50 protein-coding genes and 3 pseudogenes are annotated in these 47,035 nt (G+C 66.3%); 36 read left to right on the top strand and 17 right to left on the bottom strand.

The genetic code is table 11. The annotated features are described in order from the left end of the window. The 7 genes and pseudogenes from OKW78_RS04080 to OKW78_RS04055 all read left to right on the top strand — a co-directional run. Positions 1-497 (top strand): annotated as a pseudogene (locus OKW78_RS04080) (hypothetical protein); the annotation flags it as partial. A 132-nt stretch (positions 498-629) separates the two neighbouring features. Further along, positions 630-770, top strand: a pseudogene (locus tag OKW78_RS16955) (SipW-dependent-type signal peptide-containing protein); the annotation flags it as partial. Positions 771-881: 111 nt separating this feature from the next. Beyond that, positions 882-2,249 (top strand): vWA domain-containing protein, encoded by a 1,368-nt coding sequence (locus tag OKW78_RS04075; RefSeq protein ID WP_281194021.1) that lies wholly within the window; start codon positions 882-884, stop codon positions 2,247-2,249. A 302-nt stretch (positions 2,250-2,551) separates the two neighbouring features. Next, positions 2,552-3,340, top strand: coding sequence for a hypothetical protein (locus OKW78_RS04070; RefSeq protein WP_281194020.1), 789 nt, complete (start codon positions 2,552-2,554; stop codon positions 3,338-3,340). Continuing rightward, positions 3,337-4,830, top strand: a complete 1,494-nt coding sequence (locus OKW78_RS04065) for a SipW-dependent-type signal peptide-containing protein (protein ID WP_281194019.1) — start codon at positions 3,337-3,339, stop codon at positions 4,828-4,830. The genes OKW78_RS04070 and OKW78_RS04065 overlap by 4 nt, the downstream gene beginning before the upstream one ends. Then, on the top strand, positions 4,827-5,984 hold the full coding sequence (locus OKW78_RS04060) for a signal peptidase I (protein ID WP_281194018.1): 1,158 nt from the start codon (positions 4,827-4,829) through the stop codon (positions 5,982-5,984). The genes OKW78_RS04065 and OKW78_RS04060 overlap by 4 nt, the downstream gene beginning before the upstream one ends. Further along, a complete protein-coding gene (locus OKW78_RS04055; RefSeq protein ID WP_281194017.1) occupies positions 5,981-6,964 on the top strand; it encodes a hypothetical protein in 984 nt (327 codons plus the stop codon). The genes OKW78_RS04060 and OKW78_RS04055 overlap by 4 nt, the downstream gene beginning before the upstream one ends. 210 nt (positions 6,965-7,174) lie before the next feature. On the opposite strand, the gene OKW78_RS04050 is transcribed toward OKW78_RS04055, so the two are convergent. Continuing rightward, on the bottom strand, positions 7,175-7,879 hold the full coding sequence (locus tag OKW78_RS04050) for a 6-hydroxymethylpterin diphosphokinase MptE-like protein (RefSeq protein WP_281194016.1): 705 nt from the start codon (positions 7,877-7,879) through the stop codon (positions 7,175-7,177). A gap of 168 nt (positions 7,880-8,047) precedes the next feature. After that, positions 8,048-9,250, bottom strand: coding sequence for a dihydropteroate synthase (locus OKW78_RS04045; RefSeq protein ID WP_281194015.1), 1,203 nt, complete (start codon positions 9,248-9,250; stop codon positions 8,048-8,050). A gap of 479 nt (positions 9,251-9,729) precedes the next feature. Here OKW78_RS04045 and OKW78_RS04040 point away from each other — a divergent pair, with 479 nt between their 5' ends. From OKW78_RS04040 to OKW78_RS04020, 5 genes are all read left to right on the top strand, one after another. Then, entirely contained in the window at positions 9,730-10,185 is a 456-nt protein-coding gene (locus OKW78_RS04040) for an SHOCT domain-containing protein (protein ID WP_281194013.1), read from the top strand. 65 nt (positions 10,186-10,250) lie between these two features. Further along, positions 10,251-10,868: a hypothetical protein gene (locus OKW78_RS04035; protein WP_281194012.1), complete on the top strand. Its 618-nt coding sequence runs from the start codon at positions 10,251-10,253 to the stop codon at positions 10,866-10,868. Further along, a complete protein-coding gene (locus OKW78_RS04030) occupies positions 10,865-11,719 on the top strand; it encodes an RNA methyltransferase (RefSeq protein ID WP_281194011.1) in 855 nt (284 codons plus the stop codon). Before OKW78_RS04035 ends, OKW78_RS04030 begins: the two co-directional genes overlap by 4 nt. A gap of 5 nt (positions 11,720-11,724) precedes the next feature. Next, positions 11,725-12,414 (top strand): AzlC family ABC transporter permease, encoded by a 690-nt coding sequence (locus OKW78_RS04025; RefSeq protein ID WP_281194010.1) that lies wholly within the window; start codon positions 11,725-11,727, stop codon positions 12,412-12,414. Further along, complete coding sequence (locus OKW78_RS04020; protein WP_281194009.1) at positions 12,411-12,800, top strand: AzlD domain-containing protein; 390 nt, start codon at positions 12,411-12,413, stop codon at positions 12,798-12,800. The genes OKW78_RS04025 and OKW78_RS04020 overlap by 4 nt, the downstream gene beginning before the upstream one ends. 11 nt (positions 12,801-12,811) lie before the next feature. On the opposite strand, the gene OKW78_RS04015 is transcribed toward OKW78_RS04020, so the two are convergent. The 3 genes from OKW78_RS04015 to OKW78_RS04005 all read right to left on the bottom strand — a co-directional run bounded on the left by OKW78_RS04015 (position 12,812) and on the right by OKW78_RS04005 (position 15,559). Further along, the gene (locus OKW78_RS04015) at positions 12,812-13,183 is read right to left on the bottom strand and encodes a hypothetical protein (protein ID WP_281194008.1); all 372 of its coding nucleotides are present in this window, start codon (positions 13,181-13,183) and stop codon (positions 12,812-12,814) included. 76 nt (positions 13,184-13,259) lie between these two features. Then, positions 13,260-13,565, bottom strand: a complete 306-nt coding sequence (locus OKW78_RS04010; protein ID WP_281194007.1) for a hypothetical protein — start codon at positions 13,563-13,565, stop codon at positions 13,260-13,262. A 68-nt stretch (positions 13,566-13,633) separates the two neighbouring features. Continuing rightward, positions 13,634-15,559 carry an aldehyde ferredoxin oxidoreductase family protein gene (locus tag OKW78_RS04005; protein ID WP_281194147.1) on the bottom strand — a complete coding sequence of 642 codons (1,926 nt, stop codon included), beginning with the start codon at positions 15,557-15,559 and terminating at the stop codon, positions 13,634-13,636. A 295-nt stretch (positions 15,560-15,854) separates the two neighbouring features. Between OKW78_RS04005 and OKW78_RS04000 the strand changes: the two genes are divergently transcribed. The 3 genes from OKW78_RS04000 (at position 15,855) to OKW78_RS03990 (ending at position 17,971) form a co-directional block, all read left to right on the top strand. Next, positions 15,855-16,304: a VanZ family protein gene (locus OKW78_RS04000; protein ID WP_281194006.1), complete on the top strand. Its 450-nt coding sequence runs from the start codon at positions 15,855-15,857 to the stop codon at positions 16,302-16,304. 40 nt (positions 16,305-16,344) lie between these two features. Next, entirely contained in the window at positions 16,345-16,803 is a 459-nt protein-coding gene (locus OKW78_RS03995) for a hypothetical protein (RefSeq protein ID WP_281194005.1), read from the top strand. Positions 16,804-16,876: 73 nt separating this feature from the next. Next, positions 16,877-17,971: an archaeosine biosynthesis radical SAM protein RaSEA gene (locus tag OKW78_RS03990; protein WP_281194004.1), complete on the top strand. Its 1,095-nt coding sequence runs from the start codon at positions 16,877-16,879 to the stop codon at positions 17,969-17,971. 23 nt (positions 17,972-17,994) lie between these two features. On the opposite strand, the gene OKW78_RS03985 is transcribed toward OKW78_RS03990, so the two are convergent. Next, complete coding sequence (locus tag OKW78_RS03985) at positions 17,995-19,410, bottom strand: MFS transporter (protein ID WP_342765806.1); 1,416 nt, start codon at positions 19,408-19,410, stop codon at positions 17,995-17,997. 230 nt (positions 19,411-19,640) lie between these two features. Here OKW78_RS03985 and OKW78_RS03980 point away from each other — a divergent pair, with 230 nt between their 5' ends. From OKW78_RS03980 to thiM, 10 genes are all read left to right on the top strand, one after another. After that, entirely contained in the window at positions 19,641-19,997 is a 357-nt protein-coding gene (locus OKW78_RS03980) for a DUF2209 family protein (RefSeq protein ID WP_281194002.1), read from the top strand. Next, positions 19,994-21,373 carry a GTPase HflX gene (gene hflX / locus OKW78_RS03975; RefSeq protein WP_281194001.1) on the top strand — a complete coding sequence of 460 codons (1,380 nt, stop codon included), beginning with the start codon at positions 19,994-19,996 and terminating at the stop codon, positions 21,371-21,373. Before OKW78_RS03980 ends, hflX begins: the two co-directional genes overlap by 4 nt. 83 nt (positions 21,374-21,456) lie before the next feature. After that, entirely contained in the window at positions 21,457-22,434 is a 978-nt protein-coding gene (gene fen / locus OKW78_RS03970; RefSeq protein ID WP_281194000.1) for a flap endonuclease-1, read from the top strand. Positions 22,435-22,527: 93 nt separating this feature from the next. Then, complete coding sequence (locus OKW78_RS03965) at positions 22,528-23,424, top strand: complex I NDUFA9 subunit family protein (protein ID WP_281193999.1); 897 nt, start codon at positions 22,528-22,530, stop codon at positions 23,422-23,424. 178 nt (positions 23,425-23,602) lie between these two features. Next, entirely contained in the window at positions 23,603-24,781 is a 1,179-nt protein-coding gene (locus OKW78_RS03960) for a tubulin/FtsZ family protein (RefSeq protein ID WP_203227840.1), read from the top strand. A gap of 11 nt (positions 24,782-24,792) precedes the next feature. Further along, positions 24,793-25,512, top strand: a complete 720-nt coding sequence (gene cofC / locus OKW78_RS03955) for a 2-phospho-L-lactate guanylyltransferase (protein ID WP_281193998.1) — start codon at positions 24,793-24,795, stop codon at positions 25,510-25,512. A gap of 92 nt (positions 25,513-25,604) precedes the next feature. After that, the gene (cofG, locus tag OKW78_RS03950; RefSeq protein WP_281194146.1) at positions 25,605-26,777 is read left to right on the top strand and encodes a 7,8-didemethyl-8-hydroxy-5-deazariboflavin synthase subunit CofG; all 1,173 of its coding nucleotides are present in this window, start codon (positions 25,605-25,607) and stop codon (positions 26,775-26,777) included. A 108-nt stretch (positions 26,778-26,885) separates the two neighbouring features. Continuing rightward, entirely contained in the window at positions 26,886-27,746 is an 861-nt protein-coding gene (locus OKW78_RS03945) for a mechanosensitive ion channel family protein (RefSeq protein ID WP_281193997.1), read from the top strand. Positions 27,747-27,964: 218 nt separating this feature from the next. Further along, positions 27,965-28,615: a thiamine phosphate synthase gene (gene thiE / locus OKW78_RS03940; RefSeq protein ID WP_281193996.1), complete on the top strand. Its 651-nt coding sequence runs from the start codon at positions 27,965-27,967 to the stop codon at positions 28,613-28,615. After that, the gene (thiM, locus tag OKW78_RS03935) at positions 28,605-29,480 is read left to right on the top strand and encodes a hydroxyethylthiazole kinase (RefSeq protein WP_281193995.1); all 876 of its coding nucleotides are present in this window, start codon (positions 28,605-28,607) and stop codon (positions 29,478-29,480) included. The genes thiE and thiM overlap by 11 nt, the downstream gene beginning before the upstream one ends. 45 nt (positions 29,481-29,525) lie before the next feature. Here the strand turns inward: thiM and OKW78_RS03930 are convergent, their stop codons facing one another. Beyond that, positions 29,526-30,254, bottom strand: coding sequence for an SDR family oxidoreductase (locus tag OKW78_RS03930; RefSeq protein ID WP_281193994.1), 729 nt, complete (start codon positions 30,252-30,254; stop codon positions 29,526-29,528). Between the two features lie 88 nt (positions 30,255-30,342). On the opposite strand from OKW78_RS03930, the gene OKW78_RS03925 reads away from it, so the two are divergent. The 8 genes from OKW78_RS03925 to moaA all read left to right on the top strand — a co-directional run bounded on the left by OKW78_RS03925 (position 30,343) and on the right by moaA (position 37,537). Further along, positions 30,343-31,842: an NAD(P)/FAD-dependent oxidoreductase gene (locus OKW78_RS03925; protein ID WP_281193993.1), complete on the top strand. Its 1,500-nt coding sequence runs from the start codon at positions 30,343-30,345 to the stop codon at positions 31,840-31,842. Positions 31,843-31,846: 4 nt separating this feature from the next. Further along, positions 31,847-32,731 (top strand): prenyltransferase, encoded by an 885-nt coding sequence (locus OKW78_RS03920; protein ID WP_281193992.1) that lies wholly within the window; start codon positions 31,847-31,849, stop codon positions 32,729-32,731. Then, complete coding sequence (gene cruF / locus OKW78_RS03915) at positions 32,728-33,621, top strand: bisanhydrobacterioruberin hydratase (protein ID WP_281193991.1); 894 nt, start codon at positions 32,728-32,730, stop codon at positions 33,619-33,621. The genes OKW78_RS03920 and cruF overlap by 4 nt, the downstream gene beginning before the upstream one ends. Positions 33,622-33,728: 107 nt before the next feature. Then, positions 33,729-34,286, top strand: coding sequence for a diadenylate cyclase (locus OKW78_RS03910; protein ID WP_281193990.1), 558 nt, complete (start codon positions 33,729-33,731; stop codon positions 34,284-34,286). Between the two features lie 82 nt (positions 34,287-34,368). Continuing rightward, positions 34,369-34,794, top strand: a complete 426-nt coding sequence (locus OKW78_RS03905) for a universal stress protein (RefSeq protein ID WP_281193989.1) — start codon at positions 34,369-34,371, stop codon at positions 34,792-34,794. A 138-nt stretch (positions 34,795-34,932) separates the two neighbouring features. Continuing rightward, positions 34,933-35,715 (top strand): MBL fold metallo-hydrolase, encoded by a 783-nt coding sequence (locus tag OKW78_RS03900; protein ID WP_281193988.1) that lies wholly within the window; start codon positions 34,933-34,935, stop codon positions 35,713-35,715. Between the two features lie 52 nt (positions 35,716-35,767). Then, a complete protein-coding gene (tenA, locus tag OKW78_RS03895; protein WP_281193987.1) occupies positions 35,768-36,454 on the top strand; it encodes a thiaminase II in 687 nt (228 codons plus the stop codon). A 78-nt stretch (positions 36,455-36,532) separates the two neighbouring features. Then, the gene (gene moaA / locus OKW78_RS03890) at positions 36,533-37,537 is read left to right on the top strand and encodes a GTP 3',8-cyclase MoaA (protein ID WP_122104981.1); all 1,005 of its coding nucleotides are present in this window, start codon (positions 36,533-36,535) and stop codon (positions 37,535-37,537) included. 437 nt (positions 37,538-37,974) lie between these two features. Here moaA and OKW78_RS03885 read toward each other — a convergent pair whose 3' ends face one another. The 4 genes from OKW78_RS03885 to OKW78_RS03870 all read right to left on the bottom strand — a co-directional run bounded on the left by OKW78_RS03885 (position 37,975) and on the right by OKW78_RS03870 (position 40,185). Further along, the gene (locus OKW78_RS03885) at positions 37,975-38,679 is read right to left on the bottom strand and encodes an SDR family oxidoreductase (RefSeq protein WP_281193986.1); all 705 of its coding nucleotides are present in this window, start codon (positions 38,677-38,679) and stop codon (positions 37,975-37,977) included. Positions 38,680-38,810: 131 nt separating this feature from the next. After that, positions 38,811-39,863: a site-specific integrase gene (locus OKW78_RS03880; protein ID WP_281193985.1), complete on the bottom strand. Its 1,053-nt coding sequence runs from the start codon at positions 39,861-39,863 to the stop codon at positions 38,811-38,813. Beyond that, positions 39,860-40,030 carry a hypothetical protein gene (locus OKW78_RS03875; RefSeq protein ID WP_281193984.1) on the bottom strand — a complete coding sequence of 57 codons (171 nt, stop codon included), beginning with the start codon at positions 40,028-40,030 and terminating at the stop codon, positions 39,860-39,862. The genes OKW78_RS03880 and OKW78_RS03875 overlap by 4 nt, the downstream gene beginning before the upstream one ends. Further along, positions 40,027-40,185: a hypothetical protein gene (locus tag OKW78_RS03870; RefSeq protein WP_281193983.1), complete on the bottom strand. Its 159-nt coding sequence runs from the start codon at positions 40,183-40,185 to the stop codon at positions 40,027-40,029. Before OKW78_RS03870 ends, OKW78_RS03875 begins: the two co-directional genes overlap by 4 nt. Positions 40,186-40,244: 59 nt before the next feature. Between OKW78_RS03870 and OKW78_RS03865 the strand changes: the two genes are divergently transcribed. The 3 genes from OKW78_RS03865 (at position 40,245) to OKW78_RS03855 (ending at position 42,197) form a co-directional block, all read left to right on the top strand. Continuing rightward, positions 40,245-40,430, top strand: coding sequence for a hypothetical protein (locus tag OKW78_RS03865; protein ID WP_281193982.1), 186 nt, complete (start codon positions 40,245-40,247; stop codon positions 40,428-40,430). 336 nt (positions 40,431-40,766) lie between these two features. Further along, the gene (locus OKW78_RS03860) at positions 40,767-41,000 is read left to right on the top strand and encodes a winged helix-turn-helix transcriptional regulator (RefSeq protein ID WP_281193981.1); all 234 of its coding nucleotides are present in this window, start codon (positions 40,767-40,769) and stop codon (positions 40,998-41,000) included. 138 nt (positions 41,001-41,138) lie between these two features. After that, the gene (locus OKW78_RS03855) at positions 41,139-42,197 is read left to right on the top strand and encodes a hypothetical protein (protein ID WP_281193980.1); all 1,059 of its coding nucleotides are present in this window, start codon (positions 41,139-41,141) and stop codon (positions 42,195-42,197) included. A 135-nt stretch (positions 42,198-42,332) separates the two neighbouring features. On the opposite strand, the gene OKW78_RS03850 is transcribed toward OKW78_RS03855, so the two are convergent. The 6 genes and pseudogenes from OKW78_RS03850 to OKW78_RS03830 all read right to left on the bottom strand — a co-directional run bounded on the left by OKW78_RS03850 (position 42,333) and on the right by OKW78_RS03830 (position 46,861). Next, entirely contained in the window at positions 42,333-43,289 is a 957-nt protein-coding gene (locus OKW78_RS03850) for a hypothetical protein (RefSeq protein ID WP_281193979.1), read from the bottom strand. After that, complete coding sequence (locus OKW78_RS03845; protein ID WP_281193978.1) at positions 43,282-44,127, bottom strand: hypothetical protein; 846 nt, start codon at positions 44,125-44,127, stop codon at positions 43,282-43,284. The genes OKW78_RS03850 and OKW78_RS03845 overlap by 8 nt, the downstream gene beginning before the upstream one ends. Next, positions 44,124-44,612, bottom strand: a complete 489-nt coding sequence (locus OKW78_RS03840) for a hypothetical protein (protein WP_281193977.1) — start codon at positions 44,610-44,612, stop codon at positions 44,124-44,126. The genes OKW78_RS03845 and OKW78_RS03840 overlap by 4 nt, the downstream gene beginning before the upstream one ends. A gap of 41 nt (positions 44,613-44,653) precedes the next feature. Further along, complete coding sequence (locus tag OKW78_RS03835; protein WP_281193976.1) at positions 44,654-46,225, bottom strand: hypothetical protein; 1,572 nt, start codon at positions 46,223-46,225, stop codon at positions 44,654-44,656. A 33-nt stretch (positions 46,226-46,258) separates the two neighbouring features. Continuing rightward, a pseudogene (locus OKW78_RS16950) lies at positions 46,259-46,438 on the bottom strand (twin-arginine translocation signal domain-containing protein); the annotation flags it as partial. Positions 46,439-46,459: 21 nt separating this feature from the next. Next, a complete protein-coding gene (locus OKW78_RS03830) occupies positions 46,460-46,861 on the bottom strand; it encodes a hypothetical protein (RefSeq protein ID WP_281193975.1) in 402 nt (133 codons plus the stop codon). Positions 46,862-47,035 lie beyond the last annotated feature (174 nt).

Genomic DNA, 47,035 nt, shown 5'->3' with positions numbered 1-47,035 from the left:
GCGAGATAACCTTCTCGTTACACCTCTGTGACAACCCCGGCTACGTCTGGTTCACGGCCGGCAACTTCTCGCAGGACGGCGGGAGGCTGACCGAGCCGGAGGAGGCGGCGATGGGAGACAGCGAGTCGGACGACGGAGAGCTCGCCGAGTACATCGACGTGACGCTCTGGTACGACGACGACTGCGACAACGTGTACGAAGAGGACGAGACACCGATCTTCGAGGGGACGCTCGCAGATCTGATGGACGAGCTCGGCGTCGTGGAGGCTGCCGACGAGGAGGACGACGGCTTCTCGGGGATGCTCCAACTGGACGCCGATCCGGAGACGGAAGGTAGCGTCGAGTGTTTCCCCGCTCAAGAGGGCTTCTGCGTCGGCTTCGAGTGGGAAGTCCCGATAGAGGTCGGCAACGTCATCCAGGGAGATTCCGTCGGGTTCGACCTCGGATTCTACACCGAGCAGTGCCGCCACAACGACGGAAGCGGCCCGGACAACTGAAACGACATGAACCAGACGTCGGCGTAGCGGAACGCCGATACCTCACGTCGGCACACGGGCGGTCGGAGCGACCGATCGCCGACGGCGGTTCGACTCCGCCGGTGGGGGTTCCCCTATGGGGGATGATACACAATGGACGACAAGAAAATCGGACTGTCGCGGCGAAAGATGCTTGCCGGTCTCGGCGCTGTCGGAGTTGCCTCCGCCGGAGCCGGTCTCGGGACGACGGCGTACTTCAGTGACGAGGAGGGCTTCGAGGGCAACACGCTCACCGCGGGCGAACTCGACCTCAAGATGGACTACCGCATGACGTACCGAGGAGGTTCCGGCCGCCTCGCGGAACTTCAACAGAACTACCCGAACGCCACGTTCGTCGACGAGGACATGGAACCGACCGACGATGACACCGGCGTCTACCTCCTCGATCAGGTCCCTAGTCCCGAGAACTACCCGGGAGCAGAAGACTGGGTCATCGGTGCAAACGGCATTTTCGACCCCGAAACCGGTGAAGGGGAGGGATTCCAGCGCGACGAGTTGATCGATGCGGGTGATCTCGACGAAGCACTCATCCGGATCGGTGACGTGAAACCGGGTGACTACGGCGAGGTCACGTTCAGTACGCACCTGTACGACAATCCCGGATACATGTGGATGGGTGGGATGCTCTCCAGTGAGAACCAGAACGGCTACACCGAACCTGAACTCGAAGCACTCGAGGAGATGGGGGATCCAACAGACGACCCTGACGGTGACGGCCAGCTCGCGGACTCGATCCGGGCGAAGATCTGGTACGACGACAACTGTGATAACATCCACCAAGGTGAGCGCGACGAGGAGACCGAAGGCGTCGATGTGATGCTCTCGATCGATAACTCCGGCTCCATGAATAGTGGTTCCGGAAGCAAGATGGAGCAGGCGAAGGAGGCAGCGTTGGAATTCGTCGAAAACCTCGGTCCGAACGACCGTGTCGGTCTCGTGACATTCGAATCCACCGGACAGCTCCGGCAGGGCCTCACGAGCACCCACTCGACAGTGGAGTCGTTCCTTCAGCCGGGGAATTCTGGGATCACGTCCGCCGGCCGCACCATGATGGACGCCGGCGTCGATCTGGCGGCTGACGAACTCAACAATAATGGCCGAAGTGGCGTCGACCAAGTCATCATTCTCCTTGGCGACGGCGAGCCGAATGAGTCGGATCGATCCGGTTCTGACGATGTTCAGAACGCGAAGGACGCCGCAACGGATGCGAAAAACGACGGCATCATCGTGTTCACGATCGGACTGGGAGTGCTCAACGGAAGCACCGCTCAGACAACGCTCATCGATATGGCGAGTTCGAGTAACGGTACCACGCTCTACTACGACTCACCGACTGGCTCGGATCTCGACGATATCTACTCGCAGATCTCCTCGGTCATCCTCACCGGCGAGGAAGTCATCGCCGAAGGTACGCTACGTGAGGTAATGACCGCACTCGAAGCAGGCATCGAACTGGACGCGAACGTCCAGTCGGAGGAGCGCGTCTGTTTCACTAACTCCGTGACTCGTTGTTTCGGGTTCGAGTGGGAGCTCCCAACTGACGTCGGCAACGAGGTCCAGACCGACTCCGTGGAGTTCGCGATCGGCTTCGCCGCGGAACAGTGCCGCCACAATGACGGCGAAACGAACCCGTACGCCCCCGAAGACACCAACGAGACGAGCGACGGCAACATGACTAACGGAGGGAATACGACTGGAGACGTTCCCGTCTGATCACGCACCACGAGTTCTCTGGACTCGAGTTTCTCTCCCACTCGAATCTCCTATCATTTTAGGGCGGTCGAGACGGCGGTTCGACTCCGCCGGTGGGACTCTCGATCCGGACCGTAACGAAACACGGTCGGAAGCGAGACGCGGCGAACCACCGTGTTAGGCACCGCCTGCCATCCGTTCAATCACCCAATCAAGACGGTTCGGTGATCGAACCGTTCGGGTAGGGGGCCCATACATACGTACCGAGGAGGCGTGGAGGATACCGACGAACCGGCCGTTCGGAGCCGACGACGAGGACACGAATGACGAAACGAGACATACACCTAACCCGGCGGCAGGCGCTCGCGGGCGTCGGAGCCGTCGGCTTCGCGACGCTCGGGATGGCCGGCGGGCGATCGACGGGCACTCGGGACGATACCCGCACCCGGAACGGCTATACCGGTTACACCTACGCGCAGTCGGACGTACCGACCAGGCTCCGAGTCGGCTGGCGCAGCAGATACAACGACGAACCGGTCCGTGAGAGCCCCGGCGACGACGTCACCGACGTCGACGGCTCCGTTCGGCTCATCGACCAGGGAAACGTCCTTCCGGGCGATAAAGGCTCGACGAGCGTCGGCCTGCGGATCGACGATCCGGGAGAGACGGTCTCCGATGGAGTCCGCGTGTGGATGAAGATCGACCCGGACATCGGAGGCGATCAAGCGAGCCAGGCGCTCGCGGAGCGGATCGAGGTCTCCGCCCGCTACGACGAGGGATTCCTCGGCGTCGGCGGCTGTACCGGCGCGGAGAACCTCGACGACGTCGGAAACTTCGGCAGCGGAATCTTCTCCGGCACGCTCGCGGAGCTCGACGACGACGACCTGACGGACGGGACCGAAGTCGACCCCGGAATCTTAGACAACGGGTGTCTGGAACCCGGAGAGAGCCGCTGTCTCGCCTTCAACTGGAATTTCCCGGTCGGCGAGGGCGGCAACGCCGGGAAGGGAGGATCCGTCGACTTCGACGTCTCGTTCTACGCGGTCGACTGTGAGTGGGGCGGAAACCCGTTCACGGATCCGGTTCCGGAAGACGAGGGGGGATCACAATGACCGACGATATCGGCGGATCGGGCGGCGGACCGACCGACTTCAGTCGTCGCCGTCTCCTCGCCGGACTCGGCGGGCTCGGCGCGATCGGGGCCGCGAGCGGCGCGGGCACGTTCGCGTACCTCTCGGACGAGGAGACGCTCCCGAACAACGAGATCGGGGCAGGCGAAGTCGATCTCGACGTGTCGTGCTTGGGCGACGGCGGCTGTACCGTCTCGAACGGAACGGTGAGCTTCACGCCCGACGACCAGATCCGCCGTGGTGACTTCGGAGACGTGACGTTCGACGTCGCGGTCCGAAGCAACCCCGCGCGGCTCTGGTTCGGAACGACCTGTCCGCCGAGCCACGACGACCTCGGAGACGCACTGGACGTGTCGCTCCGCGTCGGAAGCGAGTGGGTCTTCTCGTCCGGGTCGCTGTCGGAACTCCGTCGCGAGTTCGTCGACGGGCTCCGGATCGACGACCTCGACGGGGAGGCGTGTCTCGATCCCGACGGGGACGCGCTGACGATCGAACTCTCGTGGGAGCTTCCAGATGACGCCCCAGCCGACGCGGCCGGCGAGACGACCGACTTCGAGTTCCAACTCTACACCGAACAGTGCCGGCACGTCTCGGAGGACGACGCGGCGGGATCGAACCCCTTCGCGGGTCTCGGACCGTGTGACGAGCCGCGAGACGAGTGTCCGGACTGCGTTGAGGGAGGGAAGGCCGACGACATCGACGGAGACATCGTCCTCAGCGACTCCGGAGACATGTCGACATGGCTCTCGATCGACGAGGGTCCGCTCGCCGGCGACGCGTACCTCTTCGTCACCGACGTCGAGTACAAAGACGACGAGGACGAGGCCGTCGGAGTTCGATTCGAACTCGTAGATGAGAACGGAGATCCTGCCGGACAGCTCTGTGAGGTCCGGATCAAGGGCGGAAACGACACGGGGACGTATCCGATAGAACCTCCGAGCAACGACACGGAGGAGGTGCTGTACTCGCCCGAGAGTTCCGGACAGGGCGGGCTCGCTGGAATAAGCCACATCCAGATCGACGTCTGCGCCGACGAGGACGGCGGAGACGATGACGACGAGGACGACCACGACGATTCGGATGACTGTGTGGCGTGTCCAGACGAGGATCTGAAGCTCCTGACGCTAACCTTCCGATATCTCGGCGAGGAAAGCGCTCACGTCATCGCGACGCCGGATCAGGGCAACGCTTCGAGTGGGAGGTTCGTCGATCGAACTATCCAGCCGGACGAGCGGTTCACGCTCGACGGGAACGACTTAGATCGGAACGGGAAAGCAGAGGACTGGATCGGCCCCAACGTCGAGATCGCCATCGAAGACGGTCCGGTAACCGAGATCCACACCAGTTGCTCGGAGTCGCTCGAAGTCGGTGACACGTTCGGGAGCGACGGATCGGGCGACCCACTGTACGAACTCGTCGGCGGAACGTCCACCGCCGGCGAGCGGCTCTGCGGCTCGGAGGACCTACAATGAACTCACCTATCACGCTCAAACGACTCGCTAACCTGCTCGGGATCGCCCTGTTGATCGCGGTCGTCGCCCCCTTCGTGGTGTACGCGATGCCGGCGGTCGTCGGGGCGGAGTACAGCTTCGTCGTCCTGACGGCGAGCATGACGCCCGCGATCGCCCCCGGCGACGTGGTCATCGTCGACGAGCGCGACCCGGCGACGATCGCCGAGGGCGACGTGATCACCTTCGTCCGCGGCGACAGCGAAACGCCGGTGACCCACCGCGTCATCGGCGTGGAGACCGCCGGCGGGGAGATCGCCTTCGAGACGAAGGGCGACGCCAACGAGGGACCGGATTCCGGGCTCGTGCCCGCCGCGAACGTTCTCGGCGCGGTGGCGTTCACGATCCCGTACATCGGGTACGTGGTCCAGTTCACGGACTCCTCGACGGGCTTCGTCCTGCTCGTCGTCGTGCCGTTCGCCCTCCTCGCGCTCTCCGAGGTCTGGAGTCTCTACCGCTCCCGGACCCGGAACGGTGAGGGCTCGGACGCGGTGGACGCGGGCGAGATGGACCCGGCCGACGTGGACGCGGAGGTGAATACGGATACGTCGGAAGCGGCGAGCGCCGAGAGCGACGCGACGGAAGCGGTCGCGGACGACTCCGCCATCGACTCGGGATTCGTCGTGACGAACCGGACGGTGGAGGGTGCCGTCGGCGTCCTCCTGTTGTTCGTTCCGTACGCGGCGTACGTCGCGTACACGCTCCAGACCGCTCTCGCCATCGCGGTCGCGGTCGGCACCGGGATGACGCTTCTGATGGCGGTCGTGCTCCTCGTCACGGCCGGCGACGGGGGCGGGCCGTCCGATTCCGCATCCGACGCGGACGACGGCGACCACGGCGATGGCGTCGACCACGGAGACGACGGTGACGGCGACGACGGCGACATGGACACCGAGCGCGACGGAGAGAACGCCACGGTCGGAGAACGCGACCGTATCTCCGGCGACGATCCCGAGGTCACTCACGGCCACGGCGACGATCCTGTCGACGAATCGAGAGGTACCGGCGACGGAAATCCGATGGGGATCTTCAAGCGACCCGTGATCGCACCCGCCGCGGACGGTGGATCCGAGGCGGTCGACGGGAGCGCCGAGATCGCCGAGGAGGAGGGACGATGAACCACCCGGCGTCGGTGCTGGTCGTCGCGGTTCTCGTGTTGCTCTCCGGATTCGGCGGGGGATTCGGGACGCTCGCGGTGTTCTCCGACGAGGTCACCGTCCAGGGGAACTTCTCGACCGTCGACGAGTTCGAGGAACTCGAATCCCAGGAGCGCGGTCCGCCGGTGAACGACTCGAACCCCGGGAATGAGACGGATGGCGCCGACGAGGCCAATGACACCGATGGAGCCATCGAAACGGACGGAACCGACGGCGAAGACGACGTCAGCGAGGGCAAGGAGAAGGGTGCCAGCAACGGCAACGGAAAGGCGGTCGGTCAAAACGAGGGATCGGGTGTCGGTCAAGGTATCGGAATCACCCAAACTCCCCTCGACGACGGGGAGAACGAGACGCTGGAGACCGAAGGCGAGGACGGTCCCGAGACCGATTCCGAGGACGACGGATCGACGAACGGGACGGATCCCGGCCTGAATTCGACTCCCGATCAACCGGCCGAATCCGAGAACGGGGGCGAGATCGACGACGAGAACGGGGACGTCGAGAACGACGAGGAGACGACCGGAAACGACGGAGACGTCGACGGAAGCGAGGAGACCGACGACGAAACGGACGACGATGCGACCGGAGAGGGATCTACCTCGGCGGAAGATACTGAGAACGGAGGAGACGGCGAGGACGGAGAGAGCGGTGAGGACGAGACCCGATCCGCTCCCGAAGGTGATGACGATGAAAACGACGACACCGGAGACGGTGAGAGCGAAGACGACGGGAATAACGGAGATGACGTCGTAGATGCCGGGGACGACGATGTCGGAGACGACGTAGACGATGACGATGACGCCGGAGATGACGGCGACGCCGGAGACGACGATGTAGATACTGCCGACGATGACGCTGATGACGAAGATGCTGGAGATGATGACGACACTGGAAACGACGACGTAGAGGACGACGACACCGGAGAGGACGACGATGAGTGACCGCGCGAGTAGGCAGTGTCTTTCCGACGGGGGGCGAAACGGATCGCGGAAACGGGACGGCCATCGCTCGCCCGAGCGGTCAAGACTCGGGACACGGCCGTTGATCACGAAACGGCGCGTGCTCATCGCCCTGTTCGCCGTGCTCCTGTCGATCTTCGGCTACGGAGTACTCCTTAGGGCCTGATCGCTCGCCGGCGTGCGGCCGGCGCCTCACTCGACGAGAAGCGCCTCGAACTCCTTTCGCACCCGATTCCGCCGCCCGTCCAGCACGGCGAACCGCTCGCCGCGGCGACGCTCCAGCCAGCCGAGCAGGCGGGCGGCCCAGTCGAGCTTTCGCGCCTTCACCGGACCCACGTCCGGATCGTCGAAGTTCCAGCCCGGGAAGGTCAAGCGGCCCGCTCCGACGTGATCCGCCAGGAACGCGGCGCGGTCGCCGTCGGTGAACCCGCCGAGGTTTCGGACCGGTCCGACGGGAGCGGCCTGCGTGGTCGTCAGCGTGTGATCCGCGTCGAACCGTGGGAGCCACTCCCGAACCGCAGGCAGGTTGTCGCCGTGGGCGTGTGCCGCGACCGGCACGCCGTGGGCGGTCAACTCGACGGCCGTCTCCGGGTTCTTGTCGAGATCGGTCACCAGACAATCGACGTCGACGCCCGCATCGAGGAGGACGTCCGCCGCCGTCGACGCGGCGACGACGACGTCCGCCTCGCGGGCGACGTGGATCTCCGCCTCCTCGTGGAGACACGGTGCGCCTCCGGCCACGGCGACGGTTCGGTCGTTCCAGTCGTCGAACCGCGAGAGATCGAACGGCGTTGACAGCTCGGCGGCCACGTCGCGGGCGTGCTCGTCGGCGTCGCGATCGAACCCGAAGTCGGCCAGTATCGCCCCGTAGACCGGCTCGAACGTCTCGAAGTTCACTGGATCACCTCGGAACCACCTCGACGGCCTCGTCGGGACGGACGGCGCCGCCGCTGGCGGGGATGAATATGGTATGGGCCGAAGTGGCACAGAGTACCCCTACCCGCATGCCCCTTCGGCGTCCGGTTGAAGCGTTGTCCACACGGCGGCATAAACTTTCTCTTACTTCTAGGTGTCGCCGATCGTCCGGAGAGCGGCATCGAGCGCGTTTGAAACGCCGGAAGCGGCCGATCTGACCGTCGATAGCTCGACAGCCGTGCCGACGAGGACGCCGCGCGTCCGTTCCTCGCGGGTGTCGTCGCCGCCGTCGTCGCCGTCGTCGCCGTCACCGCGCTCCCGACCGACGGCGAAGGCGGCGTCGCACTCGTTCGCGGCCGCCCGGAGCGCGCCGACGGCCTCCGGAGACAGTCCCGAGAGCTCGTACGTTCGGACGACCGCCGCGTCGGCGACCGCTCGTGAGGTCTCGCGGGAGGTTCCGAGCCGGTCGAGGTGGCGATCCGCCTCGCGGACCGTGGTCACGTCCAGCTCCTCGACCGCCACCGCGCCGTCTCGACGGGTGCGGTCCCGGGCGAACTCCTCGCCGATCAGCGCCGCGTCCCGGGTCTCGGCCACGTCGTGGGTGCGGATCACGTGTGCGCCGCGCTCGACGGCCATCGAGGTGGCCGCGAGCGACACCGGGAGCGCGGCTTCGGTGCTCCGCCCGGCGACGTCACGGAGGAAGTTCTTCCGGTTGATGGAGACGAGAACCGGTCGACCGTATCCTCGAAACTCCCGTAGCCGGCGGAACGTCTCGCGGTCGTCCGCGAGCGTCTTGGCCTCGGACCAGCCCCCGAACGCGGGGTCGAGGATCGTCTTCTCCGTGAACCCGTTCCGCGAGAGCGCCTCGTAGATCCCGTCGACGTCCTCGATCGCGCCCGGCCGCTCGAGGTCCGGCGGCGACGCCATCTTCGAGACGGCGGCGTCGTGTTCGGCACACACGCGCGGCATCTCCGGGTCGGCAAACCCGCAGACGTCGTTGACCATGTCGAATCCGCGCGAGAGGGCCGCGTCCGCGACCTCGTGGTATCGCGTCTCGATCGACCAGACCGCGTCGCCGGCGGTCGACTCGAGCGTCTCGAGCGCCACGTCGAGTCGCTCCAGCTCCTCCTCGGCCGAGAGCACGTCGAGGTCCTTGTTGGCCGATTCGAGTCCGACGTCGACGACGTCCGCGCCCTCGTCGATCAGTTCCTCGTCGACGTAGCGGGCCGCCTTGCCCGGGTCGTCGTACACGCTCGGATCGTACGGCGACTCCGCGGAGACGTTCAACACGCCCATGATCCGGGGTGGATGATCGTCGCCGATCCCGAGGCCCGCGGCGTCCACGTTTCGCATACCGGATCGAGGGTCGCGACTCTTAAAGCGGACCCGGAACCGGCGGGCGAGGCGACGGACGATCCACCGCGCGGTGGCGTGCGCCGGTGAGCGCCCGGCACGGGCGCGAACCGCCCGCGCGAGGGAGGGCGAGGTGACCCGCCGGCGGTTCCGGCGGGTCACCGAGACCGAGGCTGGGGAGGTTTGAGGTGCGGGGCGGTCCCGCGAGTGAAACGAGCGGGAGTACGGACGTCGCAGCCCGCGCAGCGAAGCGAGCAGGAACGTCTTCCGGTAGTGTGGTTCGGGTGGGATTCAAAGGGGCAGCCGGCTCGACCCGCCCGGATGGCGCAAGCACCGCAGCGAGCACCGCGAGCGAGGAGCACAGCGGATCCCGGCGGGTCGAGCCGGCTGGGGCTTTGGAAACGGTCGCCGATCCGGCAACGGGTTCTACCCTTCGAGCCGACGGTACCGTTTTGTCCGTCTCCGTCGAATCCCGTCGCATGCCCGACTCGTCCCCGCTCGACCGCGCGAAGGAGAACGCGACCGAGATCGCCTCGACCGTGGTCACCGGCGTCTGGCTGGCCGCGCTCCTCCTCGATTTCGGGTGGTGGCTCCCGCTCATGCTGTTCGGCTACGTCGTGGTCGTCCCGGTCGTCTCGATGCTGTTCGACGAGGAGGAGGAAGAGGAGGGGACTGACGGATCGACGGAGACCGGACCCGAGGGCCGAACCGCACGTGAGGACACGCAGACTCGGGAGACGGATCGTCGCGAGGACGCCACCGGAGGAACCGCCGACGCGATCGACAGACTCCGAACCAGATACGCCGAGGGCGACCTGACGGACGAGCAGTTCGAGCACAAACTGGACAAGTTGCTCGAGACCGAGACGCCGGAGGACGCGGCGGAGTGGCGGAAACGGGAGCGGGAACGATCCCTCGACCGCGACCGCCCGTAAGGTCGGTACCGGAACCGCAGGCCCGGAAGGACGCGCTTTTATCCGCCCCGCGAGAACCCGTGGACATGGCGAAAGTGAGCATCGGCCTCCGCGGTTGGCGGTTCGACGAGGAGGAGATCATCTCCGAGGACGGGGAGTTGAAACCCCTCGACGAGATCCCCGAGGAGCCCAGAGAGCGGCTCGTCAGGCTCGTGGGGCTCGTGGAGGAGCCGTGTGACGTCTGTTATCTCGAGTACGGCGACGCCGAGGTTCACCGGTGTAAGGAGGCCGAGATCGTGTACGGCGAGCCGGGCGGGGAGGTCCTGCTCTGTCCCGAACACGAGCCAGACTTCATCTACTGGTTCCGCGAGGCCGGCGGCAGCGAGCACAAGGGACGACGGGAGTTCGGCGACCGCTTCCACGAGTGGGTCGCCGCCGGCAACGGGGCCCCCGACGGCTACGCGTCCGTCGAGCACGTCGAGGAGGACCCCGACGGGCTCCCCGACCTCCCCGACCAACACGAGGTCCAGAAGCGCCTCGAGGAGGACTTCGAGGGCGACCGGATCGACATCCGTGCGCTCGCCGGCGAGAAGTCGTCAGACGAGGGTGACGGGGACGGCGACGGGACGGACGACCGACTCAGCGAGGAGGAACTCGCCGACGCCGACGTCGACCTCTCGACGGAGTATCCATCGAACCGATGAGCGAGGGAGACGTGAACGACGGAGAGGACACAAGAGACGCGGACGACGGAGGGGACGCGGGAGAGTCCGCCGGCAACTCGACGCGCCGCAAGCCGGTGGTGGTCGTCGTGGAGCCGGAGACGCCGGGCAACGTCGGCACCATCGCGCGGGCGATGAAGAACTTCGGGCTCTCGGACCTCAAGTTAATCGACCCGCCGGAACTGGACGAGGACGGCGAGGCGTACGGCTTCGCCGGTCACGCCCGCGAGGACGTCCTGCCGAACGCCGACGAGGTGACCTTCGACGAGGTCGTCGAGAACTACCACACCGTCGGGACCACCGCGATCACCGGCGAGGACGACCGGAGCCACGAGCGGTGGCCGTTCAAGACCCCGGTCGAGCTGCGGGAGTCGCTTTCGGACGTCGACGCGCCGACCGCGATCGTGTTCGGCCGGGAGGGGCGCGGACTCAACAACGACGAGCTCTCGCGGCTCGACGAGGTGTGTTCGATCCCCGCCGCCGACGACTACCCGGTTCTCAACCTCGGGCAGGCGGCGACGGTGCTCCTGTACGAGCTCCGCGATCTCACGGTCGAGGAGACGCAGCTCCCGGACACCGCGGTCACCCGCGCGCCGGAGGCCGACGTGGAGCGGCTCCACGAACTCTTCGGCGACTTCCTCGAGGCGGCCGGCCAGCGCGAACACCGCCGCGAGAAGAACGCGCTGTTGTTGCGCCGGCTTCTCGGCCGCGCGCATCCGACCGAACGCGAGGTCCACTCGCTTCTCGGAACGGTTCGGAAGGCGACGACGAAGCTCGAACACGCCGACTACCTCGCGGCCAAACACGACGAGCCGGCCTACCCCCGCGAATGACCCGCATGAACGGAAGCGTCCTCCACGAGGACCTGGTGGCCGGCATGCGGGACGTGATCCCGTTGATGCTCGGGATCGTTCCGTTCGCGCTCGTCGCCGGGATCGCCGCCGTCGACGCCGGACTCACGCTGGCGGAGGCGGTCGGGCTGTCCGTGATCGTGTTCGCGGGCGCGTCCCAACTCGCCGCGATCGACCTCCTCGGGTCGAACGCGCCGCTCGCGGTCGTGATCGGCACCGCGGCCGTGATCAACCTCCGGATGGTGATGTACTCCGCGTCCATCGCGCCGCACTTCGCCGACTACGCCCGTCGGACGCGGGCCGCCCTCGCGTACCTGCTCACCGACCAGGCGTACGCGCTCTCGGTCGCCGAGTACGAGCGCAACGACGACCGCAGTCGATGGCGCTACTACCTCGGGGCGGCGGCGTCGTTGTGGGTGGTCTGGCAGATCGGGACGGTCGTCGGCGTCGTCGTGGGTGCCGGCGTCCCCGACGCGTGGGGGCTCACGTTCGCGGTGCCGCTCGTGTTCCTCGCGCTCCTGGTTCCCGCGATGAAGGACCGGCCGACCACCGCGGCGGGTCTCGCCGGCGGCGCGGTCGCGGTCGTCGCTGCCGGGCTCCCCCTCAACCTCGGTCTCCTCGTCGGGGCCGTCTCGGGGATCGCCGTCGGCCTGCTCACGGAGGCGAGGACGCGATGACGGGGGTCGCCGGTCTCGCCGGGATCCCCGTGCTCTCCGCGTCTCCCGACCTCGTCAGCTCCCCGCACGTCTGGGTCGCCATCGTCGTCATCGGGATCGCCACGTACTCGTTCCGGCTCTCCTTCATCCACCTGTTCGGGCGGATCGACCGGGTTCCCGAACGGATCCGCCGCCCGCTCAAGTACGTGCCGCCGGCGGTGCTCGCGGCGCTCGTGTTCCCGGACCTGGTGACGATCCGACCCGGCGTCGTCGCGACGCTCGCCGACGAGCGACTGATCGCCGGCGTCGTCGCCGGCGCGGTCGCCTGGCGCACCGAGAACGTCTTCGCGACCATCACCGTCGGCATGGTCGTTCTCTGGCTGTTCCGGTTCGTCGTCTTCGCGTGAACGTCGACGGTTCACCGTGAGAACCGCTCGGGATTCAGCCGAACGAACGCGAAGACGGCGACGCCGCAGACGGCCGCGAACCCGAGCGCGCTCTCCGTACTCACGAACTGACGAGCCGACGGAACGGCGTACGACGCCGCGGCCGCGACGAGCAGCGCGTACCCGACCGCCGATCCGCCGAGGAGGACGGGGCGGAGGGAGGGACGACTCCAGAGGCGAATCCACGTCGCGATGCCCGCGGTCGTCCCGGCGAGGACGCCGACCGGGAGCGCAACGATCGCCGAGAAGGCGATCCGGGCGGCCAGAAGCTCCGTGAGAAGGACGGAGACGAGGAGGAACGTCGCCAGCGCGGTCCCTAGCGTCGCGACGGATCGACCGGTCATGACGCCGGATTCGTCGGGACCGTATATAGACCGTTCCGTCAAGAGCGCGTGTGCGTCCTCCCGCCGCGATCGACGGTCACTCCCCGCGCTCCGTGAGACGGTTCGAACGCACGGGATCCGACGCGTCGCGGTCGGCGGTTTCACCGGACTCGCGTTCCCTTACGTCGGCGAGCCGCTGTGCGGCGTCGGCGATGGAATCGAGGACGGCGAACGTCCGATACCAGAGGTACGCCCCGATCGTCAGGAGTCCCGCGATCAGGACGCCGGGGAGCAGTTGTGCGACGATCACCCCGTACACGAGGACGAGGAGACTCACTGCCGTGAGCGTCGCCCCGGACCGAGTGCGCAGCGCCTGGGAGGGGGAGAGCGGATCGTGGACCATGGCCGCGGCTACCCGTGCGAACTACTTAAAAATGGACCGAACGGGACCGGAACGCGAGCCTCGCGTGATCAGTCGTCGGCGGGCGCCGCGGAGTCGCCGGCGGAGACGCCGGTTCCGGGACCGATGTCGATCCCCAACTCGTCGAGCTTCTCGTCGGGGACGACGCCGTCGACCCAGCCGCGGTGCTCGTAGTACTCCTCCTTCATGAGGTCGAGCTCCGCGAGCTCACCCTCGCTCGCGCCCTGGCCGGGGATCGCGTCGGGGTGTCCCTCCACGAACCGTCCGGGTAGGCTGTCGTCCTCGCCGTCGAAGCCGGCGAGGTTGTTGAAGTAGCGCTCGAGGTTGTAGATCCGCTCGCCGGCCTCGAACAGCTCGTCCTCGGTGACCTCGCGGCCGGTCATCCCGCTGTACTGGAGGACGTACTCCTCGATCCCCTCCGCGAACGCGTTGAACTTGCAGATGTCGAACGAGTCCGAGATCGCGTGGAGGTCCTGGAACGTGGCGGTGAGCTCGCCCTTGCCCTCCCACTCGTAGGGATCGACCTTCTCCGGGATCCCGAGGATCTCCGCCGCGGGCGTGTACCCGCGCAGGTGACACGCGCCGCGGTTCGAGGTGGCGAACGCGATCGCCATCCCCTTCATACAGCGCGGGTCGTACGCCGCGATGCTCTGGCCCTTGACCGAGAGCTTGTTGTCGTGGGCGTCCTTGCGCTCGCCGACCCGATCCGGACCCTCGGCGAGCAGGTCGCCCAGGTCTGTCGAGCGGTTCCCGATCTCGTCGATGAGGTCGACCATCCGCTCGGAGTCGCCCCAGTCGATGCCGACGTCGAGTTTGCCCTGCTCGGTCATCTCCATCGCCATCGCCATCGTGTTGCCGACCTCGATCGTGTCGACGCCCACGTCGTTACAGTGCTCGAGCATCAAGGCGATCTCGTCGCGGTCGGTGTGTCCGGAGTTCGGACCGAGCGCCCACGCGGACTCGTACTCGTACGACTCCGTGCGGACGTTCATGTCCTGGCCCTTGTGGTGGAGCTGTACCTCGACCTCCTTCTTGCACGCGACCGGACAGGAGTGACACGTCGGCTCGTCCACGAGGATGTTCTCGCGGACGTTCTCGCCGGAGACGCGCTCGGCGTCGACGTCGATCCCCTCGGTGCCGTTGTACGCCTCCGTGGAGGTGTACTTCGCGTTCTTCGTCGGCAGCCCGTCCATCTCCTCGGTCGCGTTCATCAGGACGTTGGTGCCGTACATCGAGAGCCCGCCCTCGTTGGGCGCGGTGACGTCCGACTCCCGAATGACCTCCATCGCCTGCTGGTAGCCCTTCTTGAACGTCTCCGGGTCCGCCGGCTTCGGCATGTCGGTGCCGCTCTTGACGACGACCGCCTTCACCTTCTTCGAGCCCATCACGGCGCCGGTGCCGCCACGGCCCGAGGCCCGGTCGTCCTCGTTCATCACGCAGGCGTACCGGACGCCGTTCTCGCCGGCCTGCCCGATCGCCATCACCGAGAGGTTCTTGCCGACCGAGCCCTCGACCTCCTCGCCGAGCTCGTCGATGGTGTCGTGGACGCCCTTGCCCCAGACGTGGGAGGCGTCGCGGACCTCCACGTCCCCGTCCTCGACGACGAGATAGACGGGGTCGTCGCTCGCGCCGTCGAGCAGGATGCCGTCGAGTCCGGCCCACTTGAGCCGCGCGCCGGACCAGCCGCCGTGGTGTGAGTCGGTGACCGTCCCCGTCAGCGGGGACTTGGTCACCAGCGCGATCCGACCGCTCATCACGGTCTGGGTCCCGGTGAGCGGCCCGGTCATGAACGCCAGCCGGTTGTCCGGTTCCATCGGGTCGACGTCGGGGCCGGCGTCGAAGACGTACTTGACGCCCAGCCCGCGCGCGCCGATGTACTTCTCCGCGTCCTCGTCGTCGATCCCGCGGTACTCGACCGCTCCCTCGCCGAGATCGACCTGTGCAACTCGGTCTCTGTAGCCACCCATTTCAGTCATGTAATGCTCGTTCATTATAGACGGACCACAGCGTGTTAGGTCTTCACGTCTATGTGAAACCTATACTGGTTACACCCTTCCGATGCCCTCGAGGACCGATCGAGGAACGGGAGAACGCACCGAATCGAACGGTTGTCTCGGAGTGACGGTTCGTTCGTGGGATCTCCCGGGTGGATCGGAACGTTCCCGCTGGCGGTTTCGCCGACGGACCGACGTCACGAGCGGTGTGACGCCGGTCGTCGCGCGTCGACTCGCTCGCCGAAGAGCTAACCGCGCTCCGTGGAAAGGCGTCCCCGTGAGCGACTCGAACGGTGACGGACCGGCGGAGGGCGAGCGCGTTTCGACGGTCGCGACCCTCCGGGAACGCTGGAGTCCCGCGGGCGCGTTCGCCGCCGTCGTCCTCGTCGCATCGGTCGTCCCCGTTCCGGAGACGGGGGGCGACGGCGGGATCGGTGGCGTCGTCGTCGCCGTCCCGGTCTCCCCGACCGACCCGTTCCACCTCGTCGGCTACGCGGTGCTCGCCGCATTGGTGGCGCGTGCGACGGGCCGGAGCGGCCGCGGCTTGGTCGTCGCCGCCGCGGTCGCGGTGGGGTTCGGGTTCGGCGTGGAGCTCCTCCAGTTCGGGATCCCGTGGCGGACGTTCGCGTGGCGCGACTCGTTCGTCAACGCGATCGGGGCGACCGGGGGTGCCCTCGCGGTCGCCGCCCGGACCGGTCGGACTGTCCCGGAGGACCCGCCTCCGTGAAGAGTGGCTTATTTGAGGCGAGCGGATGACGCACCGCGACATGGTCCCCATCGAGTTGACGGTCGTCTCCGCGTTCGCCGCGGTGGTGCTTCTCGGCTGGTCGCCGCTACTGGCGGTCGAACGGCTCCGCGCGCTGTTCGTCTGGCCGACTCGAACCCTGCTCGCGAACTACCTCGTCGTCGGGGCGGTCGTGGTCGTGGGACAGGTCCTGTCGTACCTCGGCGCGGTCCTCCTCGTCGCCGGAACCGGTCCGGTCACGGGCGGGGAGGCGGCCGGGATCGTCGCCGGCGTGATCGCCGCGAACGTCCTCGTCCCCGGCGTGGCGGCGGTCGCATGCCTGCGATGGCTCCCCGGACGCGGCGTGTGGACGCCCGACACGAGCTCCGGACTCGACGGTCGAGTCGCGCTCGCGGTCGGCGTGGGCTGGTACGCCGTCGTCGCGTCGGCGACGTTCCTCCTCTTCGCGCTCGGGATCATGTTCGCCAACCTGCCGACGTGACGGCGCCTCGCCCGACCCGAGACCGTTCCGCCGTGACGACACGGCTTTACGCGCTCGGCCGCTCTCCCCGACAATGAGTCAACCGAGCCCCGAAGCGTACGAGCAGGGGCGCGGCATGGACGCGCACAACGCGGTCATGCGCGACATCCGCGCCGAGCGCTCGGAGACGTACGACCCGACGCAGCCGACCCGGGTCTGGATCGACGAGGACAACACCCCCGATGGGGTGGTGAACTCGCTCACGATCATCCTGAACACGGGCGGCTGTCGCTGGGCCCGCGCCGGCGGCTGTACCATGTGTGGGTACGTCGCGGAGTCCGTCGAGGGTGGCAGCGTGAGCCACGAGGACCTCACCACCCAGATCGAGGCGTGTCTCGACCACGAGCGCGAGAACGCCGAGGAGCCCGCCGAGCTGATCAAGATCTACACCTCCGGGTCCTTCCTCGACGAGCGCGAGGTCCCCGCGGAGACGCGGCGGGCCATCGCCGAGACGTTCGCCGACCGCGACCGGATCGTCGTCGAGTCGCTCCCGGACTTCGTCGACCGTGAGAAGGTCGGCGACTTCGCCGAACACGGGATCGCGACTGACGTGGCCGTCGGACTGGAGACCGCGACCGACCGCGTCCGCCGCGACTGCGTGAACAAGTACTTCGACTTCGCCGACTTCGAGGACGCCTGTGGCGAGGCGGCGGCCGCGGACGCCACGTTCGATGCCGACGTTGGCGTCAAGGCGTACCTGCTGTTGAAGCCGCCCTTCCTCGCGGAGCCGGAGGCCGCCGCGGACATGGTCGACTCGATCCGGCGGTGTGCCGCCGTCGAGGGGTGTCACACCGTCTCGATGAACCCGACCAACGTCCAGCGATACACCATGGTCGACGAGCTGTTCTTCGAGGGCGGCTACCGCCCGCCGTGGCTCTGGACCGTCGCGCACGTGCTCGAGAAGACCGCCGACGTCGACGCCATCGTCGTCTCCGATCCGGTCGGGCACGGCTCCGACCGGGGCGCACACAACTGCGGCGAGTGCGACGATCGGGTTCAGACCGCGATCAAGGACTTCGATCGGCGACAGGACCCGAGCGTCTTCGATCAGGTCTTCTGCGAGTGTGAGGACACCTGGGAGGTCGTCATGGCGGAGGAGACGAGCTACAACATGCCGCTGGCGCGGTAGCGCGATTCCGGGACACGGCTGGATCAGCGCTCGTCGGGATCGACGCTCGTTCGGACTCGCGGGTCGTCCGTCGGCGACTCGGACGGCTCGGACGTTTCGGACGGCGACTCGGACGGCGACCCGGTCGGATCGGTGGTTCGAGACGCGTTCGCCTTCGGTGTCCCGTTCCGACGCACCCGCCGCCCGAGCAGGAAGACGAGGGCCGCGCCGACGAGCACCAGTGCGCCGGCGGCAACGAATCCCAGCTCGTAGCTCGTCGCGGCGATCCGTCCCCCGATCACGCTCCCGATCGCTCCGGCGAGCGCGCTCAACGCGGCGTACACGCCGAGCGCCTCGCCGCGGACGGAGAGCGGCGCGAGCCGGGTCACGAGCGTCCCGGCGGTGACCGCGATCACCGCCCAGGTGAGCCCGATCAGCCCGAAGACGACGGCCATTCCGAGGTAACCGAGCGCCGACACGCCGAGTGCCGCTCCGACGACGAAGACCAGCGGGAACGCGATCCCCCGCGCGGAGAGCCCCAGAACCTGGATCGACATCGGGTCGCGTCGACCGGAGACCTCCCCGACCCGCTCGAAGAGGACCGCCGAGGCGACGCTGCTGACCAGGTAGAGGGCGAACACGCCCTCCGAGCCGACGCCGACGTCGGTGAGGTACGCCGGGAGCGGCGCGAAGAAGGCGGCGAAGCCGGTGAAAAAGAGCGTGACCGCGCCGAAGTAGAGCGCGAGCGTCGGGGTGAACCGCTCGGCCAGCCGCCCGGGATGGAGCCGCCGGAAGTCCGCGCGCCCGACCGCGAACGGGAACGTCGCCGCTCGGACGCTGAAACGGTTCGCCCGCCGGAGGGCCCGCTGGAGCCGTCGGGGTGAGACCTCGGCCGACTCGGCGTCGGCCGGGAGCCACCGGACCGAGGCGAGGAGTCCGATGCCCGCGAGGGCAGCGAGCGCGAGGAGCAGGCTCCCGATCCCGCTCGTACCGCCGAGGCGCGCCGCGGCTCCGGTCCAAACCGTGCCGAGCAGGAGCCCGAGCGCCCAGCCGATCCCCCCGTACTCGTTCAACTCGCCGATCCGTGTGCTCCACTCGTTCTCCGGCGCGCCGGCGACCGCGAGCAGCGTGACGACCGGCGTGGCGGCCGCGAACGCGAACCAGACGACGCCGTTGGCGGCGACCACGGCGGGGATCGACTCGAGTGCGGGCAAGACCGCGAGCGAGACGACGAGCAGGGCGAGCGCGGCGATCACGAACACTCGCCGTCGCCCCGTGCGATCGGCGAGCCGACCGAAGACGAGCGCGCCGGGGACGCCGACGGCGGCGGCGACCGCGGCGAGCGTGCCGAGGGTGGCCGCCGATCCGCCGAGTTCGACGACGTACAGCGGGACGACGAGCGACGCACCGCCGAACGCCACCGATGCGAGCGCCCAGGCGTACAGCCACGACTTCGACATACGGACGAGCACTTCGCCCGCGGCTACATAAGACGGACGGTGGGATTCACGATGGGACGGATGGTGGGGCTCACGACGGGACGGACTGGGACTCACGATACGGGTGAGGATCGGCCCTCCGGGCGGGAAATTCAAGCCGAAGGGGGACCTACTGACCTCCATGGTTCGAGCGCGGACGGACGGGATCCGTCCAATCGAGGTGGACGGCGCCCGTCCCTGAGGTCGTCGGCGTGGACATCAGCGGCCGCCACGAGGAGGACGGCGAGTACCTGATGGTCGCGGCCGCGGTCCACGCCAGCGTCGACTCCAGCCGGATCCGCTCGGTCGAGGGGATCGGGTTCGCCAGCGTGCGCGAGGGACCGACCCTCGAGGCGACGGTCGACCTCGTCGCCGAGGCGGTGGGAAACCTCCCGGAGCCGCCGGCGTGTCCGATCGTCTCCGAGCACGGCGAGTTCTACGAGGAGCCCGCCGACCGGATCGGGTTGAGCTTCCAGCCCGACTTTAAATACGTCGAGAGCATAGGCGAACGCGAAACCGTGCAGGCCGCACATCACGCCGCGTACGCCGCCCGAGGGTTGCTCCTGTGAGGAGCGACGCCGGCGGGACGGGACGAACGGGGCCGACGGATCGATCAGGGCGAGGAGCCGACGGCGAGGCGACCGACGACCGCCCGGCGGTCGTCGCCAAGCGCGTCGACGCCGGCGACGCCGACCTCTCGGAGATAACCCGGCTCGCGGAGGCCGCGGGATACGAGGTCGTCGGCGGACTCACCCAGACCCGCACCGAGGACGCCGCGTTCATGTTCGGCGAGGGGAAGGTCGCGGAGCTTCGCGACCTCGTCCGCGAGCGCGACGCCGACTGCGTCGTGATCGACAACGACGTCGGGCCCTATCAGACGTTCAACATCGGGGGAGAGCTCCCCGAGGGCGTCGAGGTGATAGACCGGTTCACGCTCATCCTAGAGATCTTCGGCCAGCGCGCGAACACCCGGAAGGCCCAGCTCCAGGTCGAACTCGCCGAACTGCGGTACGAGCTGCCGCGCGCGGAGGCGAAGGCCAGCCTGGCGAAACGCGACGAGCGCCCGGGGTTCATGGGGCTCGGAGAGTACGACGAGAGCGTCGAGCGCGACATCAAACGCCAGATCTCGGAGATCCAGGACGAACTGGAATCGATCGCCGAGAAGGAGCAGGCCCGCCGCGAGCAACGCCGCGACTCCGGGTTCGACCTGGTCGCGCTCGCGGGCTACACCAACGCGGGGAAGTCGACGCTGATGCGGCGGCTGGCCGCCGAGCTCGACGTCGACGAGAACGAGGACCGCCACCCGGACCTCGCGACGACCGCCGAGTCGGAGGACATGCTGTTCACCACGCTCGGGACGACGACCCGCCGGGCGGAGATGGAGAAACGCGACGTGCTGCTCACGGACACGGTCGGGTTCATCGCGGACCTTCCCCACTGGCTCGTCGAGTCGTTCGAGTCGACGCTGGACTCGGTGTACCGCGCGGACCTCGTGTTGCTCGTGGTGGACGCGAGCGAGCCGGTGCCCGAGATGCGCGAGAAGCTCGTCACGAGCCACGACACGCTCTACGAGCGCAACGAGGCCCCCATCGTCACCGTGTTCAACAAGGTCGACCGGCTCGATCCCGGCGAGCTGGCGGACAAGCGCGCCGCGCTCTCGGGGCTCGCGCCGGACCCGGTGGCCGTCTCGGCGCGGACGGGTGCGGGCGTCGCGGAGCTCCGCGACCGCGTGGAGGCCGAGCTTCCGGAGTGGGAGCGCGAGCGGCTGATGTTGCCCGTCTCCGACGACGCGATGAGCCTCGTCTCGTGGATCCACGACCACGCCCACGTCGACGAGGAGACGTACGCCGACGAGCACGTCACGCTCGCCTTCGAGGCCAAGCCGTCGATCGTCTCGCGAGCCCGGTCGAAGGCGTCGGAGCTGGCGCCGGCGAGCTCGACGTAGCCGCCGTCCGCCCTCGTTCCCGGCGGTGAGTCCTCTACCGCCGTCTCGATCGTTTAATATCCCGGAAGGCGATGAGACGGGTAATGGGAAACGCGGACCTGCGCGACCTCGCGTCGATACGGGAGGTCGCCTTCGAGGAGCTGGAGGGGAGCGTCGTCGCCGTCGACGCGCACAACTGGCTGTATCGGTACCTCACGACGACGGTGAAGTGGACGAACGACGACGCCTACACGACCGCCGAGGGCGTCGAGGTCGCCAACTTGCTCGGGATCGTCCAGGGGCTCCCGAAGTTCTTCGAACACGACCTGACGCCGGTGATGGTGTTCGACGGAGAGGTGACCGACCTGAAGGCCGACGAGGTGGCGGAACGCAGGGAGAAACGCGAGCGCGCCGAGAAGCGACGGGAAGCGGCGGCCGAGCGCGGCGACGCCGTCGAGGCCGCTCGCCTCTCCGCACGGACGCAGCGGCTCACCGACACCATCCAGGAGACGACAAGGGAGCTGTTCGGCCTGCTCGACGTGCCGATCGTGGAGGCCCCCGCGGAGGGGGAGGCACAGTGTGCGCACATGGCCGCGACGGGGACCGTCGACCACGCGGGCAGCGAGGACTACGACACCCTGCTGTTCGGCGCGCCGACGACGCTCCGGCAGCTGACGAGCAAGGGCGACCCGGAGCTGATGGACCTCGAGGCGACGCTCGCGGACCTCGAACTCGACCGCGAGGGACTCGTCGACGTCGCCATGCTGTGTGGTACCGACTTCAACGGGGGCGTCCGCGGTATCGGGCCGAAGACGGCGGTGTCGGCGGTACGCGAGCACGGCGACCTGTGGGCCGTCCTCGAGGCACGCGACGCGTCGATCCCGAACGCGGAGACGGTTCGGGAGTTCTTCCTCGACCCGCCGGTCACGGACGCCGACTTCGACGGGACGATCGAACCCGACGTCGAGGCCGCGCGGGCGTACGTGGTGGACGAGTGGGGCGTCGACGCCGACGAGGTCGCTCGCGGGTTCGAGCGCATCCGGGAGTCACAGGTCCAGACCGGCCTCGACCGGTGGACGTAATGACACTACACGGCATGGTTTTAGTTGACATGTGTCGTTCGGGCGTCTGACGCCGCGGTAGGTTTACGTTCGTTCCTCGCTAATCGGGAAGATATGAAGGTGTTGGTAGCCGGCGGGACCGGTTTCATCGGGTCGTACCTCTGTCGCGCGCTCGTCGAGGACGACCACGAGGTGACCGCGATGTCGCGGTCGCCCGCGGAGACGCCCGAGGGGGTCGACTCCGCCGTCGGCGACGTCACGGCGTACGACTCCATCACGCCCGCGGTCGAGGGTCACGACGCGGTGGTGAACCTGGTCGCGCTCTCGCCGCTCTTCGAGCCGAAGGGCGGCAACGTCATGCACGACCGGATCCACCGCGCCGGGACCGAGAACCTCGTCCGGGCGGCCGAGGAGGCGGGCGCCGACCGGTTCCTTCAGATGAGCGCGCTCGGGGCCGACCCCGACGGCGACACCGCCTACATCCGGTCGAAGGGACAGGCCGAGGAGATCGTCCGCGGGAGCGACCTGGAGTGGACGACGTTCCGGCCCTCGGTCGTCTTCGGCGAGGGCGGCGAGTTCGTCTCCTTCACGAAGCGGCTCAAGGGGATGTTCGCGCCGGGCGTACCGCTGTATCCGCTTCCCGGCGGCGGCAGGACGCGCTTCCAGCCGATCCACGTCGAGGACCTCGTCCCGATGCTCGTGGCCGCCCTGGAGTCCGACGAACACGTCGGCGAGGTCTACGAGGTGGGTGGCCCGGAGACGCTGACGCTGCGGGAGGTGACGAACCTCGTCTACGAGGCCGAACGCAAGGGCGTTCGGATCGTCCCGCTGCCGATGCCGCTGGCGCGGATCGGGCTCACGGTGCTCGGGGCCGTTCCCGGGTTCCCGATGGGAGGAGACCAGTACCGCTCGTTGAAGTTCGACAACACGACCGCCGACAACGACGTCGGTGCGTTCGGCGTCGACGAGTCGGAGATGACCACGCTCGGTGCGTATCTGGGGGTCGAGTGACCGTGACTCGCGCCCGAAACGCGGACGCCGGATCGGAGCCGATATCGCGGAGATCGCCCGACCTAATCGGGGCGAACGCCGGGACCGACCGGACGTGGATCTCAGGACTGGTAACGCCATCCGAAGGCTTATGGTCCACATCCCACTCTGGTCGTTTCAAAGGCGGAGGGAGTTCAATATGAAACTGGCAATGATCGGATTCGGACAGGCGGGTGGGAAAGTCGTCGACAAGTTCCTGGAGTACGACAAACGGACCGGCTCTGAGATCGTGCGCGCCGCCGCGGCGGTGAACACGGCCAAGGCCGACCTCATGGGGCTCGAACACATCCCGGAGGGACAGCGCGTGCTCATCGGCCAGTCCCGGGTGAAGGGCCACGGGGTCGGCGCGGACAACGAGCTCGGCGCGGAGATCGCCGAGGAGGACATCGACGAGGTACAGGGCGCGATCGACTCGATCCCGGTCCACGAGGTGGACGCGTTCCTCGTCGTGGCGGGACTCGGCGGCGGCACCGGCTCCGGGGGCGCGCCGGTGCTGGCCAAACACCTCAAGCGGATCTACACCGAGCCCGTCTACGGGCTCGGCGTGCTGCCGGGCAGCGACGAGGGCGGCATCTACACCCTGAACGCGGCCCGGTCGTTCCAGACGTTCGTCCGCGAGGTGGACAACCTGATGGTGTTCGACAACGACGCCTGGCGGAAGACGGGCGAGTCGGTCCAGGGCGGCTACGAGGAGATCAACGAGGAGATCGTCCGACGCTTCGGGATCCTGTTCGGCGCGGGCGAGATCCAGCAGGGCCAGGAGGTCGCGGAGAGCGTCGTCGACTCCTCGGAGATCATCAACACGCTCTCCGGCGGCGGCGTCTCCACGGTCGGCTACGCCGAGGAGGAGGTCGAGGAGCGCAGCTCCGGTGGCCTGCTCTCGCGGCTCCGCAACGACGACGGCGGCGACGAACTCGACAGCGCGCACACCACCAACCGGATCACGAGCCTCGTCCGAAAGGCGGCGCTCGGTCGGCTCACGCTCCCCTGTGAGATCGAGGGCGCGGAGCGGGCGCTGCTCGTGCTCGCTGGACCGCCGGAGTACCTCAACCGGAAGGGTATCGAGCGCGGCCGCAAGTGGCTCGAGGAGCAGACCGGCTCGATGGAGGTCCGCGGCGGCGACTACCCGTACCGCGGCGCGGGCTTCGTCGCCACCGTGATCCTGCTGGCGGGCGTCACGAACGTCCCCCGGATCAAGGAGCTCCAGGAGGTCGCCATCGAGGCACAGGACAACCTCGACGAGATCCGCGAGGAGAGCGACGAGAACCTCGACAGCCTCGTCAGCGACGACGGCGACGAGCTCGAGTCGCTGTTCTAGGCGGCCGTCGAATGGAGGTCCTCGTTCCTTTCTCCACCCATCGTCCGAAATCGCGGCTCGCCGACGCCCTCTCTCCCTCCGAGCGGGCCGCGTTCGCGCGGACCATGCTCGCCGACGTGCTGGCGGCGGTGGACGACGCCGGCGGGACCCCGCGAGTTCTCGCGACCGACGAGTTCGAGACGAGCGACGGGAGCGCGCCAAGCGACGGGAGCGACCCGACCGCCCAGCCGACCCTCCCGATCGATCCGCCGGTCACCGTCGACGATCGGCCGCTCAGCGACGCGGTGAACGCGATCCTCGAGGAGCGTCGACCCGGCGAGGAGGTCGAGGCGGTCGCCGTCGTGATGGCCGACCTCGCGCTCGCGACTCCCGGGGCGCTCGAACGGCTGTTCGGCGGGACCGGCCACGATGGCCGTGGGACGGAGACCGGCCCGGCCGACGTGACGATCGCCCCCGGCCGTGGCGGCGGCACGAACGCGCTCGTCGTCTCCCATCCGCGCTTCCGCGTCGACTACCACGGCGCGTCCTTCCTCGATCATCGTCGGATCGCGGCCGAGATCGGTGCATCGGTCCGGACGGTCGACTCCCATCGGCTCGCGACGGACATCGACGAGCGCGCGGACCTCGCGGAGCTTCTGATCCACGGCGACGGCGCGGCCGCGACGTGGCTCCGGGAGGCCGGATTCGCCCTCGACGCCGACGGCGGGCGCGTCGGCGTCGTTCGCGAGTGAGCGCGGTGATCTCCCTCTACGGAGCCGCCGGCGAACTCAGGTGCGGATCCGCGACCGCGACGCTTTTTGAACTCGACCGCGGAGAACGCCTCGTGTTCGCGGACGCAGCGGAGTACGGGATCGATATCGAGGTCGACGATCGGGCGGTCGAGCGACTGCTCTCCGTCGGTCCCGCCGACGTCGACACGGCCGGGGGACTCACCTTCTCGCGGAACGTCTTCATCCCGCTGACGACCGCCTGTCGGTACACCTGTACGTACTGTACCTACTACGACGTGCCGGGAGAGGCCTCGTTGCTCTCGCCCGACGAGGTGAGAGAGCGGTGTCGGGTCGGCGCGGACGCGGGGTGTACGGAGGCGTTGTTCACCTTCGGCGACGAGCCGGACGACCGGTACACGCGTGTCCACGAGCGGCTCGACGAGTGGGGATTCGGCTCGATCCACGACTACCTCTACCGGGCGTGTGAGATCGCCCTGGAGGAGGGACTGCTCCCGCACTCGAACCCGGGCGACCTCACGGAGGCGGCGTTTCGCGACCTGCGCGAGGTGAACGCCTCGATGGGCGTGATGCTGGAGACGACCGCCGACGTCGACGCCCACAGCGGAGGGCGACGGAAGACGCCCGGACAGCGGCTGAACACGATCCGCGCGGCGGGTCGTCAGGGCGTCCCGTTCACGACCGGGATCCTCGTGGGGATCGGCGAGGACTGGCGTGACCGCGCGGAGAGCCTGCTCGCGATCCGCGACCTCCACGAGCGATACGGCCACGTCCAGGAGGTGATCGTCCAGAACGTCGTCCCGAACGAGCGGTCGGACTTCGCGAAGCCCGACCTCGAGACGATGCGACGGGTCGTCGCGATGGCGCGGGCCGCGTTGCCGCCGGCGGTGTCGGTTCAGGTGCCGCCGAACCTCTCGCCGGCGGCGGAGCTCGTCGACTGCGGGATAGACGACCTCGGCGGCGTCTCGCCCGTCACGGACGACTACGTCAACCCCGCGTACGCGTGGCCCGACCTCGACGGCCTCCGAGCGGTCGCCGACGCGGGCGGGATCCCCCTTCGCGAGCGACTCCCCACCTACGCCCGGTTCCTCCCGGCCGACCTCCGTCCCGCAGGCGTGGACTCGGCCGTGGAGCCGCAAAACCGCGAGACGTGGCTCCCGCCGGCGGTCCGTGACCGGATCCGCGCCGACGACGTCCACGGCCGGCGACTGGGGGGCGTCGCCCGCGGCGAGGGGCCGCTGGACCCGCGGCCGGCACACGGCGACTGAGGCGAGGACGCGCGGCGACCGGGCGAGGTGTCGAACGTAACTATCGAGCGGGAATAAACAACTGCGCTGCCAGTAGCTTCTTTAAATATCACTCCGAACGAGTGAACGATGGTACCACTACAGTTCGGGTTGACGGGGATCGCGGCGACGGTCGCGGTGTTCTTATTCACCGTGTTCAAGTTCGTCGCCGGCTTCGTCGGCGTGTTGTTGCTCGGGAAGGTCCTCTTCGTGCCCGGCGTGGAGCGGACGATCGAGTCCCGGGGGTTGGACGAGGCGGTCAAGAGCCTCGGGTCGAGCGTCGCGAACGCGGTCGTCTGGGTCGCGGCGATCGCGATCGGGTTCACGCTCGCGGGGTACGGCGCGTTCCTCTCGGCGTTCGCCGTCTTCGGCGGCGCGATCGCGCTCGCGATAGGGTTCGCGGCCCAGGACCTGCTCGGCAACTTCGTCGCCGGGATCTTCATCCTCAAGGACAAGCCGTTCGAGGTCGGCGACTGGATCGAGTGGGACGGCAACGCGGGTCGCGTCGAGGACATCGACCTGCGCGTCTCGCGGGTACGAACGTTCGACAACGAGCGTATCACGGTGCCGAACGGCGACCTCGCGAACAACGCGGTGACGAACCCGGTCGCCTACGAGACGCTCCGTCAGAAGTTCGTCTTCGGCATCGGCTACGACGACGACATCGCACGGGCGACCGAGATCATCGTCGAGAAGGCGGAGGCACACGAGGAGATCCTCGACGACCCCGCGCCGTCGGTTCGGCTCGTCGAGCTCGGCGACTCCGACGTGGGGCTCCAGTCCCGCTGGTGGATCGCCGACCCCGACCGCGGCGACTTCGTCCGCGTGCGCTCGGAGTACGTCACCGCGGTGAAGGAGGCGTTCGACGAGGCCGGGATCGACATCCCGTACGTCCACCGCCAGCTCACCGGCAGCGTCGAGGTCATCGAGTCGGTCGCGGCCGACGAGTAGGGCCGTCGCGGTCCCCGCCCGCTCTTCGCTTTCGTCCGGTTCCCGTCCTCTCCGTCATCGTCTCTCATTATTCTCTCTCCACCATCGTCTCTTCCGTTCTGTTCCGTCGCTTCTCGTTTTCCATCGATCACCCTTGACGTCCTCCCCGCGCTGAAGCGCGAGGCTTTCTCCTTGATTCTCCGTAACCGTTTTGAACTGACCACCGGAACGTACAACTGATGAATACTCTGCCGGACCCGTCGTCGTGGCGGACCTATCTCGTGACGGGGGCCGAACACTCCGCCGGACGGGACACGGAAACGATCGTTGCCGACGCGCTGGCCGGCGGCATCGACGCCGTCCAACTCCGCGAGAAGGCAACCGACGCGCGGAGCCGGTACCGACTCGGGCACCGGCTTCGTGAGATGACTGCGGACGCGGGCGTCCCGCTGATCGTCAACGACCGGGTCGATCTCGCGGCGGCGGTCGACGCCGACGGCGTCCACCTCGGACAGTCGGACCTCCCGGTCGCGGTCGCCCGCGAGCAGCTCGGCGAGTCGGCGATCGTCGGCGTCTCGGCGTCGACCGTCGCGGAGGCGACGGAGGCGGTCGACGCCGGTGCGGACTACCTCGGCGTCGGGGCCGTCTACGGCACCGACTCGAAGGACGTCTCCGGCGATCGCGACGGGATCGGGACCGAACGGATCGCCACGGTCGCCGACGCGGTCGACGTCCCCGCGGTGGGGATAGGCGGGATCGACGCTGACAACGCGGCCGCCGTCGTCGAAGAGGGCGCGACCGGCGTCGCGGTCGTCTCCGCGGTCACGACGGCCGCGGATCCGGAGACCGCGACCGCCGAGCTCCGGGAGGTGATCGCCGATGTCCGATGAGCGGGACCCGACTTCCACCCTCGACGCCGGGCTCGACGCCGGCCTCCTCCGTCGAACGCTGTCCGCGGTCGGCGAGACCGCCCCGCTCGTCCACCACCTGACGAACGACGTGACGACGAGCGAGACGGCGAACGTCACCCTCCACTGGGGCGGACTCCCGGTGATGGCCGACGCGCCGGCCGAGGCGGGCGACATGGCGGCCGGCGCCGACGCGGTCGTGGTGAACACCGGCACGGCCGACCGGGACGACGTCGACGCGATGATCGACGCCGGACGGCGGGCGAACGAGGCGGACGTTCCGGTGGTGCTCGACCCGGTCGGCTACGGCGCGACCCCGCACCGCGTCGAGTCGGTCGGTCGACTGCTCGACGCGGTCGCGTTCGACGTGATCAAGGGGAACGCCGGGGAAGTCCGGGGGCTCGCCGGGGAGGAGGCGACGGTCAGGGGCGTCGAGTCGGTGGGCGACGAGTCGGACGTCGCCGACGCCGCCGTCGCGCTCGCGACCGAGACCGGCGCGGTCGTCGTGGCGTCCGGACCGACGGACGTCGTCGCCGGCCCGGACGGGGACGCCTACGAACTGGCGGTCGGACACGAGCGGATGGGCTCGTTCGTCGGCTCGGGCTGTATGCTCGCGAGCACGCTCGGGACGGTGGCGGCGCTGACCCGCGAGGAGGACGCGCCGATCGAGACGGCGACGGAGGCGGCACTGGTCGCGACGACGGCGTACGGGCTGGCCGGAGAGCGGGCCGCCGAGACGACCCCGCCCGGACCGGGGAGCTACCGGATCGCGTTCATGGACGCGGTGGCGGCGACGGCCACGGACCCGCCGGCGGTCGGCGTCCGTGACCGCGCGTCGCAGATCTGATCCCGGACGCGCCCGGCATCGTGGACTCGAGCCCGGACCGGGGAGCTACCGAGTCGCCGCCTTCCACTCGCGGAGCCCGAGGCGGGAGCCGTTCAGGTCCTCGGCGGACGCGTCGGTCGCGGCCCAGACGAACAGCGGCGCGGCGCTCTCCGGGTCGCGGGCGCGCTCCATCCCCGTGAGGTCGGTGGCGACGAGCCCGGGGTCGACGACGCCGACGGCCGCGTCGACGTCGGCAGCGAACCCGCGGGCGACCGCCTCCGCCGCGGCCTTCGATACCGCGTACGCGCCCATTCCTTCCTTCGATTCGTGGGCGACGGAGCCGGAGGGGACGATCACCCGAGCGTCCTCGGCGAGGTGCGGGATCGCCTCGCGTATCGTGGCGAACACGCCCCGGGCGTTCGTCCGCATGGTGTCGTCGAACTCGCGGTAGGCGGTCCCGTCGGTCGGCGACCCTCCCGGCGTACCGTGGAAGACGGCCGCGTTCGCGAGGACGACGTCGACGGGGCCGGACTCGCGGGCGACGCGCTCGAAGAACCGCTCGAGGTCGAACTCGTCGCGGACGTCGACGCGGGCTCCCCACGCGGTTCCCTCCGTGTCGCCGCCGATGGCATCGTCGCCGTCCCCCGCGTTCCCGTTCAGCTCCGCGACGGTCCGGTCGACGGCGCCCCCGTCCCGCCCGGAGACGGCGACGAACGCGCCGGCGTCGACGAACGCCCTCGCCACTGCCCGCCCGATCCCGCTCGTCGCCCCGGTGATCGCGACCGTCTGATCCATCGACGATAGCTACGGCCGTCGGCGACTTAGTCGTACCCACCGCGGCCGTCGTGGTGGTATTTATACGGATCCCGTCCGAGGATCGAGTATGGACGCGGCCCCCGACATCGACGCCGTGGCCGGCGAGTCCGTCGTCGTGATCGGCGGCGGGTTCGGCGGCCTCTCGACGGCCTGTTACCTCGCCGACGCCGGCGCGGAGGTCACCCTCCTCGAGAAGAACGAACAGCTCGGCGGGCGCGCGAGCCGCCTCGAGGCCGACGGGTTCCGCTTCGACATGGGTCCGTCGTGGTACCTCATGCCCGACGTGTTCGAGCGCTTCTTCGGGCACTTCGACCGCTCGCCGGAGGAGTACTATACGCTCACACACCTCGACCCGCACTACCGCGTGTTCTGGAAGGACGGCGACCGGGTCGACGTGCTTCCCGACATGGCGCACAACCGCGAGCTGTTCGAGGCGTACGAGCCCGGCGCGGGCGACGCGCTGGACGCGTACCTCGAGGATGCCGAACGCACCTACGAGATCGGGATGGAACACTTCGTCTACGAGGACCGCCCCCGCCTCCGCGACTACGTCGACCGCGACGTGCTCCGGTACTCGTGGGGGCTCTCGCTGCTCGGCAAGATGCAGGGCCACGTCGAGGGGTACTTCGACCACCCCAAGCTCCAGCAGCTGATGCAGTACACGCTGGTCTTCCTCGGCGGGTCGCCGACGAACACGCCCGCGCTGTACAACCTCATGAGCCACGTCGATTTCAACATGGGCGTCTACTACCCCGACGGCGGGGTCGGCGCGGTCGTCGACGGGATCGTCGAGCTCGCCGAGGAGCTCGGCGTCGAGTTCGTCACCGACGCGGAGGTGACGGACATCGAGGGGAGATACGGCGCGTTCGCGGTCGACACCGCCGGCGGCGACCGCTACCTCGCCGACGTCGTCGTCTCGAACGCGGACTACGCCCACACCGAACAGGAGCTGTTGCCCGAACGGAAGCGCCAGTACACCCAGGAGTACTGGGAGTCGCGGACGTATGCGCCCTCGGCGTTCCTCCTGTATCTCGGCGTCGAGGGCGACGTCGAGGAGCTGGCCCACCACACCCTGGTGTTGCCGACGCGGTGGGAGGAGCACTTCGCGCAGATCTTCGACGAGCCCGCCTGGCCGGACGACCCCGCCTACTACCTCTGTGTCCCCTCGGAGACGGACGAGACGGTCGCCCCCGACGGTCACAGCAACCTCTTCGCGCTCGTGCCGATCGCGCCCGGGCTGGAGGACACGCCGGAACTGCGCGCCGAGTACCGCGATCTCGTGCTCGACGACATCGCCGAGAACACCGGCACGGAGCTTCGCGACCGGATCGTCTTCGAGGAGACGTTCTGCGTCGCGGACTTCGCGGACCGGTACAACAGCTACGACGGGAGCGCACTTGGACTCGCCCACACCCTCCGACAGACGTCGCTGTTCCGGCCGCCACACCGTTCCTCGGCCGTCGACGGGCTCTATTTCACCGGCGCGACCACGACGCCCGGGATCGGCGTCCCGATGTGTCTGATAAGCGGGGGACTGACCGCGGAACGGGTCGCGGACACGATCTGACGCCGTGACCGGACCCGACAGCGAGGAGGAGCGGTCCGCCGTCGACCACCTCCGCTACCTGTTCGTGCTCTCTCGGCCGCGCTTCTGGCTCTACCTCGCCGGCCCGGTCGCGGTCGGCGTCACCTACGGGATCGACGACCTCGGCGGGCTGTTCACGCCGACGACGGTCGCGCTCGCGGGCTACTTCCTCGTTCCGGCGAACGTCTTCCTCTACGGCGTCAACGACGTCTTCGACGCGGACGTCGACGAACACAACCCCAAGAAGGACGACCGGGAGGCACGGTGGCGGGGAAACCGGATCGCCCTGCTGGCGGTGGTCGTCGCCGCCGCCCTCGGAGTCGGAACGTTCGCGCTCACGCCGCGGGTCGCGTGGCCGTATCTCGCCGGCTTCTTCGTCCTCGGCGCGGGGTACAGCGCGCCGCCCCTGCGGTTCAAGACGATCCCGTTCGCGGACTCGGCCTCGAACGGGCTCTACGTCCTTCCCGGGGCCGCCGCGTACGCGACGGTCGCGGGGTCGAGCCCGCCGATCGCGGCGCTCGCCGGCGCGTGGCTATGGACGATGGGGATGCACACGTTCTCCGCGATCCCGGACATCGAGCCCGACCGCGAGGCGGGGATCCGGACGACCGCCACGCTGCTCGGGGAGCCGCGGACGTACGCGTACTGTCTCGCCTGCTGGGTCGTCGCCGCGGTCGCGTTCGCCGCGGTCGACGTTCGACTCGGCGTGCTGCTCGGCGTCTACCCCGTCTTCGTGACGTGGGTCGCGACCTCGTCGGTCGACGTCGACCGCGCCTACTGGTGGTTCCCCGCGCTCAACACCGTCGTCGGGACCCTGCTCGCGATGGGCGGGCTCTGGCGGGTCTCCCCCGTCTGGGAGGCGATCGGATGAGCGACGACGGCTCCTCCGCGACGGCATCCGGCTCTCACGGGGGAAGCTTCCGAGACCGCCTCCCGGACACCCGCCAGGGTGCCGAGGCCCTGCTCGACCGGACCGTCCGCGAGAACCGTTTCACGATCGCCGTGCTCTTTCCGGCGGTCGGCGCGGTCACGCTCGTCGGGAGCGCGGAGGGGTGGATACCCGAGCCGTTCGCCTTCCATCCCTGGTTCGTGCTGTTCGGCGTCTGCGTGATGCGGTCCCCGCTCGTGGCCGGGACCCTCCCGCTCTTCGACCGGCGAGCGGCCGGCTGGCTCGGCGTCCTCGTCGCGTACACCTACGCCATCGAGAGCGTCGGGGTCCGGACGGGCTGGCCGTACGGGAGCTTCGAGTACGCGATCGACCTCGGCCCGATGCTCGGCGGGGTGCCGCTCGCGCTCCCGGTGTTCTTCATCCCGCTCGTGGTCAACGCCTACCTGCTCTGTCTGCTGCTCCTCGGCGGACGGGCCTCGAACGGGTGGATCCGACTGCTCGCCGTGAGCGCGACCGTGGTCGCGATGGACGTGGTGTTGGATCCCGGCGCGGTCGCCGTCGGCTTCTGGACGTTCGGCGGCGGCGCGTTCTACGGCGTTCCCCTCTCGAACTACGCGGGATGGGTGTTGTCGGCGGTCGTCGCGGTGGTCACGCTGGATCGGGCGTTCGAGACGGACGCGGTCCGCGAGCGGCTGGCGACGTGCGAGTTCATGCTCGACGACATGGTGAGTTTCGTGATCCTCTGGGGCGGGATCAACGTCTGGTTCGGAAACTCCCTCCCCGCGCTCGTCGCGATCGCGTTCGGCCTCGGCCTCCTCAAGACCGACCGGTTCGACGCCGGGCTCCTGCGTCCGTCGTCCGCCGGGGAGTGAGTGCGGCCGACCGCGGATCCGACTCGAAACCCCTTATATACGGGGCGCCCGTCGTTCGAGTATGGAGACGAGCGTCGCGGACGAGGCGGGTCGCGAAAGGAGGGGAGATGAGTAGCCTCGCGATCGAGTACGGGTCCCACGAGCGCGTTCGGGAACTGATCGACCGCCTGCGGTTCTGTGCGGAACACGTGAGCCTCGATTTCGACGGCTGGGAGGAACCCCACGTGAAGGGGCCGGGACTGTACTTCGCGGTCGTCGCCGACCGGGAGTACGGGTCGTATGCGGACCCCATGGGTGACAACCGATGGCCGCGGGACCGGTGCCGGTCCGTCTTCGACGAGCACGCGTTCGTCGAGGCGACGGAAACGGTGGCCCTCGAGGGAGACGGCGGCGTCGTCGTCGCGGTCGACGGCGAGATCGAGTCGCAGATGGTCCGGTTCCGGGACCTCGGGACGGGAAGCGACGAGGGCGACCTCGCCGACGACATCGCCTACGAACCGTGGATGGGCTCGCGACACATGAGCGCGCTCGAGACGTCGGTCCGTCCGGAGGTCGTCGCGACGGTCACCCTGAGCGAGGAGACCGGTCGCGTGAGCGTCTTCCGGGGCGGCGAGGCGGAGTCGTCGACGCGGTCGGAGATCGGCGGTTCCTGGCGCGCGGAGTGAACTCCCGCGGGAGCCCGTACGGAACCTCGTCCGATGAGGATCCGACCCCATTCTTATCCCAGTCCCGCGCGAACCGTCGAACATGTACGACCACATCCTGGTTCCGACCGACGGCAGCGAGGCGGTCGACCGCGCGCTCGATCACGCGATCCCGTTGGCGAGCGACCACGGCGCGACCGTCCACGCGCTGTACGTCGTGGACCGTCGCGTGGCGAACGCGAGTTCCGGCGACCTCCACGACGAGGTCGTCACCGACCTCGAAGAACAGGGTGACGCGGCCGTCGCCGCCGTCGCGGAGCGGGTCGAAGAAGCCGGCCTCGACGTCGAGACCCAGGTGCGCCACGGCACGCCCGACACCGAGATCGTCGCGTACGCCGAGGAGGAGGGGATCGACGTGATCGTGATGAGCCCGGAGGGGAAGTCGCCGCGCGAACGGATCCGGTCGCTCGGAAGCGTCTCGGACCGCGTCACCGACGACGCGACGGTTCCCGTGTTCCTGATCAAGTAGCGCCGCCGAGCACTCGGTCGGCGCGGCCGTCGACGCTCGGCCGTCGGTTCCACGGCTGTCGGCGGCCGGCCGTCGGTTTCACGGCCGACGGCGTCGGCGGTCCTCAACTTACTTGCCCGCAGCGGAACAGGGTCCCGCATGGAACTCACCGTCCTCGGCAGCGGAAGCGCGATGCCGGTCCCCGAACGAGTCCAGGCGGGGTACCTCCTCAAGGACCACGGGGACGATGTCGACAGGTCGCTGCTCGTCGACTGCGGCAGCGGCGTGCTCCATCGGCTCGCCGACACCGACCCGGGATACGAGGACGTCTCGACCGTCCTGCTCACGCATCATCACCTCGACCACGTCGCCGCGCTGCTCCCGCTCGTGAAGGCGCGGTGGCTGGCCGGCGAGGAGCATCTGGAGGTCGTCGGCCCGACCGGGACCAAGGCGCTCATCGACGGCCTGTTGGACGTCCACGACTACCTCGACGGGCGGATCGATGTCGCGATCCGGGAGGTCCCGGCGGGGCGAGCGTTCACCGCGGGCGGGTTCGACGTCGTCGGTCGCGAGACGCGTCACTCGATGTCGGGTCTGGCGTATCGGTTCTCGCCGCCGAGCCGCGAGCGCGAGCCCGCCGAGGGGCCGCTCACGCTGTCCGGCGACTCCGAGGCGTTCGCGGGGCTCGCCCGGTTCGCGGACGGCAGCGACGTGCTCGTCCACGACTGCTCGTTTCCCGACGGAACCGACGTCTCGAACCATCCGACGCCCACGTCGCTCGGGCGGTCGCTTTCGGACGTCGACGTCGGGACGCTACTGCTTTCACACCTCTACCCACACACCGGCGGCCGCGAGGCGGAGATGGAAGCGAGCGTTCGGGAAGCGGGATTCGACGGCGACGTTCGGGTCGCCGCCGACGGACTCCGAGTCCGTATTCCGTGAGAATCACCTAGTAATACAACAAAGTTATAATCACTCGGCGGGAGGCGATCCCATGGCCTTCACGGATGACCTCCTGAACGCGGGATCGACGATCTGGGCGGCACAGCTCGACCATCCGTTCGTTCGCGAGTTGGCCGCCGGCGACCTCGCGGACGCGGCGTTTCGCCGGTGGCTCGAACAGGACTACCTGTACCTCTTCGAATACGCCAGAACGTACGCGGTCGCGGGCGCGAAGGCGCGTGAAGAGTCCGCGATGGCGACGCTGCTCGGCGGCGCGGACGCCGTGTTGAACGAGGAGCTCGACCTCCACCGATCGTTCGCGACCGAGTACGGGACCAGTGAAACTGACCTCGAGGAGACGACGAAGCTGCCGACCTGTGAGGCGTACACGAGCTTTCTCGTTCGAACCGCCTACGACCGACCGGTTCCGGTCACGGTCGCGGCGTTGTTCCCGTGTATGCGGGGATATCTAGACGTGGCCGACCACATGGCGGTACTCGCCGACGAGGAACATCGGTACACGCCGTTCATCGAGACGTACACGAGCGAGGGTTTCCGGGCGGAGACCGCCTCGCTCCGCGAGACCGTCGACGAGTACGCGGCCTCGTATCCGGGGCACCGGAACGCGATGCGCGAGGCGTTCCTGACGAGCGCCCGGCTCGAACTCGCTTTCTGGGAGATGGCGTACGCGGGCGAGGAATGGGGTGCCCGCGCGTCGCCGGTTCCCGGAACCGAATAGGGTGGACGTAACTCTTCGAAGTTACGTTCCGGCCGTCTCCACCCGGATGTTTAAACGTTCGTGCGGGTATCACATGGTATGGCCGAGCCGCTCGCGGACGATTTCGGACGGGAGGTGACGGGCGTGCGGATCTCGCTCACCGACCGGTGTAACTTCGACTGTATCTACTGTCACAACGAGGGCCTCGGCGACACGCGCGGACCGATGGAGCCGAGCCCGGACGAGATGAGCGCCGACGACGTGGTCCGCTTTCTGGAGGTCGTCGAGGGGTACGGCGTCGACTCGGTGAAGTTCACCGGCGGCGAGCCCATGCTCCGGCAGGACTTAGAGGAGATCATCGAGCGCACGCCCGACTCGATGGAGGTGTCGATGACGACGAACGGGACGTTCCTCCCAGGACGCGCCGAGGACCTGAAGGCGGCCGGTCTCGACCGCGTCAACGTCTCACAGGACGCGCTCGATCCCGACGACTTCGCCGAGGTGACGAAGTCGGGCGCGTACGAGCAGGTCCTCGAGGGCGTCCGAGCCGCCGTCGACGCCGGGCTCGACCCCGTGAAGCTCAACATGGTGGTGTTCACCCACACCGCGGGCTACGTCGAGGAGATGGTCGATCACGTCGCCGAAAACGAGGGGCTCCAGCTCCAGCTCATCGAGTACATGCCGGAGCTGACCGGCAAGCCCGAATGGAACGTCGACATCGGGCGCGTCCACGACTGGCTCGCCGAGGAGGCGGACCGGGTCGAACACCGCGAGATGCACGACCGCAAGCGGTACTTCGTCGGCGAGGACGCCTCCGGCGAGGGCGGCGGGATGGTGGAGATCGTCGACCCGGTCGAGAACGAGGAGTTCTGTGCCAACTGCGGCCGCGTCCGCGTCACCCACGAGGGCTACCTGAAGGGCTGTCTCAACCGCAACGACGACCTCCGGTCGATGGGCGAGATGAGCCGCGAGGAGATCGCCGAGACGTTCGAGGCGGTCGTCGAGAACCGCGTCCCCTACTACGGCGAGTACCTGGTCGAGAACGACGAGGGCGAGTACGAGTTCAACGAGAAGTACCTCGGGACGCCCTCGACGGCCGACTGAGTCGTTTCGGACGCGGACCCCGTTCCGACACGAGATCGATGCGGTGGCGTGCGCCTGCGAGCGGTCGCCTCGGCGACCGCGAGCCAGCCCGCGCGAGGGACGCGGCGACTGAAAGGAGCCGCGAGGCTGGGGAGGCGTGAGGTGCGGGGCGGTCGCAGTCGGGTGGGATTCAAAGGGGCAGTCGCGAGGGCGACGGCGCGCGACGTAAGGACCGCAGGAGCGAACGAAGTGAGCGACGAGGACCACAGCGAGCGCACCGAGCCCTCGCGACTGGGGCTTTGGATGTGTTCTCCGTGATCACGTCTCCGACTCCGTACGGACGAGCGGCTGGGGCTTTAGAGACGGTCACTGCGCCGGTAACGACGCGTTTCGACCGAGGACTCACGAAGCCGACGACCCGTGAGCCGTACTCGTTCTCCTACATCGACGACGTAAGCCTACATCGACGACGTGATCCCGCCGTCGACGCGGAGGTTCTGGCCGGTGACGTAGCTCGACTCCTCCGAGAGCAGGTACGCGACCGCGTCCGCGATCTCCTCGGTCCGTGCGGGTCGCCCCATCGGGATCTTCGCTCTCGTCTCCTCGTCGACGTCGTAGCTGTCGACGAATCCGGGCTGAACCGTGTTCATGCGGATCCCGTCCGCCGCGTATCGGTCGGCGTAGAGCTTGGTGTAGCTCCCGAGACCGGCCCGCAATACCGACGACACGGGGAAATCGCTCGACGGCTCGAACGCCGAGAACGTCGAGACGTTGACGATCGCCCCGCCTCCCCGTTCCTCCATGATCGGCGTGACGAGCCGAGCCATTCGAACGGTGTTCATCAACACGAGGTCCATCCCCTCGTACCACTCCTCGTCGGAGATCTCGATCAGATCGCCCGAGGGCGGATGCCCGGTGTTGTTCACCACGGCGTCGATGCGACCGTACCGCTCGTGGGTCGTCTCCACGAGCGCCGCGAGGTCGTCGGGATCGGTCACCGACCCTTCGAAGCCGTCGCCGCCGAGGTCGTTCGCGACGTCGACGGCGCTGCCCGACGGCGACAACAACACCGGCACGTATCCGTCGGCGCTCAGTCGCCGAGCGCAGGCCTCCCCGATGCCGCTTCCCGCCGCCGTCACGATCGCGACCCGAGTGTCGTCCATACGAGCGATGTCGGGAGGGTGAACATAATACCACCGGGGTACCCGGTTCGAAGGCGGCGACCCTCGTCTCTACGGATGACGAGCACGATGGGGGTTGAGCACTGGGCGATTTTGCGCGTACAGTTTCGAGTTCATAGGTCGGGGAGGAAGTCGCTGCGTTGTTCTGCCTGTTCACGGTCAGACCGCCGATCGTAGTGGCGACTCAGGATGTCTTCACTCGCGTTCAGTCGGTCCTCGACGATGCGCCGCGGGACGTCCTCTCGTCGATAGTAAGTCACCCGGCCGCTCCGTACGTCGTGGGGAGACCGCGACGACGGGCACTTGCTCGCGTGGTCGATATGGGTCGACTCGCACCCCTCGATGTCACGATCGTGGGGACAGCCTTCCCCACGCCAGCAGGGACGGGTCACCCTATGCAACGCGGTCCGAAGCGTGTTCCCGGCCGGACGACCGTACTCCGTCGTCAACAGCGGGTTTCGGTCGTACTCATCGATCACGTCGTCCCGATGGTACTCGATGTAGTCCTCGATGTAGCGAGCCGCTTTCTCGCTGATCCGGTTCCAACGAGTTCCGTCCTCGTGATTCTTGAGCGGGGTACCGGTCTCCGGACGATGGACGAAGTGAACCGCCGGGCCGGAGAACCGCGGATGCGTCCCATCGAGGTCGCAGTCACCGAGGTCGAGCCCGCGAATCGCACCGCTCCGCGCGCCCGTCTCCCACATCAAGAGCAGGATCAGGTGATCGCGGGATGCGGGTTGCGCGTGCTCGAGGTAGTCCAGTATCTCGATCGCCCGCTCGGGTTTCAGCGTCGACTCCGAGACGTCTTCCCCGTTCTTCATCGTGGGAAGGGTCAGCCGCTCGTACAGCTCCGGGTCGACCGCGTCGATGTTCCCGGCGAAGCGCAGGAATCGGCGAAGCGTGGCGAGCTGGCTTTTCAGCGTAACCAATCGGATCGGGTCCCGCCCGTCGCCTTCCCCTTCTCGACGCCAGGTCCGGTATCGAAAGAGATCACGACCGGAGAGTTCGTTCAGGTTCTCGATCCCCTCTTCGTCACAGAACTGGACGAACGAGAGGAGTCGAAAGCGTTCGCTTCTCCTGGTCGACTCCGCGTGTTCGTCCTCCATCGCACCGTGGAACATCTCCACCGCGTCGACCGGGGAGATCGGGTCGAGATCGTCGCTCACAGGTAGGCCTCCGGAACCTCGAGCAGCTCGTGGTCGGGATGCTCCTCGGTGAAGTGGTCGATGTAGCCCGCGACCTGTCGGGCGTACTCGGTGAACCCGTCCGGCGGGTCCGGCTCGATCGACGCGTCGCAGACCGGGCAGGTGGAGAGATCAGTATCGACACTCACGCGAAGAACCCCCCGACGGTTCCAGAAACGTCCTCCTCGCAGTGACGACACCAGAACTCTACCGGGTCACCGATAGACTCGTGGCAATGGACGTGGTGGATCGTCTTGAGCCCGCACTCACCACAGATGTGATAGTGGTCGGCGAGGGCGCTCATCGCGCACCACCGTCGAGATCATCGTCGTACGGTCCGGTCTCAGTAACGAGTCGGACCTGGTGGCGAAGCAGAAGTGCGTCGGTCTTCCGATCGCGGAGCCGGTGAAACGCGCCATCGACATCATTCCGGCGCGCGCAGTGTTGACACCAGAAATGATGATTCGTCGGTTCCCAGGTCCGATGACCGAGAGGGCAGACGTACCGCCAGCGGTCGAGCTCGTTCTCGATGCGAACGAGTTCCTTTGAGGGCATCACGTCACGCCGACGAGCCGGGGTATAAAAACCGAAATTCTTGTGCGGGGAGTGAAAGTGAAAGTGTTCTCCGTCGCTGGTTGTCGCGCGATCCCGTCCGTCGTAGGGGGATTGAATACCCCCGACCGTGTTTGCTGACATGGCTTTCGTGGCTGGTTCACGGAAGCCCACACGGACCTGCTGCCCCAGCAGCGAGGTCCATTTTGAAGTGGACAATTCCGTTAACTGGCCAGTTACACGGAATCGACTTAGTTGTAACGCTCACACTAGTTTGAATGTTACATTGAATTGGAGGGTGATAATTAGTAGGAGGAGACGAAAATGGGGGTAATGGCCGGGAGAAAAGAGACTATTAGCGATGAGGAGATTCTCAAGATCTTCAGATCCAGCTCAGATCCAGTCCTGACGACAAGTGAATTAGCAGGTGAAACTGATTTTTCCCTAAACGGGATTAGAAAGAGATTGTATTCTTTAGAAGAAAGGGGATTAATAAACAAAAAGAAAGCAGGAAACAGCCCAGTCTGGTGGATTACTGACGAAGGAAAGAAATATTTGAGAGAATAATATGAATTGGTACTGATAGACTGGTTCGGATCCCACAAACATTCATTAGAATTGGTTAGATAGCGTTATCTAATGGATCAACTCCCGTCCATTAGAAGCAATCAGATTAGTATTATCATTTTTCTTATCTTTCCAATTATGTTAGCTTCAGTAGTTCTGTTTCCTGAATTCAGAGAATTTTTGAATATGAATAGAGGATCAATATCAGTTATATTAACATCGGTACTTGTTTTCCTCTATTTTGTCCAATATCAAACACAGAGGAATCAACATAAGTTAATGAAAGCTAATAACGATCCAAATCTTGTAATAGAAGGATATCGGGGCGGGAGAGAAGATATTAGTCAAGGAAATTTGGAGATCTCGGTTTCGAATATTGGGAATGGAGTCGCAAACAACATCGTTCTAGTTACAAATATACAAGTAGATCATAGTCATATAATTGAACACATAGTTGAAACCGAATTAACAAAATCTAATAGTAAACAAAAGAATTGGTTTCAGGGCAGTGAGGTCTATATCAATCCAGATGATTTTTCTGAATCCTATAATGCCTCAGTGGGGTTAAAGTGGAAAAATATTCCAGAAAATACAGTAATAACTGGGAGTATTACATCATTTATCGAATCATTAGAAGAATTGGGTGTTAAGACCTTCCGTATACAGCTTTCGCTGAAATATCATACACCAGATGGAAGACCAGAAACAAAGAATATTGCGGATCTGATGGTCCCAGTGGAAGAAAATATTAAAAATGTCAATGATGTTCTCCATCATGGGTTAGAATATGATTTATATAGAGATGAGATACAACATCCAGGAAATCCATTTGAAAGGTTTAGCTATGCTGAAAGCCCACTAGGACTTACAAGGTTTGAGACAGAGCCTGGACCTCCTGATGAGATTGAAATACTTACTTCGGAAGAATTGATAGAGATTTTCGACGATCTTAGTGAGGGAGAGCATATCCATGTAAGGAGAGAGAATAACACGGTCACACCTATTATCGTAATGAAGGTAGAAGAAGGAAAAAATGGAGAAGTCACAGTTTCAGGAAGGAAAGAGATAGGTGAAAAGAACCCAGTTTTGATTAAATCAGAGGACGGAGACTACTTTCTATTCGAAGATCTCCCATATTTGGAAGGGTATGAGAAAAAGCAGAAAGTAATTAACATTGATAGAAAGCACGATCGATAAAACATCTTTGATCCGTATTCAGAGCCACTACGGGAGATCATGGTAGGATGCCCGCGCGACCCCCCGCAGGGAGGGGCCGCGCGGGCGGTCGCCCACTGAAAAGATGGGTGAGTGGGTGAGTTGTACACCGTGGTGTTAGGTTGCTGGTCCACGATCGCGCAGTTCAGTTAGGAGATCGGGCCAGTCGAGGTCTTTGCTGAATAAGTCGGGTTCGAGGTTCCAGTTCCACGGAGCGGCATCGTTCGGGTCAGGTTCCGCGGCCGCGGGTTCCAAGTTCTCGACGGTCCCGCCGAACAGCTGATCGGTCGGCTTATCGGCGTCAGCAGGCCAGTTTCCAAAGAAGTCGACTTCCTTCTTCGAGTGTTTGAAGTACGCCGTCGTGAACAGCCGCTTCAGCTCCGGGTGGCAGTCCTTCCCCGTGTGGAACACGGTTCCGAAGACGTCGACGTTCACCTTCGCCATCCGTTTGGCGAGCGGAGAGAACTGCGCCGCGACCTCGTAGCTCTGCGTCCGCGCGTCGAAGTGGGTCGAGCCCTCGTCGATAAACACGAACTTCGGCCGGTCCCGGTGTTCGATACAGGTGACCGCGAGGTCGTGTGCGCTCGTGACGACGATATCCGTCCGGTCCCAGGTGCGCGAGTTCGAGACGATCAGGAGATCGTCGACGGTGGCCGACCGGAGTTCGGCGAGCAACGCCATCAGGTTCGTCTTTCCCGTGTTCGGGTTCCCGGCACCACCGATGAACGCGGTCGCATCGTTGTTCGTCATCAGCTCGTCGAGCCGGAGCGGGAGCCGAAGCGCGGACGCGTCGAGGTCCTGCTCGGTGATCCCGACCAGGTGAGAGAGCAGCATCGAGTTGCCCGAGCGGATCGCTTCGGACGCCTGCCGGGACTGAAGCGTCCGGTCGACAAGCGACAGCAGCTCGGAGTCCTGAACGTCCTCGTCGAGCCCGTCCAGGAACACCGACGCCGACACGTCACCCGGCGCGATCGCCCCGGCGCGCGGGTCGAGGTCCCGCTCGGTTTCGATGTTTCCGGCGAGCTGCTCGGCGAGCTTCGCCGCCGTCAGCATCCCTTCGTCGACATCAGTCACCGGCCGACACCTCCGCTTTCTCGCGGTGGCCGTTCCGGTCAGTCGGTGGGTCCTCGGGCGTGTTGAAATCGAACCCGGACTTGTGGTCGAGATCGTCGATCTCCTCGTCGTCGACGAGGTCCGTCAGGTCGTCGCCGCCGTCGTCGAGACCGAACTCCTCGAGTTCCTTGTCGATGGCGCGCTCGATGCCCTCGCCCGAGTCGGGCAGCGAGCCGTCCTCGAACAGGTCGACGATGCGCTTGACTGTGTTCCGGGTCGCCCGGCGGACGACTACGAACGCGGAGGTTTCGAGGATGAAGCCTCGCTGCGCGTCGTCCTGTAACTGTCCACGACACTCGTGGACCGCTCGGAGCGCGCGAGTCAGTTCACGATCGTCGAGGGTTCCGCGCCACGTGCCGACGACGGTCATGTCCTCGAGGTCGACCTTCTTGCCGACGTAGAGGTTCGGCGACAGTTGTGTGAGGTCGTACGTCGAGTTGATGAACTCGTCGTCGTCGAGGACTTCGAGGTCGCGGAAGTCGTCGGGCGGAAGTCGGTAGATGCCCCCCTCGAGCACGCGGGCGTCGAGGTCGATCAGCCACACGTACGAGGGGTTGTAGAGCCAGCTTACGACCTTCGAGCCGGTCAGCAGTCCGAGCGGTATCGCGATCACGCCAGCGACGAAGGCGATGTACCAGAAGCGCGGTATCTCCACGTCGAAGCCGAGGAGGATACCGGCGACGGACGCGACGGTCCCGACGACGACGAGCTGCGGAGCGCGCGCCCGAAGCCAGTCGAGCAGGTCGAGGTAGGCGGGCTGTTCGTCAGCGGTCGCGGGGTTGAGTTGGTCTTGTGTCATGCTATTCGCTCCGGTTCTTCGACGCGGCCGTAGACGCGACGGGCGACCATGTACAGCGTCGTCAGCGCGACACCGAGCGCGCCGCCGAGGCCGGACGCTTGTGCGTCCGAGGCGGTGAACGGGCCGGCAACGATGCTCGAGGAGGTTTCGAGCGGGATACCGTACAGTGTGTCCCCGTCGTCGATCGTGACGCCAGCAGCACCGTTCGCGGGGTCGACAGCGAACCGGATCGTCGTGCGTCCGTCGACGACGAACGACCGGCGGTTGAGTTCGCGGGATTCAGTCAGGGCGACGGCCTCCGTGACGGTGATACGCTCGCGGCGGTCGGCCTCGAGGACGATCACGGCGTCGGAGCCGTCGTAGTCAGCCGAGCACAGCGAGATGTGTTCGGTGATGTACTCGTTACAGGCGTCGGTTTGGTTCGATGTTTCAGCCGTCGCGTTCGGGGCATCCTGTGCGGCGGCGACGCCGGTCAGGGATGCCACTACCACGACAGCGATGAGTAAAAATCGGGGAAGCATGGTGGTTAGTTCGACAGGGTGAGGAAGCCAACAGTACCCGCGATCACGACTGCGACGACTTCACCGGGGAAGCCGAACATATCGAGCGCGGAGAGGTCGAGACCGCCGCCGTTGTTTTGGCTCGCCTCGTACTTGTCGATAAGTTCCTGATTCTGTTGCTCAAGCGAGTCCCACTCGTCCTGAGTGATGTAGTTCGAGTCGGACTGTGGCTCGGTCGACTCGAAAGACGCGGAGTCCGCAGACTCGCCGGTCTCGGTGTTCTCGAACGACTCGACTGTGAACTCCGAATCGATCTGTATCGTCTGGTAGTTAGCCGTCGTCGAGTTTGCGAAGTAGTCGATCGAAGCCACACCAGACGAGGGATCGTCGAGGCTTCCGGACGCATCGTAGTACCACGTACCGTTAGGGCCAGACTGCCAGTCGGAGGCGTTCGCGGTGAAAGTCTCTCCAGCTTCAGTCTCGACCTGAAGCGCGGTCCCATCGTACGGTTCAGCAGTGAGGGTGGTGTTGCCAGCAGTAGTCGCGTCGTCGTAACCTGTCCAGTCACCTTCAAGCAGAGACACGTCCATGGTGACGAAGACAGAGCCGGAGAACGTCGACGGATCGTAGGTGGTACCGGTCTCGATCGGGCTATCAGTGTCATCTGTCAGACCGAGCATCCCGCGGACAGTAGCACCAGTCGACGAGATGGAGATCGTGGCCTGCCGCTCAACATCGACTGGGATATTGAGCGCAGCCAGATCAGCGATGGCCTGCGACTCGGATTCTTCCTCCGCCAACATCGAAGCCTGTTGGGATGGGGTGATCAGTTCATCGAGGTCGAGTTGACCGATCGCGACCTGCTCGAACACGGAGTCGACCCACGTCGAGATGGACGACTCAACGTCTGAAACGGTCGTGGTTAGCTGATCCCACCGCTCCCACCAGTCGAGAGTGTGGCCAAAGTCCTCAACTGTTCCGAAAGAAGTCTCGACACGGGCCATCGGTTTATACACAGAGTCAACGAGATTGTCGCCCTCAGAAGGACGGCCCATCGACGCCATATTTACAGTCGTTCCATCCGGCAACGTGACAGACGAATCATCCGGCATAAGCGCTTGACCATCATCCGTGTCTCCGAGAGAATTGTAGAGAGTGATAGGGTCAGACAAATCGGGATGATCGACAGCAGCATCTCGGTAGGATTTCAGTTGAGATATCATCTCATTCCACGACTTGAGGAAGTTGTTAGCCACGGTCGTCCCGTGAGAAACGACAACGTCTTGAGCAGCAGCGAGAACAGCGTCCTTCGTCGACTGGTCGTTCTTCTCAGACTCAGAGTACGTATTGAACTCATCGATGGCGGCCTTCTTCGCCTCGGTGTAGAGAGTGTGGGAGAGGCCATCGATTATCGTTTGATTGTCGACAAGAGTCGACTCGGTTCGGCTCTTAAGAGTCATCGAACCCTGATGGATCTGGTTCTCTAAGGCCTCGGCAGTCATCCCTTCAGGGACAGGGTCGGAACCGATGATCTCCGTTTCGCGGAGCATCCAGCCGAGGGCCACAGGGCCACCGACGACAGTTGTGCCCGCAGTCATGGCAGCATCCTGCCAGTCGACAGCAGCAGCAGGTTGGACAGTCGACGAAAGACCGGCCACAGCGACGCCCGCGGCACCGATCCCTTTCAGAAAGGTGCGGCGGCTCCGGCTATCACCATGCTCCCGAGCAGGACCATCAGAGCCCACATCGAGAGCAGGAGCAGTGCTTGTCGAGGCGTTACCGCTAGTCGTTGTGTCATTGGTTTTGGTCATAAACGTAGGTACGGAGGTTGTTTACCGAACAGCGACGCCCCACGACACGACCGTCACGATGAACGCGAGGATCGGGCCGAGGTTGCTCGTCGTGTTCACGAGGTTGGCGATTTGGTCGACGTACTGGTAGCCACCGATCAGGATGGGACCAGCAGCGATCGCGATCTGCTCCCACTGTTCGTAGTGGTCGAGCGCCTTCGTCTCCGAGGAGGCGAACGCAGCTGCGAACGCAGCCAACGAGATGAACGTCGCGTGTTCAGACGTGAGTGTGTAGTCGATCCACGTCAGCATCACCTCGGAGATACCGCCGAACTGATAGAGTCCAGCGAGGACAAACACGACCGACAGGAGCGCCGGCAGCGTCCGCAGGTGCGTGTAGTCTGACAGGGCAGACCCGACGGAGTTCCCGTAGTTGGACGCCATCACGCACCACCCGGGAACGCGACAGTCGTCGGATTGTACTCGTGCGTCGAGCCGTCGTCACGCTCGAGGGTCACCTCGTCAGTCTTCATCGCGACCCAGATCGGTTCTCCAACTTCGATCCGGTCCTGGGCAGCTGCCCGCTTGACCTCATCTTTCGCGAAGTACCGCACGACG

This window comes from Halorubrum sp. F4 (genome assembly GCF_027257195.1).
In the GTDB taxonomy this organism is placed as follows: domain Archaea; phylum Halobacteriota; class Halobacteria; order Halobacteriales; family Haloferacaceae; genus Halorubrum.
Note: the sequence above shows the minus strand (reverse complement) of the source record. Positions and strands in the feature narration are given on the sequence as shown.

Bases quoted from the DNA above. Each gene is read 5' to 3' on its own strand.
- OKW78_RS04075 (WP_281194021.1), top strand. From the start codon at position 882: ATGGAACCGACCGACGATGACACCGGCGTCTACCTCCTCGATCAGGTC.
- OKW78_RS04070 (WP_281194020.1), top strand. From the start codon at position 2,552: ATGACGAAACGAGACATACACCTAACCCGGCGGCAGGCGCTCGCGGGC.
- OKW78_RS04065 (WP_281194019.1), top strand. From the start codon at position 3,337: ATGACCGACGATATCGGCGGATCGGGCGGCGGACCGACCGACTTCAGT.
- OKW78_RS04060 (WP_281194018.1), top strand. From the start codon at position 4,827: ATGAACTCACCTATCACGCTCAAACGACTCGCTAACCTGCTCGGGATC.
- OKW78_RS04055 (WP_281194017.1), top strand. From the start codon at position 5,981: ATGAACCACCCGGCGTCGGTGCTGGTCGTCGCGGTTCTCGTGTTGCTC.
- OKW78_RS04045 (WP_281194015.1), bottom strand. From the start codon at position 9,250: ATGCGAAACGTGGACGCCGCGGGCCTCGGGATCGGCGACGATCATCCA.
- OKW78_RS04040 (WP_281194013.1), top strand. From the start codon at position 9,730: ATGCCCGACTCGTCCCCGCTCGACCGCGCGAAGGAGAACGCGACCGAG.
- OKW78_RS04035 (WP_281194012.1), top strand. From the start codon at position 10,251: ATGGCGAAAGTGAGCATCGGCCTCCGCGGTTGGCGGTTCGACGAGGAG.
- OKW78_RS04030 (WP_281194011.1), top strand. From the start codon at position 10,865: ATGAGCGAGGGAGACGTGAACGACGGAGAGGACACAAGAGACGCGGAC.
- OKW78_RS04025 (WP_281194010.1), top strand. From the start codon at position 11,725: ATGAACGGAAGCGTCCTCCACGAGGACCTGGTGGCCGGCATGCGGGAC.
- OKW78_RS04020 (WP_281194009.1), top strand. From the start codon at position 12,411: ATGACGGGGGTCGCCGGTCTCGCCGGGATCCCCGTGCTCTCCGCGTCT.
- OKW78_RS04015 (WP_281194008.1), bottom strand. From the start codon at position 13,183: ATGACCGGTCGATCCGTCGCGACGCTAGGGACCGCGCTGGCGACGTTC.
- OKW78_RS04010 (WP_281194007.1), bottom strand. From the start codon at position 13,565: ATGGTCCACGATCCGCTCTCCCCCTCCCAGGCGCTGCGCACTCGGTCC.
- OKW78_RS04005 (WP_281194147.1), bottom strand. From the start codon at position 15,559: ATGACTGAAATGGGTGGCTACAGAGACCGAGTTGCACAGGTCGATCTC.
- OKW78_RS03995 (WP_281194005.1), top strand. From the start codon at position 16,345: ATGGTCCCCATCGAGTTGACGGTCGTCTCCGCGTTCGCCGCGGTGGTG.
- OKW78_RS03990 (WP_281194004.1), top strand. From the start codon at position 16,877: ATGAGTCAACCGAGCCCCGAAGCGTACGAGCAGGGGCGCGGCATGGAC.
- OKW78_RS03985 (WP_342765806.1), bottom strand. From the start codon at position 19,410: ATGTCGAAGTCGTGGCTGTACGCCTGGGCGCTCGCATCGGTGGCGTTC.
- fen (WP_281194000.1), top strand. From the start codon at position 21,457: ATGGGAAACGCGGACCTGCGCGACCTCGCGTCGATACGGGAGGTCGCC.
- OKW78_RS03965 (WP_281193999.1), top strand. From the start codon at position 22,528: ATGAAGGTGTTGGTAGCCGGCGGGACCGGTTTCATCGGGTCGTACCTC.
- OKW78_RS03960 (WP_203227840.1), top strand. From the start codon at position 23,603: ATGAAACTGGCAATGATCGGATTCGGACAGGCGGGTGGGAAAGTCGTC.
- cofC (WP_281193998.1), top strand. From the start codon at position 24,793: ATGGAGGTCCTCGTTCCTTTCTCCACCCATCGTCCGAAATCGCGGCTC.
- OKW78_RS03945 (WP_281193997.1), top strand. From the start codon at position 26,886: ATGGTACCACTACAGTTCGGGTTGACGGGGATCGCGGCGACGGTCGCG.
- thiE (WP_281193996.1), top strand. From the start codon at position 27,965: ATGAATACTCTGCCGGACCCGTCGTCGTGGCGGACCTATCTCGTGACG.
- thiM (WP_281193995.1), top strand. From the start codon at position 28,605: ATGTCCGATGAGCGGGACCCGACTTCCACCCTCGACGCCGGGCTCGAC.
- OKW78_RS03930 (WP_281193994.1), bottom strand. From the start codon at position 30,254: ATGGATCAGACGGTCGCGATCACCGGGGCGACGAGCGGGATCGGGCGG.
- OKW78_RS03925 (WP_281193993.1), top strand. From the start codon at position 30,343: ATGGACGCGGCCCCCGACATCGACGCCGTGGCCGGCGAGTCCGTCGTC.
- cruF (WP_281193991.1), top strand. From the start codon at position 32,728: ATGAGCGACGACGGCTCCTCCGCGACGGCATCCGGCTCTCACGGGGGA.
- OKW78_RS03910 (WP_281193990.1), top strand. From the start codon at position 33,729: ATGAGTAGCCTCGCGATCGAGTACGGGTCCCACGAGCGCGTTCGGGAA.
- OKW78_RS03905 (WP_281193989.1), top strand. From the start codon at position 34,369: ATGTACGACCACATCCTGGTTCCGACCGACGGCAGCGAGGCGGTCGAC.
- OKW78_RS03900 (WP_281193988.1), top strand. From the start codon at position 34,933: ATGGAACTCACCGTCCTCGGCAGCGGAAGCGCGATGCCGGTCCCCGAA.
- tenA (WP_281193987.1), top strand. From the start codon at position 35,768: ATGGCCTTCACGGATGACCTCCTGAACGCGGGATCGACGATCTGGGCG.
- moaA (WP_122104981.1), top strand. From the start codon at position 36,533: ATGGCCGAGCCGCTCGCGGACGATTTCGGACGGGAGGTGACGGGCGTG.
- OKW78_RS03885 (WP_281193986.1), bottom strand. From the start codon at position 38,679: ATGGACGACACTCGGGTCGCGATCGTGACGGCGGCGGGAAGCGGCATC.
- OKW78_RS03870 (WP_281193983.1), bottom strand. From the start codon at position 40,185: ATGAGCGCCCTCGCCGACCACTATCACATCTGTGGTGAGTGCGGGCTC.
- OKW78_RS03860 (WP_281193981.1), top strand. From the start codon at position 40,767: ATGGCCGGGAGAAAAGAGACTATTAGCGATGAGGAGATTCTCAAGATC.
- OKW78_RS03855 (WP_281193980.1), top strand. From the start codon at position 41,139: ATGTTAGCTTCAGTAGTTCTGTTTCCTGAATTCAGAGAATTTTTGAAT.
- OKW78_RS03845 (WP_281193978.1), bottom strand. From the start codon at position 44,127: ATGACACAAGACCAACTCAACCCCGCGACCGCTGACGAACAGCCCGCC.
- OKW78_RS03835 (WP_281193976.1), bottom strand. From the start codon at position 46,225: ATGACTGCGGGCACAACTGTCGTCGGTGGCCCTGTGGCCCTCGGCTGG.
- OKW78_RS03830 (WP_281193975.1), bottom strand. From the start codon at position 46,861: ATGGCGTCCAACTACGGGAACTCCGTCGGGTCTGCCCTGTCAGACTAC.